Origin of the sequence: Proteiniclasticum sediminis, assembly GCF_018128025.1 — a bacterium.
Lineage (GTDB): Bacteria > Bacillota > Clostridia > Clostridiales > Clostridiaceae > Proteiniclasticum > Proteiniclasticum sediminis.
Genome location: NZ_JAGSCS010000023.1, coordinates 1 through 42321 on the forward strand (window position 1 = coordinate 1; position 42321 = coordinate 42321).

A 42321-nucleotide genomic window follows, 5' to 3' on the forward strand; every position below is an offset into this window, starting at 1 on the left:
CGCGGCGTCCGCCGCGCGAGAAGCGTTATGCTCGCGTTTGAGCCTTTCAACGATTCCCGGCTCCTTCGCTTCCAGCTCATCCTCCCGGCCCAGATTCTTCAGAACCCTGATTTTGGGATTTTTGTGACCGGGAACCCGGTAAGATTCGATGATTCGGACATACTTATGACCGTTGCTCGTATACACCTGAATGCTGCTCATGAAAACACCGCCTCCATGTTGAATACATTGTATCATAAATACTTTATAAATACAATAAGGAATAACAAAAAACTTCTGCAAACATTCATTTACCTATGTCTGCAAAAGTTTTTCGGCCTATTAAGTGTAAAACTCAGGAAAAAAAGCTGTAGCGGCTGCCACCGAGGGCATCTTTAGGCTTGTCACGCGCCTTGAATATACCTTGAAGTATTCCCATAGACATCACTCTCCTTAAAATGGGCATGAAAAAAGCACCCACAAATGTAGATGCTTGAAGTTCAGATGTTTTTACTTGTTTTTGCTTGAATTTTTGAATAACCATTTCCATAATCAATTATCTCAGAACCTTTTGTATAGTCGATACAATTGGATTTCTGTACTTTGGCTTTAAAACATATATTTTGATGTGGATTTGCTTTACTTTCTCTTGAAATCCTATTTGAAGAAACTACTGTTTTTTTCATATCAGCACCTCCTTTAGCTGATACCTCCAACGATAGAAGCTAACTTAACAAATAAATCTTTCCCATTATCGGTATATTTCATACAGTATTTGCTCATTTTCGTTGTCTTCTTTGTTGCAATATTTGTTTTAACACATTCGATAGTATTTTTTGTTTTTACGCATATGCAATATTCGTATGTTTCGTCGCTTTTTACATATGGCGTACTTAGATCACCTGTAAATTGCCAATCCAGATTTGAATCCACAGAACTAATATCATTCATCATTTCTATAGTATTCATATATCTCGAATCTGGATTAATTTGTAATGCCTTAAGAATAATTTTCTGCAGTTGCTTGGGGACATGTGGAAAAAATAGTTTTCTATCAGGGAACTTTCCTTTCAAGATTGCATCCTTAAGCTGATCGGGTGTTGTGATTTTTTGATCTGATAATTGACTGTTAAGTACACCTATTCCATTGCACAACCTATACATTGTTAAACCGATTTGGTAGATATCTGATTGTATTGTTCTACCTGAACTTTGATACCACTCAGGGTCAACATGCATTCTATAATTGTATGGTTGCTCGGCCACCCCATTCCCATCCATATATTTGGAAAGTCCGAAATCCGTTAGTATAGCTTTCCCAGTATCATCAATTAGAATATTCGTTGGCTTAATATCCAGGTGAAGCATATTCTTCGAGTGAATAAAACTAACAGCACTCAATAGATCCAACGAGTATTTTACTATTTCTCTCACTGTTAGAAAGCGATTATTACACAAAGTGTTGAGCGATCCGTTTCTATAATAGGGCATTGCCAAATAAATATTGTCATTATCCTGAGATGCATATTGAATTTCTGCGACATTTGGATGTTTGCTGTCATATAACATCTTTGATTCAGAAAAATATTCTTCTGGTTTGAATTTCGATTTCTCCATTCTTTTTATTACTAATGTACTGCCAAGCTGTAAATCATTAGCTATAAATACATTGGAATTCTTTCCTTCATTGTTTCCAATATCGGAAGTTTTCTCAAATTGTATCAAAGTCAAAATATTAGGCATTTTTTGCACCTGCTTCCAATGAAGCTAAAGCAACAATAATCGCTTCTTTTTGTTCGCTTGTGATTCTTTTCCCAGTATCAGAAACTACTTCAGTTAGATCCATAATATCATCGAGCATTTCATGTGGTTTCTTTTTTTCAACACTTAGTGTAGAAGCAATATTAGAAGAAACACCCATGAAATGACTTTTTACAGTGCTGTTTGTGAATAACTCCATTAAAACACCTTCAACATTGAATCTAAAGATTAGACTGTTACTGATTGAGGTACGCGCGTTGCCTTCAATTAATTTAATACCAGCAAAAGAAATATCAAACTGAGAAATTATAGTGTCAAATGTTTTCCTGATAAAGCTAAGTTGTTCAGAAATTCCAATTGAAACGGGTATCTTCAAGCTTGATATACCCAGCACTTCGTTTTGCTCTCCGTTTTGTCGTACTATTGAATAATATATCTCGTTCGGAGATACTCTAAACCCAATCGCGTTCATTGTCAGCCTCCTTAATTATTTGAAATATTCTTTGTATTCTAATAGGGTAGGCTTAATCCTATCCCATATGACCACTTTATCATCTATATCTTCAAAAACCTTACCGTGGCTCTTTGGCGCATCCATTTTCATTTGAGCATAGTTGCTTTTAAATGTAGGGATAAATACATCAGGATGGTTAGCCTTATCGAGGCAACGCTTTTCCAATTCAAGAAGAGGAACCGAACCGATTTCTGCTTCAATCTGAAAATATGCTTTTATTATTCTGTGGTTAATTTGGTTTTTCCGTTTAGCCCAAAGAGGTATTTTTGACAGAGCTTTGGGTTCTTCGATTGATGTTGGTTTTGTTCCAATTGCTGGTGACGTGGCATATTCTCGTGATGCTTTTGAAAAAGAAGAAGAAATATAGTTTTTCATAAATTCTTCTATGACAAATGATACTTCATCTTTATTCAGCTTTAATGCAATACAGAATTTCTCGTATATATCTTCATCGACGGGTAAGGTTATGTTTTTAGTCATCTTTACCACCTCCATCGAGTTAATACTAACACGCTAATTAGTATTTGTAAATACTAAAACACTATATTTACTAAAAAACAAGCAGGCCACGATCATCATAGACCGAAGCGCCACTTTCATTGCCGCATCGAATCGCCCGATCAAGCGCCATAATGGTGGCGACTGCGCCGTCGATTTTCTCTGTGGATTTCTCTTTGTCCGCTTTGATATTGCCTGCCGGGTCGGTGCGGATGTAGATGTTATCCATCATCCAACGTAGAACAGGGTGACCGCCGTGGGCAAGCTTCTGTTCTAAGGTTAGCTTCATCAGTTCTTTTGTCGGTGGGCTCATATCCTTGAAGCCCTGACCAAAAGGAACGACTGTAAAACCCATACCCTCAAGGTTCTGGACCATCTGCACAGCGCCCCAGCGGTCAAAAGCAATCTCGCGGATGTTATATTTCGTACCCAGCTCCTCAATAAAGCTCTCGATGAAGCCATAGTGGACCACATTGCCTTCGGTGGTTAAAAGGTAACCTTGCTTTTTCCAGACATCATAATTCACATGGTCACGCCGCACACGCAAATCGATGTTGTCCTCCGGTATCCAGAAGAACGGGAGAACGACATACTTGTCATCCTCGTCCAGCGGTGGGAATACCAGAACAAAGGCAGTAATGTCGGTGGAAGAGGAAAGGTCAAGCCCACCGTAGCAAACCCGTCCCCGTAAGGCTTCCGGGTCTACCGCAAAAGCGCAGGCATCCCATTTGTCCATCGGCATCCAGCGAACGGCCTGTTTGACCCATTGGTTCAAGCGAAGCTGCCGGAAGCTGTTCTCTTCGGCGGGATTCTGGCGGGCAGACTCAAAGGCCGCTTTGACCTTATCTAAGCCGACGGTAATACCGAGGGAGGGATTGGCTTTTTTCCAAACCTTCGGATCAGTCCAGTCATCCTCCTGTGCAGCGCCGTATATGACCGGATAAAAGGTCGGGTCATTTTTTCTACCGTCAATGATATCCAGAGCCTTCTGATGGACTTCCCAGCAGATACTGTTCTGGTTGTCTCCGGCGGTTGTAATCAAAAAATACAGCGGCTGCATCCTCGCATCACCGCTGCCTTTAGTCATAACGTCATAGAGCTTTCGGTTTGGCTGGGTGTGTAGCTCATCAAATACCACACCATGTGTATTAAAACCGTGCTTATTGCCGACGTCGGCAGACAGCACCTGATAAGTGCTCCCAGTCGGTAAATAAGCAAGACGTTTCATGGAATCAAGAATCTTGACTCGTTTTGCGAGCGCCGGGCACATTCGCACCATATCCGCTGCAACGTTGAAAAAGATAGACGCCTGATTACGATCAGCGGCGCAGCCGTAGACCTCAGCGCGCTCCTCGTTGTCGCCACAGGTCAGCAGTAGAGCAACCGCAGCGGCGAGCTCTGATTTACCCATCTTCTTTGGAATTTCAACATACGCAGTGTTGAACTGCCGATAGCCGTTGGGTTTGATGGTGCCAAAGATATCCCGAATAATCTGCTCCTGCCAGTCAATAAGCTCAAAAGGTTTACCGGCCCAGGTGCCTTTGGTGTGGGAGAGCGCTTCAATAAAGGACACGGCGTAATCGGCCAGAGCCTTGTCATAGATTGAATCCGATGCCTTAAATCGGGTGGGAGAGTATTTCTTCAATTTTCTGATACGCCGTCGCCTCCTTTCTCAGGGCATAAAAAATACAGCCCATCTTGGCTGCATAACGAGGAACAGAGCCGGTTGGCTCATGTCCCAAGGAAATGTAGTTTGTTAGTATTAGCTGTTTTCCTTATGCAGCAGGAGTTCAAGGGCTAGCTGCGTGTCTGGATCGGCTGGCTCTATGTCCCAGCCCCTATCGTAATTGCATACGACCTTGCCGTCACGCTTGAGCATCAGCTTGCTGATCCTACCGCCGTCGATTCCAAACTGGGAACCTTCCTCGTAAACCTTCATCCAGTAATGAAAAATGCTGTTGTGAATCTTAAGGCTTCCTTCTTTCCACATGGTGTGCACTCCCTTCGTTTTTGTATGTGTATATTCGCTCTGAAAGCACACAATAGCAAGTCAATTCAGAGATATAAATGCACCAAATATCGTGATGAAAAGGATGTGTTTTACGCCTCGCCTGTCAGGATGAAGTGGGTATATTCCTTGCGGTTTTCTTCGAGGTACACGACCAGCTCATAAAAGCCTATATCGTTCGCGATGCGCTGCACCGATACTACATCAAACATATTCGTCAGACCGGTGTCGCGTATGGCCAAGATCTGCTTTCGCACCTTATCGGTCATCGTCGCACCTCCGGCAAAGGTCCTCGCCATAGACCACGTTCAGTCCGCTACCGTTGTCCCAGCTAACTATAATGGAGCCGGTGTCATCCACTCCGATTACGGTGCCCTTGGTGCCGATGGGCGGAGCCTGCACATCATCCATGCGAAGAAGCTCCACGCGGCAACCGGTCGGAAACTGGTGGCGGATGCGCTCGACTACTTCTTTATTCGGAAATCTCATCATCAGTTGCCTCCTTTTCATTCAGCAGGGCATTTACCGCTTCTACTACAGCGGGGTCGTCGGTAGCGGCGTCCAGGTCCTCTGCGCTGAAGCCTTTCTTGGCTCCCGTTCGAAATGCGGCGCTACCGGTCAGGTTCCGAAGAAGCGTCCGGCGCGTTTCCTTGAACTCAACGCCAATGAAGCCGAGCCTAAGGAGGAAGCAGCGGAAGGCGTACTTCTCATTGTCCGTTTCTTTTTCCTTTGCAGTCACACGCTTATGGCTCTTAGCTGCATCAAGCATATGCCCAAGGAAATGAGCAGTTGCACTGATGACCTCAGGCTCCGGAATGCGATCGAACCAAGGGAAGCGGATACGCTCTTCGGTGACCTCAATTTCCAAGCTATCAGCACCGAGTGCTTTTTTGATGAGTGTCGCTTTGCTGTCCACCATCCTGCGCAGGTTGTCAATCGCCGCATCTGTGGTGTCTTTCAGCGGAAGCTCGATGCAAAGCACATCTGTGACTTCCTCGATCTCCGCTTCAAAGCCCATTTCGCACAGGCGCTCAATAAGCTGTTCGCCCTTGCTGCTGTCGTCGAAGGAAAGGATGCCATCCTTGCTGATGGTAAAGGCGTCTACCTGATAAGCGCAGGATGGAACGCCGAGGTATTTGGCATCGCTTTCGAGAATTTCTGCAATGGCCTGTACCAGTCGCTTGCGGTCGGGTCCGGTTACGTTGTAATTGATTTCCATATTCAAAACCTCCAGTCGTTTTGGTATGTACATATATCACTCTAAATGCACCTTATAGCAAGTCAATTTCGAGAAATATATGTGCCAAATCGAGTCGGAGGAAGCGACTGTTTATCATCAACGGTGCTATCATCAAGTCTTGCTAACCTCGCTGGCTGTCACCTCTACATAGGTGTAAAGCAGGCCATCTCGCTGGACAGAAACTTTGTCGGCAGAGCCGACCTGTTCGATGTACCTATTATCAGGAATTCTTGATAAAAGGTATTATCAGTATTCTCTAGAACACAAGAATTCTGATGAAGCAGGATCCGATATTTATGTTATTAGAGATGGTCAGAAACTCACTTATACAGAGGTTATAGGGTTAAAAAACGAAAAAGAAATGGAGATATGACGATTCCATTTCCCTTTTCATTTTTCCTGATAAGTTGCATAGCTATTTCAGGCCATAAAGCCGTTTGATGAGTTCATCATCATCAATGTTATATCTTTCAGGGTTTAAAAATTCTTTGAGTGTACTGTCCTCTGGAATAGCACTTTCGATTGCTTTTCTCTTTTGTTCCGTATCAGCATAAGCATAAATCAAAGTTGTTTCAAGCCTCGAATGACCAAGCAACTGTGAAATAAGTGGGAGAGGAACACCGCTCTGATATAAGTGCATTGCTATAGAATGGCGAAACATATGGGGATGCACATTCTCTGGCATTGTAGGTTCCTTCGCCCTTGCTTGGATTCCATAATTCTTTATGAGTTTTCGAACATTGTCCTCTGTCATCCGCGTATGTTTATGAGCATGCACAGAATAAAACAAAGTATCATTTGAATACATGTTGACTCCTGGATGAAACATTCTTAAATAATTGTTGAGATGCTCTACTAACTTTTCCCTCATTGGAATGCATCTTGTTTTTGATCCTTTTCCTTGCAAAGTTGCAATGTTTCGCGTATCCAGGGAAAGGTCACAGATTCTTATATTGACTAGTTCTTGTACTCTAGCCCCTGTTTGATAAAGGAAGAGCAAAAGAAATGAATCTCGCAGACCTTTACGAGTAGATGTATCCGGCTGTGAAATGATTGCTTCGACTGCTGGTACGGTCATATATTCGACCGGCTTAGTTGATACAGCTGCTTTTGGAATCACCTGTATCTCATTCCATATTGCAGCTGCTTCGACATTGCAGGTTGCTGCATATCTTAGGAAAGCACGAATGCAGCTACGTCGATGATTTCGTGTAGAAACTGAACATTTCCTCTCTATCTCTAGATTATCGAGATACTCTGCTAAGGATTTTCTATTTATCATTGAGAGGTTAACTTCATACAATTTTACACCATTTATGTCTTTTAGGTATTCAAGATACTGCTCCAATACCGTTTGATAAGTGCGAATTGTCGTGGTGCTACTTTTTCTCATATTGGGTAGATAGGATTTAAAGTAGTCTAAGATGATTGTAAATAACACATTTTTCTTTAATCCCATATCGACACCTCCGGAACAGAGGAATCAATCATACCCCAATTAATTCCAGGTGATGATATTAACCGTTCAGGTAAGATATGGATATAGTAAGCAGTATCTGAAAAATGCTCATGGCCCATATAAGTGCGCAGATATGGAAGCATTGTAAAAAGATCTACCCCCTCATTAATCCAGCGCTGAAGTGCAGCTGAGGCAAAAGAATGTCTAAAATCATATGGTCTCAGCATTGGCAAATATTCTGCGTCAATCATAGGATTAGCCATTTTCCAGCATCTATCACAAACCGCACCAAGTTGCTGCGACGTATACTTAGTTCCATCAATACGCGGGAAAAAATATGGGGTTCTAACAAATATTTGTGTTCTTCGCTCAACGTATTCATTTAACAGCTGTAGCATATCATCAGATACAACGATAATTCTTTGCTTCTTTCGCTTGTTAACTCTGATAAGAATCTCACCTGTTTTGAGATTAACATCTGAATCCTCCAAACTGCAAGCCTCTTGAGGTCTTAAGCCAGAGGTATAAATGAGCCTGAAAATTACTGGAGCAACTTCAGCGACAAAAGCATCACCACAGTGCCACGACTGCAGCCGATCAGCTGCATCAAAAAAATCGGCAAGTTCTTTAGATGATAAAATATATGGCACAAAGGTTCGTTTTGTTCGATAAAGAAAAGTTGGTATAACATACGAATCATATCCTAATCCCTTTAAGTATTTAGCAAAAACTCTTAAAGACTGGGACCTACCAGACATATCGATAAAGCCATTATTCTGTTCATACTGCAACCAATCATCAACTAATGCTTTGGTTAGATTAGCTGATTTTACGGTTGTTTCCATACAATACTGATCGAACCTTCGTAGATATTTTATTGTGGTTCCTGTTGTGAAGCCTTGAGCTTCTCGAAATTCAATGAATCCGTTAATTGAACTAGAGAAAACACTTTGGAAGGTGTAGTTCATTCGCTCCACCTCCTCGGTCTTATCCCATCGAAATCAAGTGCACACACTTTTAGATTTCGAGTATCCAATGCAATATATTGCTTCGTGTTACTTATATCTGTGTGTCCTAGAACTTGAGAGACAGTTGTTACAGGAACTCCTGCAACAACAAGATTTTTTCCAACGGCTCTTCTTAATTGATAGAATCCACCTTTTCCGTTGATGCCTGCACTTTTCATATATTTGGTATAGGCACTACCAAAACTACTGCCTGCTTTGATAGGACGAATAGGTGCTTGATGACTGAGAAACACATGAGGATCATCAAACTTTGGACGGCCGTTAATAATGTAATCTTTTAATGCTTCTCCGACATCAGTGGTAAGAGGCAGTGCTAATGGTTTTCCAGTTTTGTGCTGAGCAATACGGATTTCTCCTCGTCTCCAGTCAATGTCGGTAAGTTGAAGTTTTTTGATATCAGATATTCGGAGTCCGAGAACAACCCCAAGCATGATTGCAGCATAATCACGTTTTCCTATAGCTGTATTAAGATTTATTTGACGGATAACAGCAGCAATATCATCTGGTAACGCTGCTGGATGAATCTTGTTTTCAATGGCAACTTTAAAGTCAAAAAATTCTTCAAATGTGCTTTTCGTGTAATTGTTTTCGTAAAGCCATATATGGAAACGTCTTAGCTCTGATCTGAAATTTGGAATCGTTTTGCTTTTTAGATTCTTGCTATCTTCTAGGATGAACTGTCTTAGATCTGTCACCTTTGCATCACTGAAAGAAGCAATGCCATGGTTAGAAAGCCAGTACGCATAACGTTTAGGCGCCCATGCTCGACTTTTGCGTTGCTGTTCATTCTTCGAAACATCTTCTGTGTAGCTGTTGATAACTCTAACAAATGATTCTGGAAACGGTAACTTAGGAAGTGTAAAACGATCAGCATTAATTACACCAGATTTGCAATACTCCAGATATTTACGTATGAACCATAAATGTTCACGTGCAAAATATTGTCCCATTGCATCTCCATTAAGTCTGTCTTGAAGCCCATTTGTATACGCATCTGTTAGGGTTGAATTTAACTGTGTGCATTTATTTTCAAGATGATAATGAATGAGACGGGATAAAGCAGCTGAAGCAATATTTTTGCTTTTGATACTGTACCCAACTCGATTCATTTCATCTAAAAACTTCTGTGCAGAATCCTGAATTGTGTCCATGGTGAAAACCTCCTTTTTTTTTGGTATCACCATTATAACAACAAGTTATCAGGAATTTTTGGAATTATATAATCACATCTCTAAAATAGCAATGTCACTGTATTTTAGGCACTGACCATCTCTAATAACATAAATATCGGATCCTGCTTCATCAGAATTCTTGTGTTCTAGAGAATACTGATAATAGCGCTTGACGATAACGTCGCAGAACTTCTCATCAAGCTCGATGGTATAGCAGGAGCGGTCAGACTGTTCGCAGGCGATGAGCGTTGAACCGCTGCCGCCGAATGGATCGAGCACCAGGGTGTTACTCATGCTGCTGTTCATAATCGGATACGCCAAGAGCGGGACCGGCTTCATGGTCGGGTGATCGCCATTTTTCTTAGGCTTGTCGAACTCCCAGATGGTGGTTTCCTTCCGGCCGGTGTACCACTGATGCTTTCCGGTTTTCTTCCAACCGTAGAGGACAGGCTCATGCTGCCATTGGTAAGGAGAGCGCCCAAGCACCAGCGACTGCTTCTTCCAGATGCAGCAGCCGGACAAATAAAAACCGGCATCCACAAAGGCTCTCCTGAAATTCAGCCCTTCGGTGTCGGCATGGAAAACATAGATGCTGGCGTCAACTGCCATTACCGCTTCAGTGTTTGTAAAGGCATCGAGCAGAAAGTGGTAGAAAGCGTCATTACCCATGTTGTCGTTCTTAATTGTTCCGGCGCTGCCTTCATAGTTGACGTTGTACGGCGGGTCGGTGATCACGAGATTGGCTTTGGCACCGGCCATCAGTAAGTCAAAGGTGTCCTTTTTAGTACTATCACCACAGACCAGTCGGTGCAGACCAAGGGTCCAGACGTCGCCGAGCTTGGTGACTGGCGGTTCCTTTAGCTCTGCTTCTACATCAAAATTATCATCGTGGATGCCGTCTTTGATACTATCCTTAAACAGATCATCCAGTTCGGCGGGGCCAAAGCCGGTAAGGGATACATCGAAGTCTGCACCCTGTAAATCTGCAATGAGCAGAGCCAACTTTTCTTTATCCCATTCGCCTGAAATCTTATTTAGTGCAATGTTGAGAGCCTTTTCCTTCTCGACATCCATTTCGACCACTACGCACTCGACTTCGGTGATGCCCATGTCGATGAGCACCTTCAAACTCTGATGCCCACCTACAACACAGCCGGTCACCTTATTCCAGATGACCGGCTCGACGTATCCGAACTGTTCAATTGATCGCTTCAGCTTATCGTATTCAGGATCGCCGGGTCTTAAGTCCTTGCGGGGATTGTAGTCCGCAGGCAGAAGCTCGGCGGTTTTCTTTTTCTCAATCAGCATATTTCTTTACCGCCTCTCGTAGTTCGTTATAACGGTCCAGCCATTCCCAGCGAGAAAGCGTTCCGCTGAAATGGCCATAGGTTGCTATATCTGCATAGATGGGATCACGCAAGCTCAGCATTTCGATGATCGCTGCTGGACGAAGGTTAAAAACATCGAGGACTGCTTTGCGAAGAATCTCATCAGAAACCGTGCCCGTACCGAAGGTATCAATCTCAACCGCAACAGGATCAGCCTTACCGATAGCATAGGAGATGGCCACCTGACAGCGTTTCGCATAGCCGCAACGGACGATATTCTTTGCGATGACCCTTGCCATGTAGGCACCGGAGCGGTCAACCTTCGTCGGGTCTTTCCCGGAGAATGCACCACCGCCATGAGCAGCAAGGCCGCCGTAGCTATCGACCATTATCTTTCGACCGGTCAAACCGGTGTCCGCTGCAGGTCCGCCCTCGACAAAGCGGCCAGCGGGATTGATGAGGATTTCAGTGTCATCATCAAACGGGAATTTCTCGAACACCGGCCACAGCACTTGGGAGATGATCTCACTGCGGAGAATCTCTAAATCCTTATCAGCGCGGTGCTGCACAGAAACAATAATCGTTTTGATGCGCTTGGGCTTGTCATCTTCATACTCGACAGTGACCTGGGCTTTGCCATCAGGACCGATGCCTTTGATGATGCCGTTTTTCATGGTGCTATCAAGCTTTCGACAAATGCTATGAGCAAATACCAGAGGGAGCGGAAGTTTTTCTGTCGTCTCATCTGTAGCGTAGCCATAAATAGTGCCCTGATCACCAGCGCCGAGCATGGAATACCAAGAGGTATCTCCGGTGCGAGATTCAAGCGCCTGATTCACACCACCAGCGATATCCTTGCTTTGCTGGTGGACGAAAACAAACACTATGAACTTCCACGGATTGTAGCCGACCTCTTCAAGAACTCTGCGGACCACCCATCGGATGTCTACTTTTTTCGAGCAGGTGATTTCGCCCGCTACGATGATTTTTCCTTTAGTTGCCATGACCTCGCAGGCCACGCGGGAACTTTTATCTTTGCGAAGACATGCATCAAGAATGTTGTCTGCAATCAAGTCGCAGAGTTTATCTGGATGACCCTTGCAGACGCTTTCAGAAGTTCTATAACGTCTATTCATTTTTGTGATCTCCTATCTAATAATTTTATTTTCCCTATTTACACTCGACCGGATTGGTAGTACAATTAAATCAGTCAACCGGAACGGTAGTACAATCTAAGGAGGAGTTATTATGCCACGTAAAAATTACATGACCATTAATGCCCATGAAACAGTTCAACAAATGTTTGATGAATTTGTTTCTATCAAAGAAACTCAAAAGACCATCGCTTTAAATGACATGCTCGAAATGTATATGCTTGCTAAAGACGAAGATCTATACTTGGAGCTTAAGCGAAAATATCTTAATGTTGAAGGTGTTAAACAAATGCTTTCTGATCGAGATAATGAGGCACCTCTCACTTCTGACGAGCTATTCTTGTTTATGAAACTCGGTTTTTCTTATGACAATAAAGGCAATGAATACAATGGTCACGAAACGATACAAGCGTATATTTCTGACGAAGCAATCAGGGGTTACACTTGGTTTTCTACTCAAGCACTTTATTATGGAATGTCTCAAAAAAGGGTTGATGAATATAATAAAGCTATTCGCATGGGTAAAAAGGTAACACTCCTATTTTGCATAGGCGAAAAAGCAGGCGGTGAAAACGATATAGCATACAAAGCTGATGTTTTAGAAATTCTTTCATTTAAACAACCATCTGCCTTATCATCAAATGATTATCCAAGTCTATGGCACGGTGAAACTGCCCGCATTTGGATCAAACTGAAAAACATTCAAGAAGAAGATCTTCTTTCAGCAAAACTTTTTGAAGTTACATCCACAGGTGCTGATCTTCAGCAGGTGATCAATAACAGTCAATATCACTTTGGATATATAAGTTTGAAGTAACAGCTTAAGGCAACTGATGATTCGGTTGCCTTTTCTATTTGCCACGGCGAGCAGTGAGCAATCGCTCCATCACATCATCTTGAGGATTCACACCACTGTACTCTCCGGTACAGTTTTCCTTTACGATCTGAAAAATCTCCATCCATAGGCGATTTGTCTGGTTCATATAATTCTGGCCCATCGCCACATATGGACTTTGAATTGCGTTGCCTGTAGTGGGGTGCTTTGCAAGAAATCCGTATTCAGTGACTGCTTCCTCGCACTGAATCCACCTGGCCACGCTCATGGCGTAGCGCTCCAGAAGCTGCGGAGCTACAAGCACTGCACAGCCACGTTCGTTCAGCCAAGTCCAGGCGGATTTATAGATTTCGCTCGCAAAGAGCGTCTTGCCGTCTTTTTGTATGGCTTCGAGCATTTTGTTTGGTTCAGGCATTTCAAGTCCTTTTAGATCTGCTGCATCTTGAAATTCCATCACAGTCAGTTTTCTGCCACCGGGATTGCCCTCGGCTATTTTGTCGGCTAAAGGCTTCTTTTTTGCGCCCGCGCCGATACGAGCACCGCCACGGTTAGTACCGTCTTTTGCCAAAAATATCACCTCACTTTGCAGGGTTGGGGCTATTCCCTCGTTTGAAAGCGCGTTTTTCAACACGAAGCCCCACGCCGCTGTCCGTTTTGAATAGTTTTAGAGATTTGACTACCCCCACCGGTCACCGCTTTCAGCAGTAATTCGGGAGTGACAGGATTTACATAGAGCCATTAGATTGCTCTTTTCATTGCCGCCGCCCTTAGAGAGAGGGAGGATGTGGTGGACCTCTTCAGCAGGCATCAGCTTGCCTTGCTTCTCGCACTCCTCGCAAAGGGGATGCAACTTGATGTAACGGTCGCGGATGCGCTTCCAGCTTCTGCCGTAGCGTTTGTTGGACTTGGGGTCGCGCTGGTACTGGTTGTATTGTTTGTCCATGACCTTTTGATGCTCGGCGCAGTATTGCTCACGCTCAGAGAGCCGACCGCAGCCGGGGTAGGCGCAGGGACGCTTTGGTTTATATGGCATGGGTTCACCTCACTTTCGGGGCATAAGAAAAGCCCCACAGGATTTCTCCCGCGAGGCTTCGCCTTGATGCTTTTCGCTACCTTAACATTATCATGATTGCCTTGGGACTAATAGTGACATACAGTGACATCTTCAGGGATTCTTACTTTGTTTAGCGCTGCATCATGTAATCGGTAAAGATGGCGAAGGTTATACCCGAGCTCCACAGCAATTTCTGGCCAAGACTTATTGCTGATGTATCGCTTCTCCAGTATCGTTCGATATTCGTTGTATTCTACTTCACGGATTACAAGACTGATCTCGCGCTTAAGATCCACCAAGCTTTCAAGATCTCTGTTGATCTCGTCCTGAAGGTCAATGATTTTTAGTACGGTGTCTGCCATCGGCGATGTGCTTTTGCTGGGGTTGCGAGGCATACCTGTTATGGTGGTGGTACATCTCATTGCCAGCTCATTTAAGGATTCCACCATTTCGAGTTTGCTGGCAATCCTCTGATCAAGGCGGTAAGCCTGTGATAAATACTCTTTAGCGGTCATTCTTTTGCACCTCCTCGTTAACTCTTCGAATGAGGTACTCAGCATTCAGACTGGTCAGCTCACCAAACCAACCGGAACGGAAAAACCGCTCTAAAGATGCCACTTCAATTTGGTAGCCATTGTTATCAGGACGCTTCTTCGAATGAAGAAGAGCGATTCGATAATCCTTGACTGCTTGCATAACAATGGCGTTTGCTAATTCTTGATAAGGGTCCATAATCTGTACCTCCGAATTTTTAGTTCTCTCGGATTGGCACGGATTGTCGTTGATTGTCTCAGACTTGCAGATCAGCCTTTACAGCATCAATCAAAGCGGCTTGAGTGCTTTCCTTCTTGGATAACACCTTAAGAATCCGCTCGTCGATGGTGTCTTTGGCCACAATGTGCTGCACCACAACAGTTTCAGAATTTTGCCCTTGTCGCCATAGGCGGGCGTTGGTCTGCTGATATAATTCCAGTGACCAGGTCAGCCCGAACCAGACGATACAGGAACCGCCACTCTGCAGGTTTAATCCATGACCGGCAGAGGCGGGGTGGATCAGAGCTACGGGCAGTTCGCCAGCGTTCCACTTTCGGATACTATCGGCGCTGTCCAGTTTGGAAAACGGTACATGAAGCTTTTGTAGACGCTCCGTGATGCGGGCAAGGTCATGCTTGAACCAATACGCCACTAAAATTGGCTTGCCACTGGCGGCTTCGATGATATCTTCCAGTGCATCCAGCTTTCTGTCATGGATGGAGAAGGTGTCGCCATCGTCGGTGTAAATAGCACCATTTGCCAGCTGACATAACTTGCCGGTGAGCGCGGCGGCATTAGAAGCAGTGATGTCTCCGTCAGGGAGTTGCAATACGAGGTCCTGCTTCAGCTCGTCGTAACACTTGCGTTCCTCATCAGACAGGCGGATGGTGTACTCGCTACTGATCAGTTCCGGCATTTTCAAAAGGTCGGTAGACTTCATGGAAATGGTGATGTCGGAGATTTTGTAATAGATGCGTTGTTCCGCTCCGGGTAGAGGCTTGTAGCTGAAGATGACCTGTCCATTTCGCTTGTCTGGCTGGAAGTAGTCCAGTCGGTAGTGGCTGATGAACCGTCCGAGGCGAGCGCCCATATCCAGAAGCCTGAACTCAGCCCAGAGGTCCATGAGGCCATTTACGGAAGGGGTACCCGTGAGGCCAATGATGCGCCTGACCTTAGGACGCACTTTCATCAGAGCCCGAAAGCGCTTAGCCTGATAATTCTTGAAGGAGGACAGCTCGTCTACCACAAGCGTGTCGAAGTTGAAGGGCAGCTTGCTTTCCTCGATGAGCCACTGGACATTTTCTCTGTTTATGATATAAATGTCAGCGGGTCTTATAAGGGCTGAACGACGCTCTGCTTCAGTGCCGACTGCAACGGAGCAAATAAGGTTCTGGAGATGATCCCACTTATCTGCTTCAGCGGGCCATGTATCCCGTGCCACTCGTAGTGGCGCGATCACCAGAATGCGATGCGCCTCGAAGCTGTCAAACAATAGGTCGTTCAGCGCCGTCAGCGTGATGCTCGTTTTGCCAAGCCCCATATTCAGTAGTACAGCGGAGATGGGATGCTCCTCGATGTAGCGGGTGGCATATATCTGGTAGTTATGTGGTTCGTATTTCATCAAGAAGCCCTCCAATCTGCTGCTCGTCATCAAGGACATAAACCTTGAAGCCAAGCCCGCGTAGTAAATTGTGCCTTGCTAGTTGAAGCGGCCGAGGTTTTTGGCCGGAAGTCTTAACCTCCACGAAAGCCATATGACCGCCGGTAGAAGCACGATGCGGTCAGGCATCCCGTCAAATCCAGGACTCGTGAACTTTGGTGCAATGCCCCCGGCAGCGTTGACTGCCATAACCAGTTTTCTTTCGATTGTTTTTTCTCTCATATTCACTCTCTCCATCAGGATTTTAAAGGATGGGGTAACCTCGATGCATGTCATATATAGAACTTTTCTTAGAGCAATTTTTTAGTCTTTAAGAGACTTTTTGTATATGACCTTAATCGAGGTTACCCCATAGTCCATCAACTCAAGAAATCCTCAAAATCTCCGTCATCGATTTTAAGCCTCAGTCCTGAAAAGAACCGCTTGTTTTTGACCTTGATACGGCCATGCCCAGCAGCCTCCAGTGCTGAATAGAAGTCTGTCGTGCTGCGGATATATTCATTTGTGTCAACGCAGTAATTTCGATATGCCCGATAAAGCGAACTGGAACTTTCGCGAAAGCTCGCATCAAGCTCGCATTTTTCCTCAAGAAAATGGCCAAACCAGTCGTTTTGCGACCGGTACTCCGTTATGGCTTGCTGCACGCACTCAGGCACAGGAATTTTGTAATCCAGCGCAATGACCTTCTTGGCACCCTCAATCACCCATGCGAGAATGCTCTCGCCAGCGTTCTGATAGAGGTACTCGCTGTAGTTCTTGATGTCGCTGCTTCCCTCAATCTTGGCGTCGAAGGGTATAACAACCAATCTGCGCCAGATGCCATCGTCGGAAGCGCTGACCTTTGGCAGGTGGTTTGTATAGAGCACCAGCGTATGGCAGGGTGTGAAGCTGAACGGGTCCTTATATTTCTTTTCGGCGAACACATCGTCGGTGGAGCAGAGTTGCTTGACTGTAGAGTCGTTGAGACGAGCACCTTCTTGTATCTCGGCAGCGATAAGTAGACGCTTGCCCTTAACCTCGGCCGTCAGGGTATCTGCGGAGATGTTGCCACTATAAAGACCGAGCACACGGGAGATAGCGTTCCAGAAGGTAGATTTACCGTTGCGCCCACCGCCATAAGCAATGATCAGGGCTTCTACATAGACCTTACCGATGGCTGCAAGGCCGCATATCATTTGCACGTAGTCGATTAGCTCCTGATTGCTGCAGAAGATGAGGTCCAAACTGTTCTGCCAGATCTGTTCTCCCTTGGAACTTGGTGAAACGGAGGTCATTTTCGTAATGAAATCTTCTGGTGAATGCTCTCTGGCTCCGGTCATCCCTTTTCGCAGATCGTAAGTAGCAGAAGGTGTACAAAGAAGGAAACAGTCCGCATCGAGGTCACGCGGCGAGATTTCCAGCATAGGACGTGACTCCTTCAGCGTCGCTGTAATATTCTTTGAATCCCGACGGCGAATGGCGAAGGACTGGTATGCCTTGGCTGAAAGGAATGATCTGTACGCTTCAAGCTGCGTTTCGTTCATCAGTGACTCAGCCTTTGCTTTTGATGCGTTTTCTAGGATTTCCTGCGTACCGTTTTCCGTCAGCAGCCTCATCGCTGCCTGTAGATCTTTTGTGGCTTCCTCCAATTGACGGCGTGTAAGCTCATGGGCAACGGCTTGTGCACCAGGTTCGCTTTCCTGCCAGTAATGGCTGGTATAACGGATGAAGTGGGTAGCTGGAGAATATCGTAATTCGCCGGAGAAGTATTTTGCCAGAACCTCTGCCTGTCCAACATCGGAGAAATCGCCGGGCATATAGGACGTAGGGTCATTGTAGACCTCCGGAGAAACATAGTCGTCCTGTTGCTGCACCTTTGCAAAGAAGCGCTGAGCGCTGTGCCAGATGGTCATGAGCTCTTGCTCCTCGAGCGGAGGTGAGCATTTTGCGGCTTCCTCTAAGAAGCACTGAAAAGCGGCGTCGCTGTCACCGTATTTTTTGATGACCCGACCGGCAAAACGAGACATTGTGGCATTGCGACTTCCTTCTGGTATGACTTGTGTGGAACGATGGCCACCTGCCATATCAACATCGAACTCATCGCCCTCCAGAAACTCGCTTAAGTTCATGCTGCTGGTGTAGATTTCAACTTCCGGAGATGTCGTCCCGAAGAAGAAACGTGCAGCATCCAGCGCCTTGGTATCGAAGTATGGAAAGATGGCGTTGACCAGCTTTTTCATATCTCTGTAGCAGGCCGCGTTTGTAACGTGGTCAATGGGAAATAGTACGTGGAATTTAGGTCGAGCGGGCTTGCCGTTTTTTTCGCGCATATTGTAGCGGCTATAATGAACGGCAAAGGTGACACCGGGGAACGTCTCCATGACATCGGCGGGTAGCACCCAATCCTCCGGTTGCTCTGAGTGATCATTGTCGCAGTCCACTGGTAGGCAATTGCTACCGATGTAGTTTTCACCATTCCGATAGCTGTTCCTGTACTCGGCACATACATAGTCATGTCCAACAGCTGCGATCAGAGAACTTGCATCAGTGACTTCGACCTTGTGTGGATAGGAGCAGTTGCCGGGGTTGCCGATGAAGTCGGCGTGATAAAGAGTGAACATCAGTCGTTCACCTCCGATGCGCCATCCTCCAGCACCTTGGTGATGAATTTGAGTACTGTGATGATTGTTTCAAGCTCGCAGTCGCCACCAAGAGACACCTCTATGCCATCTGTGCCACATGGTCCGATCAAATGCGCTTCAATGTCGGTTCCTCCCGCATTCTCGATGCGAAAGTAGGTGCGGCTGCCGTGACCTGAATCTCCTCCCTGATAGCCGTTGGTGCCAGCCTCGACTTCGAGAACATTTGCGCTGTATATGTCACGGCTAAAGGTCGTGATAGTGGTGCCGTCGATATTTCTTTCCTTTTCTGTGATAGCGTACATGATTTAAACCTCCTCGCAGTTTTCAGTAAAGTAGCGCAAGCGGTAGTTCTTCCACTTGGCTCTCTTGATTTCAGCCGACATACCAGCTGAGATGGTGCTGCCGAACACCCAGACCTCTGTACATTTGCTCATCAGCGCATTCCCAAAGAACAGTCCAAGCTGACGTTCGGCAGGAATGTCGTCGTTCAAAAACTGAGGAAACAACAAATGCGGCGCAATGGGAATGAAGCACTTGTCCACGGCGAAACGGCTGTAGCGCTGTGCAGCCTTTACGTTTCCTTCTACATCTCCAGAAAAAGGAGAGCAGATATAAACAATTGGCCTGAATGCCCGAAGCGCCTTTTCTTCTTTTTCGATAGCAGACAATGCTTCGTAGGCGGTTGGGTCGTAGTAACTCTCACTGTTAAATTTATCAATGCTCATTTTGACCTCCAATCCGGGCGGGCTTTTTGTCCACCTCTATTACCCAATGGAGGTCAAAAACAGGTTTGAACGAAAAAGGCTCAATCTTTTTTATAAAAATCTGTCTCATAGCCATCGGCGCGGAGCAGTAGTCCCTTACCCCAAGGCGGTGTACGACCCATCAGCTCGCAGACAGCCTTCAAAGACATTCGTGGATCGGCTTCAATTACAACTTCATCGTGGACATGCATGACGATGGAGCAGTGCCGGAGCGTTTGCATGGCACTGCAGAGGATGTCGCGGGCAGTTGCCTGCACAATGTTTTCTACGAACTTGGGTCCGTAGGAATCCAGTCGCTCCCACTTCTTCGTGGAACCTACGCCTTCGTAGGTGATGCACTGCCCACCGAATTTGTTTTCACCGATTCGTGGCTTCACATAAGCAAGCCGCCTACCGGAAGGAAGCGTAATGAAAAGCATCCCACTCTGGCAGGAGAAAGTGATCCCATGCGTCGAGTTGGTGCGTTTATGCCGAACGGACTCCATAGCGGCCTTGTCCACATCCCACCAGAACTTCACGATGTGCGGATTGGCTTGCCGCCACGCGTCGACTAGCTGAGGGAGCTCGTCCTCTTCAAGTCCCATATCAAGAGCGCCCATTGCTTTAAGCGCACCAACGGAACCGCCATAACCGAGGGCGAGTTCAGCAATTTTACCTTTTTGCCTCAGATGACCGTTTACTCCATGCTTTTCAACTGGCACCTTAAACATCTGCGTTGCAGAGGCACAGTAAATATCCCCACCCTTAGCAAAGACGTCCTGTCGCCACTGCTCACCGGCCAGCCATGCGATCACGCGGGCTTCGATGGCGCTGAAGTCTGATACGATGAACCGAGCCCCAGCCCTTGGGACGAAGGCGGTGCGGATAAGCTGCGACAGCGTGTCCGGCACATCCTCGTACAGCATTTCAAGTGCATCAAAATCACCGAAACGCACAAGGGCACGCGCTTCGGCCAACTCCTCCAGATGGTTCTGAGGGAGGTTTTGCATTTGAATAAGCCTGCCTGCCCAGCGCCCGGTCCGATTGGCACCAAAAAATTGAAACATCCCACGGGCGCGACCATCGGCACAGACCGCATTCTCCATTGCCTGATACTTCCGAACCGATGACTTGGCAAGCTGCTGCCGGAGCGATAGAACGTCTGCAAGATCCGGAGGTGCCTTTTTCAATAACTCGACAACAACCTTTTTCCCAAGCGTGTCGGTCTCCATGCCATTGTCGGCAAGCCACTGCTTCATCTGCTGTACAGAGTTCGGATTGTCCAGCTCTGTTAGATGCTTCATAGCGGTGGAAAGCTCTGACCGGGAGCAACCATCCATTGCGATAGACTCTTGGACCAGTGTCATATCCAGCGCAACGCCTCGGTCATTTATCTCCTGGTCGAGGTGGTATTCTTCCCAGATGCTATCCGGCACCGGGAACTTGGCGAGCTTTTCTTGGATGGATATTTCCGTTTCAACATCACGGATGTTATATTTCTTAAACGCCGACCATTTATCGGGTGCGTGATAGGGGTGATTCCGGGTGCGCTGACCGTTGGCTTTCGTTGGAGTACAAGGTTGACAGAAGTATTTGATGAGTTCCTTGCCTTCAGTGAGTTTCTGCTTGTCCAGCTTCAGTACCGATCCGACGCCTTCCAGCGATAGTGGCAATCCCATCGTCGCGGCCCAGACCATCGAACATTTCCATGAGACAGGGTTGATGTATTCGCCGGTAGGGAGCCCAATAAAACGAGACAAGCAGACCCTCTCAAAGTTTGCGTTAAATGCCCATTTGGTTACCGTTTCATCTGTGAGTGCGGCGATAACATCGCTGGGCAGCTTCTCTCCAGAGGCAAGGGCAACGACCTGGACTTCATCGCCATCAATGCTGTAGCTGAAAAGAAGTATCTCGAAATCCGGTGACTCCACATAGCGATACACACCTGCTTTGGCGAGATTAGCGCTGCTATAGCTTTCAATATCTATTGAGAGTGTTTTCATAGTTGACCATCCTTTTTATAAGGAACGGCGGTAAAGAAGTTCTCTACCGCCGTCCACAGTTTTTACTTGAAGTCCCGCATTCGTTTTTCGTGATACTCTTTATCACGAGCTTCGCGCTCTTCGTCGCGTCTTGCCCTCTTGCGATCGCTTCTAATGCTCTGAACCATTGAGACCAGGAACGTGACACAGAGAGCTGAGTACAATCCTAAAAGGATGTTTAGTAAAATCGTTGTCATTGGTTTACCGTCCTTTCTTAAGACAAAAAGTCGTCATCATCGTCTGTTGCGAAATCGGACTCGGCACTAACCTTTCCACCGAGAGGCTCGCCGTCGCGCATCTTCTGTAGGTTGTTTAGACCGCATGCGATGCCCTTGTTGCCGTTGGAGTTGAAGGCATAGAAGCTGATGCTGGCTCTGCCATATACGCCGGAGTACACCTCAGAGCGGATGAGAATCGGATTACGGTCAGCATCCACGATGCCGGGAGCGGTAGCTGAATTGGCGTTGATGAAGTATGCATTGGCGTACGCGGGATCGTCGGGGCGTTCACTGTCGCCATCTCTGAGCGGAGTTTTGATTGCCGCCATCGGTGGCACGGACTTGCCACTACCTTTGAGCTTGGCTTCGCCTTCGTGGTAAGCAGCTTCAATAGCCGCCTTGATCTTGGCTACGGTCTTGGTGTCGGACTTCGGAACAATTAGTGAAACAGAGAACTTCGGAGTGCCGCCGTTGATGCTCTTGGCTTCCCAGACGTTTGCATAGCTCCAGCGGGTGTCGGGTCCAGTGATAACCTTCATTGGGTTGTTGGCTTTATTGGTGTTGTTATTCATAATCGTTTTCCTCCATAAAATCATTTTTGGCTGTGTTCATGACCGGGCGTTTGTCGCTTTCCGGTACAAGTGTGGGTTTGCCCTGCGGCTTTTCGATGTAGGCCGCGAGTAGTTCGTCAAAACGGGATTTACCGAGCAGCTTTTGCATGGCAGTGACGCCGAGGACCTTGTGGTCATAAGGGTCATAACCTGCGCTGCTTACTGTGTTGGCGACTGCTGTTTCATTGGTGTATTTGCGATTGGAGCGGCCTTCGACCAGCTTCCAACCGTTCCATTCCTTACCGCTGATAGCCTGCTGCAGGGCGTATTCCTTGATGTCCGTGGCCCATGCGACAAGGTCATCGACGCGGGTAAGGATTTCTTCGACCTCCTCATCAGTAAGTAGCGGCGGTAGCTTGAAGTCATAGCGTGCAAGCTCTAGGTTGGCATCGGCTCTGGCTCGGCAGTCGTACTTTGCCTTGCAGAAACCGCACCATTCACCGCAGAAAAAGTTACCGTCACCGGCAAAAGCAAGATCGGCTGTGGGCTTGAGCACCTCGTCCGCCCAGAGGTATAGCTCATCTTTTGAGAGCTCGTAGGTGCTGACGTTATCGCGGCGTGGTTGATAAATGGTCATGCGAACGGTGTCGATGTCGTAGATTCCGTCAAACAGCTCCAGGGCACCAAGGGCGTAACACTGCATCTGAGGATTCTTTTCCGCGCTTACGAGAACGCCAAGCCCATGTTTGTAGTCGCATATCTGCAAGGTACCATCCGCAATAATGATGCAGTCCGCTGTGCCGAAGCCGGACTCTACCCAGCGAGAGAAGTCCACACGCTGCTCAATCAGGACGACCGGGTCAGCACAGTTTTGCTTGGCTGCTTCTACCTGTTCGAGAATATAGGTGGCGTAGCCAGAAGCGCAGTCGGCCATTTCTTCGTTGAACCATGTGAGGTTTTCAGTGGGGTCCTTTGCCTCCATGCCAAGTGCCCGGCGGAGTTTGTACTCACAAAGCTCGTGAGCGTCTGTGCCTTCGGCAGCGTAATTGCTGCCCTTATCGTCGTAGCTCTCACAGAGCCGAGCCGAGGGCGGACAACGGAGCCAGCGTTCGGAGCTGGATGCTGAGAGAAGAGCGTGTCCTTTAGCTGGCATCGTTCAGTCCCTCCACATCTGCAAGCAGTGCCTTGTAGTTGGCCGGGTCAATACCGGACAGCTTATCGGCACCGTACTTCTGGAGCAGAGAGCGAATCTGAACGGTGAAGCCAGCGCGGGATTTGTTTGCGAGAACTGCTCTGACCGCTTCCAAAGTAAGTACCGGCTCGGTGGGTGTAGGTTCCGGCGTTGGTTCATTGCTACTAAACTGCTCCGCCAGCCAGTTTGCAGCTTCGTTAATAGCTGCAGCGGCTCTGTGCAGTTCTTCGATGGTCATGGCCATGTCGCTCATTTTGCTCATTTGCTTTTCCTCCTTCCTTGGATTGGCTTTGTCCGGCAAGCAAGGTCAGTTTTCTTGCCAACCGCATGGATACAACGCTGATTGCAGTGAGAACATCTACGAGTTCATCATCTGCAGCGCAGCTCCGTGGTCTTGTCTGTGCCTTATGCATTCGTTTCACCTCCTTGGAAGGAGCGATTGTCGTTTTGCTCTTTCCACTACCCAATGGAGGTGAGAATGCGGTTTGAACGAAAATCAGGAAAAAAGATTTTCTCCGGCCACCAGTTTTGGCAGCCGGAGAAGGTTGGATGCGGCATCAGATGTAGTCGCGTAGTAGCTCCCGCAAAGCGTCGAATGCTTTTTTCTTTTTATAGTTGATAGTGGATTGCCGAGTAATGCCCATGATGGAAGCAATCTCTCGTTCGGACTTTTCCTGAAGCAGAAGTTCACAGATGCGGCGGCCGTCTGGATCGAGCTCGTCCAATTTGTAGATAAGGGTATCAAGCAGTTCGCGATCCTCTAGGATTGACTGAGCACCTGGAGTATCGTCTGCCAAGTCATCGAGCCAACTCTTTTCATTTCCGTCGTCGTCGGTCACGGTGTAATCAAGTGATAGTTCATCGCCAGCCTTGTGAAAACGGCAGGTCCAGCAGTCCATATCGCAGAGGTAGCGTTTGTTTGCTGGGCAGACACAGCGGCCGTGCTCCTGTTGCCTGCGACGATAAGCATTGATGTCACGGTAATAGTTGTTATAGTCGGTTTTGCTGACAGACACCCACTGGTGCAGGTCCTTGAGGTAGATTTTGCGTTCGTTAGATTGATTCTGATTTGCATTGTTTGACATAAAATGGCTCCTTTGAATTTCAAATTTTTGAAATCCGCGAGAGCCGCTTAATATCCGGAAGACATAGAAAGACGGCAGTCGAACACCTTTTTTAGGTATTCCGACTGCCGTCTTGCGGTCTCGCGGATTTAGTTATTTAGTTATTCCATTTATGCAACAGACTTTTTGCGATGTGTAATTTCTAATGTACCGTCGGATTTAAACTCAATTCTTGTTATCCAGCCTTTTTCAAGTCGTTCTACAGCTTTTGCGTTTTCATCAACACAGTATACAAGCCTATTTTCTGGATTTCGTACCTCGTTCATCTTTTACCTCCAAACATAATTTTTGCGTTCGTAAAATTGTTGTTGATAAACGCAGTGCGCAGATATATAATTAACATGTATTGGTATTTGCGCACCTTCAACCAAAGTAGATAGATATGATCAAGCTTTGGTTGATCAACATTTCTTGTCCTTGACACTTTAAATTATATTTGGAGTTGAGATGAGGAACCGTACAGATACGAACTTACGCGAACACTTGCGAACATTTATTGGGGGAGGTGATTTCTATGACGTTTAGCGAATTGGCAAATTTGCTTTATCCATATTGCGGACAAGGGCAGAAAAACTCTGATTTCGTCGTTTCGCTTATTGATAACATCATGGAAAATGCATCTGATGATGAAGGTTACAATGAATATAATCCGCTGGTTTCGCTTGTTCCGAGGAACTTGGAAAACTACTTTAGCGGAGGCCGTCCAATCAGTCAGAAAAATGCTTCCATTATTCTCGGACTTTTAGATAAAAGTAAATTTGTGGACTACCTTGAGCTGTTGCCAACTGATGCTCTTTCAGGAATTGCGATGGCTCTAAATGATAATGGGATTTTTGTTTCCGACTTAGATGTCCCCCAAAGATGCGCCGACCTATTAGAACAGGTATTAAAGGAATGCTCTAGAAAAAAAGCAGATCGCGCGAAGTTTAGATCATCAACTGAAACATCAGAAGAACTTATACCAACACAAGCGAAGGTTACTCCAGTAAGGCGTTTTAAACCATTAGTCCAATTAAGCCCTCCTGACGAGGTGGAAATACAGGAAATCCCATACATAACTGAGTTATTAGCTGCTTATGGAGATGCCGAAAATATGGTGGGATTCGATAGAGAAGACCTTGCATCTTATCCAGGGTATACCGATAACTTTAACCGTCATAGAAAAGACTTTTTTTCTGCTGAAAGTGTAAGACGAGGAATACGCGAGGCCTATGGTGACGCTGATCCCGATCAATTTGAAGTATTAAAAGACGAAACATTCGATGGCATTATTGATGTTTGGGAACAGGACTTCGCACATGGATTTCGTCGCCTAGGTGAAGTCATGATACAAGCCTCCAAAATCCGTATCGATAGGTGTTGGCTGGTGAGAGATACTGATTGGATTGGTAATAGCCAGAAAAAAGGAGTATGCCACATCCTTGTCAACGATGGCAGAATTAAAGGATGGGTGAAAAATGGTAGATAAAGTTTTTAATACAACTTTTGAAGTATCTTTACGCGTTATGCTAATTTTGGCAGCTGATGAAGAACCCAAAACAGCAGATACAATAGCCATTACCGACTTTATTACTGGTTACGGTAAAAATTTTGGGATTTCAGATGAAAACTTGCATGGTGATAACAGCTATGGTTTCAGTGAATTTACAGCACGAAGAAGCCTCGTAATAAAAGCTTTGCGATCACTCGTTTTAGATGGACTTGTGTCTGTTTCCGAAGGCAAAGGCGGTTTTCGATATGTTGCTAACGAAACCGGTATTCGTTATGCATTATCACTTAAGAGTGGCTATGCTCGCGAATATAGGAAAACTGTAAAGAGTGTAATATCTTTTATTTCAGAAAAAACGGAGCGTGAACTGATTTCCTTTGTAGGAAGAAATTCTGTTGGATCATTGCAGTTAGGAGGAAGAAATGGCTAATTTTTATATAAAGAAGATCGTTGCCTCCGGCAAAGGGAAAACGGACTCAGTCATTGAATTCGAAGCAGGTCTAAATATTATCTGCGGACCCTCGAATACTGGAAAAAGTTATATTATCGAATGCATCGATTTTATGTTTGGCAGTGGTACTAAACCATTTAGTGAGACCATCGGTTACGACACTATATCAATGGTTGTTGCGAACGAGAAAGATCAAAAGATAAGACTAGAACGTCAGCTTGGAAGAAATATTGTTCGTGTATCAAGTAACGTGCCAAACATCGAAAGCGGAGACTATGGTGGACGAAATAAGGAACTTAAATTAAGTGATCTCTGGCTATCACTTATTGCAATTCAAGGAGAACACAAAGTCATTACCAATGAGCGGTTCGAAGCCAAGGCTTTAACCTGGCGTACGTTCTTACACACTTTTCTAATTAAAGAAGATAATGTGTTTCAGAAGCCATCAATTATTAAGCATGCAGGGTTTTCTGTACCGACTGCGCCTCTATCTGCCTTTTTGTTCTTTCTGAGAGGTGCTGATTTCAATGAATTTATCCCACAAGAAAAACCCGAGATACGTAAGGCGAAGAAAAGGGCTGTAAAGGACTATATAAATAAAGAGCTTTCATCATTGTCTGAGAGATATAGAGAACTCAGTGACACGCTTCATTCAATAGAAGATGTGGATGTTAATCATGAAATGCAATTGATTATCAATCAGATTGAAAACACAGAAATGAGGATTGCTCAGGCATCTCAAAGGAGCCGACAATTGCTTGAGCAAATCTACTCTATCAGCGCCAAGTTGGAAGAATGCGTATTTCTTAGTGACAGATACAAATCATTAAGAAGTCAATATAATTCAGACATCAAACGGCTGACCTTTATTGTTGAGGGGGAAATGCATGCTGGTGAGCTTCCGGAAAATAAAAAATGCCCGTTTTGCGACAGCAACCTGCCGGAACACGAGCACGAATCCTATATTGAAGCCTCCAGAGAGGAATTGAAGCGCATTGTATCTCAACTAAGAGATCTTAATGAGGTAGAAAAGCAAGTTGCTGCTGAGTCTGAAACCCTAGAACTTCATCTCTTGCAGTTGCGTGAGGAAAATTCAGGTGTTCTTGCATTAATCGATAATGAGCTTGCACCTCAAGCTACCACCCTAAGAAAAGCATTAGAAGATTACCGCACTGTGCTTAAAATTCAAAATGAAATTGATGTTTTGCAGAAATTCGCCAGCAATATGAACACTGACTTAGCTGAATATGAAAAAGAAGATGAGTCAGATTTGAAGTATAAGCCCAAGGAGCACTTCGGAAGTGAGTTCTTAGAAAGAATTAACAACTATTTGGTCGAAATGCTCAAAGCATGTAACTATGAGTATCTTCTATCAGCAAGGTTTTCTCTCGACAGTTTCGACATTGTTGTTAATGGGTGTAAAAAAGAAAATGAAGGCAAAGGATTTCGGGCGTTTCTTAACACTATACTCGCCTTCACCTTTATGAAACATCTGTCATTGCATGGAAAATATGCACCAAAAATGTTGATTGTTGATTCACCAATACTATCCCTAAAGGAGCGTGGGACTGAGAAAGCAACTGACAGTATGAAGGCCTCGCTATTCCGCTATCTCCTTCAAAACCAAAACTATGGTCAGATTATCATTGTTGAGAACGATATACCTGAGTTGGATTACGGCAGCGCTAATGTAGTTCGGTTCACAATGGATGAAGAGGATGGTCGCTATGGTTTCTTGGATGGCGTACGCAATTAGAAGACCCGGGAGGAGGCATTATAATGGCCATAAGTTACAATAAATTATGGAAGCTACTTATTGATAAAAAAATGAACAAACGGGATTTGAAGCGTGTTTCCGGAATTAGTACAGCTTCTATCGCCAAATTAGGCAAAGGCGAAAATATAACAACTGATGTTCTACTCAAAATATGTAAGGCTCTTGAATGCGATATCGCTGACATTATGGAGATTGAGCCAGAGAAAAAGGAGGATTGAGCCTATGGCTCGACTTGAAGATATCACTATTGGCACAAGCGTAACCGGCATAGCGGGTGGATCACCTGTAAGTGTTGTTGCGGTAAAATGGCACGGCACAAATGCTATGACAGTTACGTTTAGGAACGCCAGTGGAAATGTGGCTGAACAGATACTTTATAGGGAAGATGAGGAACGACTAAATGTAGCTGATAGCAGCCTGCCATGGAGCTTTGATGCAGACGCGAATCTGCTCCGACTAACATCGGAAGCCTACCGCATCAACCTCGCTCATATATTTGACCCATACCTTGCAGTTCATACATCTGCAATTGAGCCTTTGCCGCACCAGATCTCGGCAGTTTATCAAGAGATGCTCTCACGCTTGCCGCTCCGTTACATTCTTGCGGACGATCCTGGTGCAGGTAAGACCATTATGACAGGATTATTTCTTAAAGAACTACTCGTTCGAGGTGACTTGAAGCGCTGTATGATTGTTTCACCTGGCAATTTAGCAGAGCAGTGGCAGGACGAGCTCTATCGTAAGTTTAACTTGCGATTTGAAATCCTAACCAATGATCGCATCGAGTCGGCGATTACGGGAAATGTATTCGCAGAGATGAACCTGTGTATAGTCCGTCTAGATAAGTTAGCCCGTAACGAACAAATTCAAGAAAAACTTAGTGTTACAGATTGGGATTTGATTGTCTGCGATGAAGCACACAAGATGTCGGCGACTGTTTGGGGCGGCGAAGTTAAATATACAAAACGGTTTCAGCTGGGAAGATTATTATCCTCGATAACAAGACATTTTCTGCTATTGACCGCAACACCACACAACGGCAAAGAAGAGGATTTTCAGCTATTTATGTCGCTCATTGACCAAGACCGCTTCGAGGGTGTAGCCCGAAGCGGTAATCAGGCTGTGGATGTTTCAGATGTTATGCGCCGGCTCGTGAAAGAGGACTTGTTGAAGTTTGATGGTACGCCTCTGTTCCCTGAACGTATGGCTTACACGGTAAACTATGACCTGTCACCGAAAGAGGCAGCATTGTATTCTGCTGTAACAGATTATGTACAGGAGGAATTTAACCGTGCTGATCAACTGAATAACGAACGCAAAACTACTGTCGGGTTTGCATTGACGATATTGCAGCGTCGATTGGCTTCTTCACCGGAAGCAATATATCAATCTTTGAAACGTCGCCGTGAACGATTAGAGAATCGCCTTGCTGAAGAACGGCTCGGAAAACGTGCGGCTGAATATACTGTTCCAAATTATGATGATTACGATGACGACGATTTGCCGTCATCTGAACTGGAAGATACAGAGGAAAAGGTTGTCGACCAAGCCACTGCCGCTCAGACTATAGCGGAGCTGGAAGCGGAAATCGCCACGCTGAAAAAACTGGAGCGTATGGCAAATGACGTGAGGCAGAGCGGCGAAGACCGTAAATGGGACGAACTCTCCCAATTACTTCAGGACAATGGGAACATGTTTGGTGCAGATGGTATGCGCGAAAAATTAATAATCTTTACCGAACATCGCGATACACTCCGTTACCTGACGGATAAAATCCGCTCTCTACTTGGAAGAGAGGAAGCTGTTGTCAACATACATGGTGGTATGCTTCGCGACGAACGGCGAAAGGTAGAGGAACTGTTCAAGCAGGACAAGGAAGTACGTATACTCATTGCTACCGACGCAGCAGGTGAAGGTATCAACTTGCAGCGTGCCCACTTGATGGTTAACTATGACCTGCCTTGGAATCCAAATCGACTTGAACAACGTTTCGGACGTATTCACCGAATTGGGCAGACCGAAGTATGTCACCTGTGGAATCTTGTTTCTCAAGAAACCCGTGAGGGTATGGTATTCCAGCGACTCTTTGAAAAGCTGGAACAGGAACGTGAAGCGCTTAAAGGCAAGGTTTTTGACGTACTCGGGAAACTAACCTTCAATAATAAATCCTTACGGGAACTCCTTATTGAAGCTGTACGTTACAACAACCAGGAGGACGTTCGGCGGCGTCTATATGAAGTAGTAGACCATTCCCTTGACCGCGAAGCGCTGGAGCGGCTTCTTGATGAACATGCACTCACTGAAGATACGATGGATGTAAATCGTGTAATGGCAATCCGTGAAGATATGGAGAGAATGGAAGCACACAAGTTGCAGCCGCATTTTATTGAGTCATTCTTTTTAGAGGCTTTCCAGAGTGTTGGCGGTAAAATTCGACCGCGTGAAAAAGGGCGTTATGAGATAACCAACGTACCGTTTGCCGTCCGCAACCGCGATATGCAAATCGGATTCGGAGAGCCGGTACTTGGGCGATATGAGCGCATATGCTTCGATAAGTCCTATTGCAACATGCAAGGGCTGCCGCAAGCTGCATTGATTGCACCGGGGCACCCACTTTTAGAGGCAACCATCGACCTAATCCGTGAGCGAAATGTTGATGTTCTGAAACGCGGCGCTGTGTTTGTTGACGATACAGATTTTAGCACGGACGCGCGGCTACTATTCTACGTCGAGGATTCAGTGCAGGATAGCGTGATTCTACCAAGTGGCAGTAAGCGCGTCATTTCAAAGCACATTCATTTTGTTGAGATAAAAGAAGATGGTTCAGCAACAAACGCCGGATACGCTCCGTATCTTGACTACCGAGCTGCAAGTTTGGATGAGCACGCTGCTGTCCGAGAGTTCCTGAATAGCCAGCAGTGGCTTCGAACAAATGTGGAAGACATCGCGGTTGGCTATGCTATTTCAGAAGTCATCCCTGCCCATGTTGCAGAGGTGCGGGAACGCAAAACTAAGCTCATCGACAAAACTGCCAAGGCTGTGAAAGAGCGGCTGACTGCCGAGATACAGTACTGGGACTTTCGCAGTGCTGATCTGAAAATGAAAGAAGCAGCAGGAAAAACCAATGCAAAACAGAACTCCCAGATGGCAGCTCGCCGCGCGGAAGAATTGGAAGCCCGAATGCAGAAGCGTCTATCCGAACTGGAGAAGGAAAAACTTATTTCTGCAATGCCTCCTGTGATTGTCGGTGGGGCGATTGTAATACCACGTGGACTTCTAAACCAGCTAACTGGAAGACTTGATATATTCACTGCCGATGCTGTAGCGAGACGTGAAGTAGAGCTCGCCGCCATGCGAGCCGTCATGGATATCGAAGCATCTCTAGGTTTCATTCCCCGTGATGTGAGTGCGGCGAAAGTTGGCTATGATGTAGAATCGCAGATTCCGCAAACAATGCGAGTTTCCGACGGTACAACGCTTCGCTTTATTGAAGTCAAGGGCCGAGCGAAAGGCGCAGATACCGTGACCGTCAGTAAAAATGAGATACTCACGGCATTCAATAAGCCGGATGAATATATATTGGCAGTCGTGGAAGTAGATAGTTCAGCAACAAAAACAGTCTATCTAAAAAAGCCATTCCGTGAACGGCCGGATTTTGCAGCGACAAGTGTGAACTATGACATCATGGAGCTGGTTGGCGGTTCAGAAATCATATTAGAGCGAGGTTAAAGATATGGAATATAAGAAAAAACTTATCGAAGTGGCTCTACCACTTGAAGCGATCAATAATGCTTGTGCTTACGAAAAAATGCCGGGTATCGGGCCTCATCCACGTGGGATTCATTTATGGTGGGCAAGGCGTCCGCTTGCAGCGGCGCGGGCAGTCATCTGGTCGAGCCTTGTGGACGACCCATCGAGTCTGCCGGAGCAGTTCCCGACCGAAGAAGCGCAGAACGCCGAGCGGCAGCGTCTTTTCGGCATACTAGAGCGGCTTGTAAAGTGGGAGAACTCTAACAACGAGGAAGTCCTTGCCGAGGCGAAAACCGAGATAATGAAATCCACAGGTGGAAACCCGCCAGCTCTGCTTGATCCGTTTGCTGGCGGCGGCGCAATCCCGCTTGAAGCGCAACGGCTCGGTCTTGAGGCACACGCTAGCGACTTAAACCCAGTCGCCGTCATGATAAACAAAGCAATGATCGAGATCCCGCCGAAGTTCACAGGGCAACCTCCGGTTAATCCCGATTCAAACCGTCTAATGGACAATATTTGGACTGGAGCAAGTGGTCTTTCCGAGGATGTAAGCTATTATGGCGAGTGGATGAAAAAGGAAGCCTTTGAGCGCATCGGTCACCTTTATCCGAAAGTGAAGGACGAACGTGGGCATGAGCATACTGTTATCGCTTGGATTTGGGCGAGAACGGTCAAATGCCCCAATCCAGCTTGTGGTATTGAGATGCCACTTGCCAGTACGTTTGAGCTATCTAAAAAGAAAGGCCGAGAAGCGCACATTGAACCAATAGTTCAGAATAGTAATATCAAATATGAAGTCAAGTACAGCAAAAAAGCGCCTGACTCGCCTAAAATCGCGCGTGGAAAGTTTAAGTGTATTGCCTGTGGCGAAACAGCTACTGGAGAGTATATCCGTGGTGAATTTGTGGCGAAGCGAGCAAGTGTGCAATTAATGGCAATTGTCGCTGAAGGCAGTGGCGGCAAACAATATATATCTCCAACTAAGGAGCAAATCGATGTTGCAAAATGCAAAATGCCTGAGTGGTATCCTGAAGCTGATATGAACACTAAATGTGCCGACCTTGTTAGCGGACGTGGATACGGATATACCAGCTGGCATGAACTTTTTACAAACAGGCAGCTTATTGCGCTAACAACCTTTAGCGACCTCGTTGCAGAGGCACAAGAAAAAATTATTGAAGATGGGGGAAGCAAAGAGTATGCAAACGCTGTAGGCGTCTATTTAGCTTTCGCAGTCGATAGAATGGCTGATTTCTCAACATCTGTTTCTCGTTGGGCGGTAACTAACGAGAAGGCAATGAATTTATTCAGCAAGCAAGCAATTCCAATGACATGGGACTACCCTGAGGTGAATGTTCTAGCTGATTCCGTTGGCGGCTTCACTACGATTACAGCGTTTATTGCCAAGTGCATTGTTACTCTTCCTATTGTTGGCGAGCAGGGTTTTGTAACGCAGCACGATGCACAAACCGATAATGGTTTGCGTAACATTATGGTTTCCACTGATCCACCGTACTACGACAATATTGGTTATGCAGATTTATCTGACTTCTTCTATATATGGTTGCGCAACAATCTTAAGAATGAGTTTCCTGACTTGTTTCGTACAATGCTTGTACCAAAGGTAGAGGAACTTATTGCTTCAGCATACAGATTTGATGGAAGTCGGGAGAAAGCATATCGCTTTTTTGAGGATGGAATGCTAAAGACATTTACTCGAATTAACACATATGTTCGAGATGACATTCCTACAACTGTTTACTATGCCTATAAGCAGAGCGAAAGTGACGACAACAATAATACTGCATCGACTGGTTGGGAAACTATGCTTTCTGCGATTATTCAATCGGGATTCACCATAACAGGAACATGGCCAATGCGTTCAGAGCAAGCATATCGGGCTATCAGCATGAACACTAATGCTCTTGCGTCTTCTATCGTCCTCGTCTGTCGTAAGCGCCCCGCCGATGCGCCGATTTGCACCCGTCGCGATTTCATAAATACACTGAAGAAGGAACTAAAACCTGCTTTGCAGAAGTTACAGGCGAGTAACATCGCACCAGTGGACTTGGCTCAGTCGGCAATAGGCCCCGGCATGGGCGTTTACTCACGGTTTAGCAAGGTGCTGGAAGCGGATGGAACACCGATGAGCGTCCGCTCAGCGCTACAAATAATCAATCAGGAACTTGACCATTATTTTACCGAGCAGGACGGTGAACTTGACCGCGACAGCCGCTTCTGCGTTGACCTATACACTCAATACGCCTTCAACGATATGAAGTTCGGTGAGGCCGATGTTTTAGCGAGGGCAAAAAATACATCAATCGATAAACTGTGCGGCGCGAATATCCTGTATGCTGAAAAGGGTATGGTACACTTGCTCACTCGAGATGAAATCGGTATGACGCCATCTTCTCGAACAAAGAACCGTCTTGACGACGGAATAATCTGGCTACTCACACAGCAGCTCACTCGTGCGTTGGAGAAAGATGGCATTGCTGGAGCAGCGAAGATCGTTGCAGAAATCTTTACATCTGAACCAGATCACGCCAAGGCTTTAGCTTATCGATTATTCACGATAGCGGAGCGCAAGGGTTGGGCCGGGGAAGCGTATGCATATAACTCGCTCGTCATCGCATGGCCGGACGTACAATCCAAGGCAGCAGAATTACAAGCGCAGCTTAAGAACGCAGAACAGATGAGTCTATTTGACGTAGAAATCAATAAATAATAGGAGGGTACAGCTATGGATAACAATCACACGCAGGTATCGCAGGGTTTTCGGATTCTGCTTGGGGCGTTTGCTCCATATATCGCTCGCGAACTGGGAAATGAGTTTGGGGATAATTGGTGGGCAGATGGCGTAATGAATGTTCTCTATGATGAACAAAAGCGCGATCTGCCATCTTCCGGTGATTGGGCGAAGCAAGTTGATTCCCTCGATATTGCTCGCTGCCTCCTGCTGTTCGATTTGCACTGGCAGAGGGTGTTTCGTAAGAAACTATCTATCGACCACCGTACATGGGCAAAAGAACTGGTTGGCGTACGTAATAAGTTAGCGCACCTTGGCGGCGAGGATTTTACAGCAGATGATACTTGGCGTGCCCTCGATACAATGTCGCGACTTGTGGAGCAGATTGATCCCGAAGGTGCGGAGGAAATACGCGAGCTTCTGCGTTCGTCCCGCTATGGTTCAGCGAGCGGTTCCACTACTGTGACCGAAGCATCCTCTGCTCCCTCAGCAGGAACGAAACAGAAGAATATTGGCATTCTGAATGCAACGCCAATCAGCGGGCTTCCCAGCTGGCGCGACATTATCGAACCGCATCCTGATGTGGCACAAGGACGGTATAAAAACGCTGAGTTTGCGGCCGATCTTGCGCAGGTCGCTCGTGGCGAAGGTGCATATGAGTACCGCGATCCAGTGGAGTTCTTTGCCCGTACATATGTCACTGAGGGTATGACTGGCTTATTGGAGCAGTCGCTTCGCCGTGTTTGTGGCAAGGATGGAGAACCTGTTATCCAGTTAAAGACAGCGTTCGGTGGTGGTAAAACTCACAGTATGCTTGCTCTTTACCATATGATGCGCGGAAGGGTTTCCATCGATAAAATTCCAAATATGAAACCTGTACTAAAACGTGCGGATGTTACTGCTCTGCCGAAAGCGAATGTAGCGGTTTTGGTCGGGACTGCACTTGATCCTACCAAGAGCAAGCGTCCAAACAATATGCCAGGTATCACAATAAACACCCTATGGGGCGAGATGGCGGCGCAGCTTGCAGAATCAGCGGGCAATACAAGTTTGTACGATTTTGTGAAAGAGGCAGACAAAAAGGGAGTATCCCCAGGCTCGGAGGCATTGAAAAATTTATTTGATGCCGCTGCGCCTTGTCTAATTCTAATGGATGAGTTGGTTGCCTATGCCAAGAAGATTTATGGTGCGAATGGTCTGCCTGCGGGCACGTTCGATAACTTCATTTCGTTTATTCAGGAAGTAACCGAAGCGGCAAGGGCAAGCAGGAATAGCCTCGTAGTCGCATCTATCCCCGAATCAGATATCGAAATCGGTGGTGAGGCTGGGAAAATTGCACTTGAAACGATCGAGCATACATTCGGGCGTATGGAGTCTATTTGGAAACCAGTCGCTGCCAACGAGGGCTTTGAAGTTGTACGCCGTCGTCTGTTTCTTGACTGCAAAAATCCTGACGGGCGTGACGCGGTGTGCTCTAAATTCAGCCAGATGTATAATGAGAATCAGAGCGACTTTCCGCTCGAAGCCCGCGAAGTGGAATACAGAGAGCGGATGATCTCGTGCTACCCCATCCACCCAGAAGTGTTCGATAGGTTATACGAGGATTGGGCGACGTTGGAGCGCTTCCAACGGACGCGCGGCGTTCTCCGTCTGATGGCGGCGGTCATTCATGAGCTGTGGATGGGTAACGATGCAAGTTTAATGATTATGCCCGGTTCCGTTCCACTCGATGTGCCAAACGTACGCGACGAATTGACTCGGCATCTTTCCGAAGGCTGGAATGCGCTCGTTGATCGAGAGGTTGACGGCAAAAATTCTATCCCGTATCAAAAAGACCAGTCCAACCCGCGTTACGGTGGAAAACTGGCGGCTCGCCGCGTAGCAAGAACTGTTATGCTTGGCAGCGCACCGACTGTTCGCAGTCAAAATGTGCGCGGTGTTGAGGCATCGCGAATCCGCCTCGGTGTGGTTCAGCCTGGTGAGAATATCGCAAACTTTAATGATGCGCTGAATACGCTGACATCTTCACTTGCCTACCTATACACAAATCCTTCTGGAGATCGCTTTTGGTATGATACACGTCCTACTCTCCGCAAAACTGTGGAAGATCGTGCTACTCAGGTATCGGCCTCGGATGTGGAATATGAAATTGAGACTCGGTTGCGTGGACTTCGTAAAGAACCGCCTTTTGCAGGCATTCATATTTGCCCCGCATCCTCTCTCGACGTACCGGACGACCAAGCTGCCCGCCTTGTTATTTTGCGTCCCGTTGACGAATATAAGGCATCGAACCAGAACAACAGCGCAATGACCGCCGTCTCTGATATTTTGAACAATCGCGGGAACACGCCACGTATCTATAGGAATATGATCGCATTCATCGCACCTGATCAAGACCTGATGTCGTCTCTGAAACAAGCGGTTCGCATATATCTTGCGTGGAAGTCCATTAAAGACGACAGTGAGGATTTGAACCTAGATGCGGCACAGAACCGAGAAACCGACAATAACTTACGCCGAAGCAATGAAACAGTAGATGCGAGGATCAAGGAGGCATATTGTTGGTTGCTTGTTCCGTACATCGATAAAAGCGCAGATATGAAGACAATTGTGTGGGATACAATCCGTATTAGCGGTGGCAATGACAGCATCATCTCGAAAGCCGCCAAGAAGATGCTCCAGAACGAGGCGATAATCACCCAGTGGGCTCCAGCACTACTCCTTATGGAATTGGATAATGTGTTGTGGCGAGAATCGGATAATATTGCCATTAAGAAACTTTGGGAATACCTCTGCACCTATTGCTACCTTCCCCGGCTTGCAGGTGAACAGGTGCTGGAGGAAGCGATCCGTAATGGCTTGCACTCCACAGAGTATTTTGCCATTGCATCAGGTTTCGATGGAACTCGCTATATCGACTTGAAATTCAACCAATATGTCGGAATCGTCGAACGTTCCGGTTATCTGGTTAAGGTCAATGTGGCTCAAAAACAGCTTGCCGAAGAGGCAGCAAAGTGCCAGGCTGAAGCGGCACAGGCAGGAGGCGGAACTAGATTCCCTGCAAGTGCAGGTGATGATGGTGGTTCATCGACAACCTATCGACAACCTGAAAACAGTGGTACTGGAGCATCTTCCATCCGCGAAACACCCACACCAGAGGCTCCAAAGAACACACACTTCTTTATGTCAGCTCAGCTTGACACGACTCGAATAGGGCGTGATGTTCAGCGACTGGTTGAAGAAGTTATTAACCATCTGACTTCAGTGGATGGAGCGCAGGTGGAAGTGTCACTTGAATTGAACGTCACATCGCCAGAAGGCATGTCGCCGCGGACTGTACGGACGGTTTCCGAGAATTGCAGGACGCTGCGGGTGCGGTCGTTTGGATTTGACGAGTAGTCACCATATATAGAAATGGAGGAATATATAATGGCATATCGCACAAAGACTTACATTGCGCCGCTCCTCGGATGAGTATTCAAAAGCATTCAAGGCAAAGCATGCCATTCAGGACTATATATTTACGGATGGATCTGCAACTAACAGCGTGGAGCGTCGTTTTGCCGAGGACTTGGACGTTGCCGACGAAGTAATTGTTTACGCCAAGTTGCCAAGGGGACCACGTGGATTCTATATCCCTACGCCCGTTGGCAATTACTCCCCGGACTGGGCAATTTCATTCAAGAAAGGCGCAGTGAAACATATCTTTTTCGTCGCCGAAACAAAAGGTACAATGGACAGCCTTGAGCTCCGCCCGATTGAACAGGCAAAGATCTCTTGTGCCAAGAAGTTGTTCAACGAGATTTCAACAACCGGCGTTAAGTACCACGATGTGGACAGTTATTCGAGCCTACTCACGGTGATGGAAACACTATAGATAAAATGATGCTGCTTTTAGGGAGGGCTGATTAATGGATTTTGATAAACAAAAAATTGGCGATAAAAACTTCATCGCACACGCCCCGAAAGGTTCGGATTGGGATAGCGTTAACGATGTTTTCTCGTCATGGTTAGCTAACCGTTTCAGCTTTCCTGAAAGTAAATCTGAAGGCGAAGTTGGATTCCGTTCTGCGCAATTGGGAGCTGTGTTTGCTATCAAGTCACACTGGACGGTATCTACTTCCGCCGCAACAGTTGTAATGCCGACAGGGACAGGAAAAACGGAAGTTATGATTGCTACCGTAGTATCGGAATGCCAAGGAAAGACTTGCGTTGTTGTGCCAAGCGACCTATTACGAAAACAGACAATAAATCGCTTTTGCGCTCTCGGAAAATTGCGTGAAATAGGAGCAGTTAATGACTCTTTTTGTAACCCCATATTAGGTTGCCTTATGTCTTCACCGAAAGATACAGCTGAACTGGAAGATTTACTTAGCAAAAGCAATGTTGTTGTCACAACGATGTCGTTGCTGAATTCAGGTCACGGGTCTGTGTTAAAATTTCGGACAGAATGGTAAGATAGACAAAAAGGCCGAAAGGAGTCGAAAACCATGTCTGGGAAGAGAAAACGGTATGATGAGGAATTTAAAAAGAATGCCGTTAAACTGAGTTACGCCAGCGTTAAAACGATACGGGAAATTGCCAGTGATTTAGGTGTTGGTGAAGCGGTTCTGTATCGATGGCGTCAGAAGTACGGTCCAGATGGCAATAAGACTCGATATGCCACGCTCGAAGAAGAAAATCGAGCTCTTCAGCTCGAAAATGCTGAGCTTAAAATGGAGCGCGACATGTTAAAAAAAGCAGCGGCCTACTTTGCGAAAAACCAAAAGTAATCTATGGCTTTATCGAGAGCCATCCGGAGTATTCAGCCGCAAAGTGGGTTAGGTTCATGAAAATCTCCAGAAGTGGATACTGTGCCTGGAAGAAGCGGAAGGATGACAAGGCGAAAAAGGAAAAGACCTATGCTGACGAAATCAAAAAAATCTTTAAGGAGAGCAACGGAACCTATGGCCCCGATCGCGTGGGTGGGGAACTGCGGAAACGGGGCTTTAAAGCTTCCTATAAGCGTGTCCGAATGATGATGGAGGAGTTGGGGCTGAAGTCTATACATTGCCAAAGAAGACAGCGATCCTTGACCGACAGCCGTAAGGCTCGGGGCGATGACTACAAAAACCTGGTGAAGGATCTGGAAATCACAGCACCCTTCCAGGTGCTTTCCAGTGATATCAGCTATGTTCGGACTGCTGAGGGGTTTGCATACCTTTGTCAGGTTCGGGACGTCGTCAGTGGGCTTGTGCTTGCGCACAAGTTGTCAGATCACATGAAAGCCGAACTCGTAGCGGAAACAATTAGACAAGCGTTAGGGCGATATACGCTACCAGTAGACTGCATCTTCCATTCGGATCGAGGCAGTCAGTACACCAGTGACATGGTGAGAGCCCTTTTACCTCGGCAAATATCCGTCAAAGCTTTTCAAGAGTAGGGAAGCCTGGCGATAACGCATGGAGCGAAAGCTTCTTCGCAAATCTGAAGAAAGAAGCGGTTCACTGGAGATCATTTAGAACAAGGCAAGAAGCGCGCGAAGCGATATTTGCCTATATTGAGGGATTCTATAACGCCAGACGAATCCAGAAACGTCTTGGGTACATGAGTCCGGCGGGGTGGCTGAAACACTACCTTCACCTGTCCTCTCTGAGTGTCGCTTAACTTTCTGTCCATTAAAGTGTTGACATCCCATCAGAAAAAATAGTGAATGATATGGCAAACGGGAATGATAAGTTTGTAGATCTATTTAATGCTGAATTTAAGACCTTGACAGATATAGGAAATAAATACCGCATTCGTCATCATGAAACTAATAAGATTGATATCACCGATATCCGCTACTACGATTATCTTTTTAATCGGTGTTTATCACTAATTGCTTTAGCAATACAATATCTTGTTTAAGGATAATGCTTGTATCATCGAGCTTTGGACTTTACCAGATGGTGATGAAATAAAGTGCGGTAATGAGCCCGAGTAACTTTATAAATTAGAATTTGTAGTGATGATTATCTGAAGATGCATTACGAAATTGATCAAAAGAATTGGAGTGACAGTATGGATTTAAAAGATTTTTACTTCCAAAATATACAAAAGGATGAATATCATTATCGTTTTTACGATTCGATTGAGAACGTTAATAATGTTTACAATATATTTAGTGGTTATACGGAAGTAGAGGATTATGAATTTGAGGTGTATGATGCAGAGGAAGCGATAACAAAGTTTAGGGAATTATGCCAGCCAGATGTAGATTTTTCTGGTAGTGAAAATAAATGTTGGTTTTATCTCATATCGTATTATTTATACAAAGTAGGATATGTGATAAAAGAATTTCCTAGATTATTGGCACGACCACCTGTTGCACCTAGTGACTTTACTTATGGAGAAATTAGGAACAGAATTATTGCAGAGGGAGATGATGATAATGGGACTGTTCGATATGCTGTCAGAAGAACATTTGTTGCAAGGTTGACATTTGAACAGAAATCAACCTATGTTGATATAGATGATTCAATCAATCAAAAGTTTATTGAGATATCAAACCGACAAGCATCATTCAATAATATGAGTACAGATGAAAAACTTGCAGAGATAGCAAATTTAATAGAAAGTTTATTAAAGAAGAACGGTAAGTTTCTTACACTTGATTATTCTACGATTTGTTTTGATTATATTTCTAACGATGTAGTAACAAGCTATAGAAAGAAAATGCATTGTTTTAGGCATGCCACAGATGATGCAATATCGGAAAGAAAAACCTATTCGGAAGAACAAAAAAGCTTCTTTGTTGATTACGGATTGACCATTGTTAAAGTAATACATTCTTTGCTGGAATAAAAACTGAGTAGACAAGTTTTTCGGGACAAACATGATTCCAACTTGTCGGAGGCATTTTTTCAAATCGGATAAAGGAACTGATATCTTCCCACATACGAAAGTCCACAGTAGATATGTTCCCTCAAAGAGAATTCAGTAAAAAAGGAAAATGGAAAATGTCCTTTGACAGCTATGAATTCATCTCAAAACAGGCAGTAAGTGGAAATATGTCGATAAAAATTATTAGATTTGCGAATAAGAGTTATGACACTTCATATAATAATCTATGAGGTGATAGAAATGTATAAATTCATTTGTAGTTGTGGTTGCTGAATATAACGGTCTAAATAAGCCACGAGTACGGTGAATGAGAGCCATGATTTCGCTCGTGTAGAGCAACCATTTCGCAACGGAGAGCCATTTGTGTTTTTATGGAGTACGATAGAGCTGTACACTAAGGTGTAACAAACTCGAGGAGGTACCCTATGACCAAGCACAAAGAAATTCTTCGCCTTCACCATCAATCGCTGAGCAGCCGTAGTATTGCCTCTCTTTTAGGTTGTTCCCGGAACACTGTCGCGAA

Annotated in this window: 39 protein-coding genes and 3 pseudogenes; 12 read left to right on the top strand and 30 right to left on the bottom strand. The window is 45.8% G+C overall.

From position 1 onward, the window contains the following. The 15 genes from KCG48_RS12890 to metK form a co-directional block, all read right to left on the bottom strand. Window positions 1–201, bottom strand: a 201-nt coding sequence (locus tag KCG48_RS12890) for a hypothetical protein (RefSeq protein ID WP_211802616.1), incomplete at its 3' end; no start/stop codon positions are given. 278 nt (window positions 202–479) lie between these two features. After that, window positions 480–665 (bottom strand): hypothetical protein, encoded by a 186-nt coding sequence (locus KCG48_RS12895; protein WP_211802617.1) that lies wholly within the window; start codon window positions 663–665, stop codon window positions 480–482. A 13-nt stretch (window positions 666–678) separates the two neighbouring features. Beyond that, a complete protein-coding gene (locus KCG48_RS12900; protein WP_211802618.1) occupies window positions 679–1722 on the bottom strand; it encodes a serine/threonine-protein kinase in 1044 nt (347 codons plus the stop codon). Continuing rightward, the gene (locus KCG48_RS12905; RefSeq protein ID WP_211802619.1) at window positions 1715–2212 is read right to left on the bottom strand and encodes a hypothetical protein; all 498 of its coding nucleotides are present in this window, start codon (window positions 2210–2212) and stop codon (window positions 1715–1717) included. Before KCG48_RS12905 ends, KCG48_RS12900 begins: the two co-directional genes overlap by 8 nt. Window positions 2213–2227: 15 nt before the next feature. Then, window positions 2228–2734, bottom strand: a complete 507-nt coding sequence (locus KCG48_RS12910; RefSeq protein WP_211802620.1) for a hypothetical protein — start codon at window positions 2732–2734, stop codon at window positions 2228–2230. A 70-nt stretch (window positions 2735–2804) separates the two neighbouring features. After that, complete coding sequence (locus KCG48_RS12915; RefSeq protein WP_211802651.1) at window positions 2805–4406, bottom strand: terminase large subunit; 1602 nt, start codon at window positions 4404–4406, stop codon at window positions 2805–2807. Window positions 4407–4514: 108 nt separating this feature from the next. After that, window positions 4515–4742 carry a DUF7678 domain-containing protein gene (locus KCG48_RS12920; protein ID WP_211802621.1) on the bottom strand — a complete coding sequence of 76 codons (228 nt, stop codon included), beginning with the start codon at window positions 4740–4742 and terminating at the stop codon, window positions 4515–4517. A 110-nt stretch (window positions 4743–4852) separates the two neighbouring features. Further along, window positions 4853–5029 (bottom strand): DUF5049 domain-containing protein, encoded by a 177-nt coding sequence (locus tag KCG48_RS12925; RefSeq protein WP_211802622.1) that lies wholly within the window; start codon window positions 5027–5029, stop codon window positions 4853–4855. After that, on the bottom strand, window positions 5019–5249 hold the full coding sequence (locus tag KCG48_RS12930) for a DUF4314 domain-containing protein (protein WP_211802652.1): 231 nt from the start codon (window positions 5247–5249) through the stop codon (window positions 5019–5021). The genes KCG48_RS12925 and KCG48_RS12930 overlap by 11 nt, the downstream gene beginning before the upstream one ends. Next, a complete protein-coding gene (locus tag KCG48_RS12935) occupies window positions 5233–5979 on the bottom strand; it encodes a virulence protein (protein ID WP_211802623.1) in 747 nt (248 codons plus the stop codon). The genes KCG48_RS12930 and KCG48_RS12935 overlap by 17 nt, the downstream gene beginning before the upstream one ends. A 436-nt stretch (window positions 5980–6415) precedes the next feature. Next, window positions 6416–7459, bottom strand: coding sequence for a tyrosine-type recombinase/integrase (locus KCG48_RS12940; RefSeq protein ID WP_211802624.1), 1044 nt, complete (start codon window positions 7457–7459; stop codon window positions 6416–6418). Further along, entirely contained in the window at window positions 7450–8427 is a 978-nt protein-coding gene (locus KCG48_RS12945; protein WP_211802625.1) for a tyrosine-type recombinase/integrase, read from the bottom strand. Before KCG48_RS12945 ends, KCG48_RS12940 begins: the two co-directional genes overlap by 10 nt. Next, window positions 8424–9638 (bottom strand): site-specific integrase, encoded by a 1215-nt coding sequence (locus KCG48_RS12950; protein WP_211802626.1) that lies wholly within the window; start codon window positions 9636–9638, stop codon window positions 8424–8426. Before KCG48_RS12950 ends, KCG48_RS12945 begins: the two co-directional genes overlap by 4 nt. A gap of 72 nt (window positions 9639–9710) precedes the next feature. Then, window positions 9711–10967 carry a site-specific DNA-methyltransferase gene (locus KCG48_RS12955; protein WP_211802627.1) on the bottom strand — a complete coding sequence of 419 codons (1257 nt, stop codon included), beginning with the start codon at window positions 10965–10967 and terminating at the stop codon, window positions 9711–9713. After that, window positions 10957–12123, bottom strand: a complete 1167-nt coding sequence (gene metK, locus KCG48_RS12960; protein WP_211802628.1) for a methionine adenosyltransferase — start codon at window positions 12121–12123, stop codon at window positions 10957–10959. Before metK ends, KCG48_RS12955 begins: the two co-directional genes overlap by 11 nt. A 112-nt stretch (window positions 12124–12235) precedes the next feature. Between metK and KCG48_RS12965 the strand changes: the two genes are divergently transcribed. Further along, window positions 12236–12958: a hypothetical protein gene (locus KCG48_RS12965; protein WP_211802629.1), complete on the top strand. Its 723-nt coding sequence runs from the start codon at window positions 12236–12238 to the stop codon at window positions 12956–12958. Window positions 12959–12992: 34 nt separating this feature from the next. Here KCG48_RS12965 and KCG48_RS12970 read toward each other — a convergent pair whose 3' ends face one another. The 15 genes and pseudogenes from KCG48_RS12970 to KCG48_RS13040 form a co-directional block, all read right to left on the bottom strand. Further along, window positions 12993–13544 (bottom strand): P27 family phage terminase small subunit, encoded by a 552-nt coding sequence (locus tag KCG48_RS12970; protein WP_211802653.1) that lies wholly within the window; start codon window positions 13542–13544, stop codon window positions 12993–12995. A gap of 108 nt (window positions 13545–13652) precedes the next feature. Further along, window positions 13653–14009: an HNH endonuclease gene (locus KCG48_RS12975; protein ID WP_211802630.1), complete on the bottom strand. Its 357-nt coding sequence runs from the start codon at window positions 14007–14009 to the stop codon at window positions 13653–13655. A 107-nt stretch (window positions 14010–14116) separates the two neighbouring features. After that, window positions 14117–14545: a DUF1492 domain-containing protein gene (locus KCG48_RS12980; protein WP_211802631.1), complete on the bottom strand. Its 429-nt coding sequence runs from the start codon at window positions 14543–14545 to the stop codon at window positions 14117–14119. Next, complete coding sequence (locus tag KCG48_RS12985; protein ID WP_230977130.1) at window positions 14535–14762, bottom strand: hypothetical protein; 228 nt, start codon at window positions 14760–14762, stop codon at window positions 14535–14537. The genes KCG48_RS12980 and KCG48_RS12985 overlap by 11 nt, the downstream gene beginning before the upstream one ends. A gap of 58 nt (window positions 14763–14820) precedes the next feature. Next, complete coding sequence (locus KCG48_RS12990) at window positions 14821–16185, bottom strand: DEAD/DEAH box helicase (protein WP_230977131.1); 1365 nt, start codon at window positions 16183–16185, stop codon at window positions 14821–14823. Continuing rightward, window positions 16166–16446: pseudogene (locus tag KCG48_RS12995) on the bottom strand (VRR-NUC domain-containing protein). The gene KCG48_RS12990 and the pseudogene KCG48_RS12995 overlap by 20 nt, the downstream one beginning before the upstream one ends. Before the next feature lie 137 nt (window positions 16447–16583). Beyond that, window positions 16584–18824, bottom strand: a complete 2241-nt coding sequence (locus KCG48_RS13000) for a phage/plasmid primase, P4 family (RefSeq protein ID WP_211802633.1) — start codon at window positions 18822–18824, stop codon at window positions 16584–16586. Beyond that, window positions 18824–19147: a hypothetical protein gene (locus tag KCG48_RS13005; RefSeq protein WP_211802634.1), complete on the bottom strand. Its 324-nt coding sequence runs from the start codon at window positions 19145–19147 to the stop codon at window positions 18824–18826. The genes KCG48_RS13000 and KCG48_RS13005 overlap by 1 nt, the downstream gene beginning before the upstream one ends. Window positions 19148–19150: 3 nt before the next feature. Next, window positions 19151–19570 (bottom strand): DUF7768 domain-containing protein, encoded by a 420-nt coding sequence (locus KCG48_RS13010; RefSeq protein WP_211802635.1) that lies wholly within the window; start codon window positions 19568–19570, stop codon window positions 19151–19153. 80 nt (window positions 19571–19650) lie between these two features. Beyond that, complete coding sequence (locus tag KCG48_RS13015; RefSeq protein WP_211802636.1) at window positions 19651–21591, bottom strand: DNA polymerase; 1941 nt, start codon at window positions 21589–21591, stop codon at window positions 19651–19653. Between the two features lie 253 nt (window positions 21592–21844). Continuing rightward, window positions 21845–22420 (bottom strand): DUF2815 family protein, encoded by a 576-nt coding sequence (locus KCG48_RS13020; protein ID WP_211802637.1) that lies wholly within the window; start codon window positions 22418–22420, stop codon window positions 21845–21847. Then, a complete protein-coding gene (locus tag KCG48_RS13025) occupies window positions 22413–23552 on the bottom strand; it encodes a DUF2800 domain-containing protein (RefSeq protein WP_211802638.1) in 1140 nt (379 codons plus the stop codon). Before KCG48_RS13025 ends, KCG48_RS13020 begins: the two co-directional genes overlap by 8 nt. Then, window positions 23542–23853: a DNA ligase gene (locus tag KCG48_RS13030; protein WP_211802639.1), complete on the bottom strand. Its 312-nt coding sequence runs from the start codon at window positions 23851–23853 to the stop codon at window positions 23542–23544. The genes KCG48_RS13025 and KCG48_RS13030 overlap by 11 nt, the downstream gene beginning before the upstream one ends. A 295-nt stretch (window positions 23854–24148) precedes the next feature. Further along, window positions 24149–24676, bottom strand: coding sequence for an RNA polymerase sigma factor (locus KCG48_RS13035; protein WP_211802640.1), 528 nt, complete (start codon window positions 24674–24676; stop codon window positions 24149–24151). A 149-nt stretch (window positions 24677–24825) separates the two neighbouring features. Further along, window positions 24826–24981: a hypothetical protein gene (locus tag KCG48_RS13040; RefSeq protein ID WP_211802641.1), complete on the bottom strand. Its 156-nt coding sequence runs from the start codon at window positions 24979–24981 to the stop codon at window positions 24826–24828. A gap of 248 nt (window positions 24982–25229) precedes the next feature. On the opposite strand from KCG48_RS13040, the gene KCG48_RS13045 reads away from it, so the two are divergent. From KCG48_RS13045 to KCG48_RS13095, 11 genes and pseudogenes are all read left to right on the top strand, one after another. Beyond that, window positions 25230–26183 (top strand): ABC-three component system protein, encoded by a 954-nt coding sequence (locus KCG48_RS13045; RefSeq protein WP_211802642.1) that lies wholly within the window; start codon window positions 25230–25232, stop codon window positions 26181–26183. Then, the gene (locus KCG48_RS13050) at window positions 26173–26634 is read left to right on the top strand and encodes an ABC-three component system middle component 2 (RefSeq protein WP_211802643.1); all 462 of its coding nucleotides are present in this window, start codon (window positions 26173–26175) and stop codon (window positions 26632–26634) included. The genes KCG48_RS13045 and KCG48_RS13050 overlap by 11 nt, the downstream gene beginning before the upstream one ends. Continuing rightward, window positions 26627–28411, top strand: a complete 1785-nt coding sequence (locus KCG48_RS13055; RefSeq protein ID WP_211802644.1) for an AAA family ATPase — start codon at window positions 26627–26629, stop codon at window positions 28409–28411. The genes KCG48_RS13050 and KCG48_RS13055 overlap by 8 nt, the downstream gene beginning before the upstream one ends. A gap of 23 nt (window positions 28412–28434) precedes the next feature. Further along, the gene (locus KCG48_RS13060) at window positions 28435–28650 is read left to right on the top strand and encodes a helix-turn-helix domain-containing protein (RefSeq protein WP_211802645.1); all 216 of its coding nucleotides are present in this window, start codon (window positions 28435–28437) and stop codon (window positions 28648–28650) included. Between the two features lie 4 nt (window positions 28651–28654). Continuing rightward, complete coding sequence (locus KCG48_RS13065; RefSeq protein WP_211802646.1) at window positions 28655–32161, top strand: helicase-related protein; 3507 nt, start codon at window positions 28655–28657, stop codon at window positions 32159–32161. A 4-nt stretch (window positions 32162–32165) separates the two neighbouring features. Next, complete coding sequence (locus KCG48_RS13070; RefSeq protein ID WP_211802647.1) at window positions 32166–34913, top strand: DUF1156 domain-containing protein; 2748 nt, start codon at window positions 32166–32168, stop codon at window positions 34911–34913. A 15-nt stretch (window positions 34914–34928) separates the two neighbouring features. Next, window positions 34929–38333: a DUF499 domain-containing protein gene (locus KCG48_RS13075; RefSeq protein WP_211802648.1), complete on the top strand. Its 3405-nt coding sequence runs from the start codon at window positions 34929–34931 to the stop codon at window positions 38331–38333. Between the two features lie 79 nt (window positions 38334–38412). Beyond that, window positions 38413–38811: pseudogene (locus KCG48_RS13080) on the top strand (restriction endonuclease); the annotation flags it as partial. Between the two features lie 34 nt (window positions 38812–38845). Next, window positions 38846–39391, top strand: coding sequence for a DEAD/DEAH box helicase family protein (locus KCG48_RS13085; RefSeq protein ID WP_211802649.1), 546 nt, complete (start codon window positions 38846–38848; stop codon window positions 39389–39391). Window positions 39392–39424: 33 nt separating this feature from the next. Continuing rightward, a pseudogene (locus tag KCG48_RS13090) lies at window positions 39425–40580 on the top strand (IS3 family transposase). A 396-nt stretch (window positions 40581–40976) separates the two neighbouring features. After that, entirely contained in the window at window positions 40977–41759 is a 783-nt protein-coding gene (locus KCG48_RS13095) for a hypothetical protein (protein ID WP_211802650.1), read from the top strand. The last annotated feature ends 562 nt before the right edge of the window (window positions 41760–42321 follow it).

What these genes read in the sequence shown, in the direction of transcription:
- KCG48_RS12955 (WP_211802627.1), bottom strand. Translation starts at nt 10,967, where the DNA reads ATGCTGATTGAGAAAAAGAAAACCGCCGAGCTTCTGCCTGCGGACTAC.
- KCG48_RS12950 (WP_211802626.1), bottom strand. Translation starts at nt 9,638, where the DNA reads ATGGACACAATTCAGGATTCTGCACAGAAGTTTTTAGATGAAATGAAT.
- KCG48_RS12925 (WP_211802622.1), bottom strand. Translation starts at nt 5,029, where the DNA reads ATGACCGATAAGGTGCGAAAGCAGATCTTGGCCATACGCGACACCGGT.
- metK (WP_211802628.1), bottom strand. Translation starts at nt 12,123, where the DNA reads ATGAATAGACGTTATAGAACTTCTGAAAGCGTCTGCAAGGGTCATCCA.
- KCG48_RS13050 (WP_211802643.1), top strand. Translation starts at nt 26,173, where the DNA reads ATGGTAGATAAAGTTTTTAATACAACTTTTGAAGTATCTTTACGCGTT.
- KCG48_RS13015 (WP_211802636.1), bottom strand. Translation starts at nt 21,591, where the DNA reads ATGAAAACACTCTCAATAGATATTGAAAGCTATAGCAGCGCTAATCTC.
- KCG48_RS12935 (WP_211802623.1), bottom strand. Translation starts at nt 5,979, where the DNA reads ATGGAAATCAATTACAACGTAACCGGACCCGACCGCAAGCGACTGGTA.
- KCG48_RS12920 (WP_211802621.1), bottom strand. Translation starts at nt 4,742, where the DNA reads ATGTGGAAAGAAGGAAGCCTTAAGATTCACAACAGCATTTTTCATTAC.
- KCG48_RS13075 (WP_211802648.1), top strand. Translation starts at nt 34,929, where the DNA reads ATGGATAACAATCACACGCAGGTATCGCAGGGTTTTCGGATTCTGCTT.
- KCG48_RS12905 (WP_211802619.1), bottom strand. Translation starts at nt 2,212, where the DNA reads ATGAACGCGATTGGGTTTAGAGTATCTCCGAACGAGATATATTATTCA.
- KCG48_RS12940 (WP_211802624.1), bottom strand. Translation starts at nt 7,459, where the DNA reads ATGGGATTAAAGAAAAATGTGTTATTTACAATCATCTTAGACTACTTT.
- KCG48_RS13095 (WP_211802650.1), top strand. Translation starts at nt 40,977, where the DNA reads ATGGATTTAAAAGATTTTTACTTCCAAAATATACAAAAGGATGAATAT.
- KCG48_RS13060 (WP_211802645.1), top strand. Translation starts at nt 28,435, where the DNA reads ATGGCCATAAGTTACAATAAATTATGGAAGCTACTTATTGATAAAAAA.
- KCG48_RS13035 (WP_211802640.1), bottom strand. Translation starts at nt 24,676, where the DNA reads ATGTCAAACAATGCAAATCAGAATCAATCTAACGAACGCAAAATCTAC.
- KCG48_RS13000 (WP_211802633.1), bottom strand. Translation starts at nt 18,824, where the DNA reads ATGTTCACTCTTTATCACGCCGACTTCATCGGCAACCCCGGCAACTGC.
- KCG48_RS12980 (WP_211802631.1), bottom strand. Translation starts at nt 14,545, where the DNA reads ATGACCGCTAAAGAGTATTTATCACAGGCTTACCGCCTTGATCAGAGG.
- KCG48_RS12975 (WP_211802630.1), bottom strand. Translation starts at nt 14,009, where the DNA reads ATGCCATATAAACCAAAGCGTCCCTGCGCCTACCCCGGCTGCGGTCGG.
- KCG48_RS13005 (WP_211802634.1), bottom strand. Translation starts at nt 19,147, where the DNA reads ATGTACGCTATCACAGAAAAGGAAAGAAATATCGACGGCACCACTATC.
- KCG48_RS12900 (WP_211802618.1), bottom strand. Translation starts at nt 1,722, where the DNA reads ATGCCTAATATTTTGACTTTGATACAATTTGAGAAAACTTCCGATATT.
- KCG48_RS12965 (WP_211802629.1), top strand. Translation starts at nt 12,236, where the DNA reads ATGCCACGTAAAAATTACATGACCATTAATGCCCATGAAACAGTTCAA.
- KCG48_RS13045 (WP_211802642.1), top strand. Translation starts at nt 25,230, where the DNA reads ATGACGTTTAGCGAATTGGCAAATTTGCTTTATCCATATTGCGGACAA.
- KCG48_RS12895 (WP_211802617.1), bottom strand. Translation starts at nt 665, where the DNA reads ATGAAAAAAACAGTAGTTTCTTCAAATAGGATTTCAAGAGAAAGTAAA.
- KCG48_RS12990 (WP_230977131.1), bottom strand. Translation starts at nt 16,185, where the DNA reads ATGAAATACGAACCACATAACTACCAGATATATGCCACCCGCTACATC.
- KCG48_RS13040 (WP_211802641.1), bottom strand. Translation starts at nt 24,981, where the DNA reads ATGAACGAGGTACGAAATCCAGAAAATAGGCTTGTATACTGTGTTGAT.
- KCG48_RS13025 (WP_211802638.1), bottom strand. Translation starts at nt 23,552, where the DNA reads ATGCCAGCTAAAGGACACGCTCTTCTCTCAGCATCCAGCTCCGAACGC.
- KCG48_RS13085 (WP_211802649.1), top strand. Translation starts at nt 38,846, where the DNA reads ATGGATTTTGATAAACAAAAAATTGGCGATAAAAACTTCATCGCACAC.
- KCG48_RS13010 (WP_211802635.1), bottom strand. Translation starts at nt 19,570, where the DNA reads ATGAGCATTGATAAATTTAACAGTGAGAGTTACTACGACCCAACCGCC.
- KCG48_RS13055 (WP_211802644.1), top strand. Translation starts at nt 26,627, where the DNA reads ATGGCTAATTTTTATATAAAGAAGATCGTTGCCTCCGGCAAAGGGAAA.
- KCG48_RS13020 (WP_211802637.1), bottom strand. Translation starts at nt 22,420, where the DNA reads ATGAATAACAACACCAATAAAGCCAACAACCCAATGAAGGTTATCACT.
- KCG48_RS12985 (WP_230977130.1), bottom strand. Translation starts at nt 14,762, where the DNA reads ATGGACCCTTATCAAGAATTAGCAAACGCCATTGTTATGCAAGCAGTC.
- KCG48_RS12945 (WP_211802625.1), bottom strand. Translation starts at nt 8,427, where the DNA reads ATGAACTACACCTTCCAAAGTGTTTTCTCTAGTTCAATTAACGGATTC.
- KCG48_RS12930 (WP_211802652.1), bottom strand. Translation starts at nt 5,249, where the DNA reads ATGAGATTTCCGAATAAAGAAGTAGTCGAGCGCATCCGCCACCAGTTT.
- KCG48_RS13030 (WP_211802639.1), bottom strand. Translation starts at nt 23,853, where the DNA reads ATGAGCAAAATGAGCGACATGGCCATGACCATCGAAGAACTGCACAGA.
- KCG48_RS13065 (WP_211802646.1), top strand. Translation starts at nt 28,655, where the DNA reads ATGGCTCGACTTGAAGATATCACTATTGGCACAAGCGTAACCGGCATA.
- KCG48_RS12910 (WP_211802620.1), bottom strand. Translation starts at nt 2,734, where the DNA reads ATGACTAAAAACATAACCTTACCCGTCGATGAAGATATATACGAGAAA.
- KCG48_RS13070 (WP_211802647.1), top strand. Translation starts at nt 32,166, where the DNA reads ATGGAATATAAGAAAAAACTTATCGAAGTGGCTCTACCACTTGAAGCG.